This is a genomic window from Lactiplantibacillus garii (assembly GCF_003885105.1).
GTDB classification, from domain to species: Bacteria; Bacillota; Bacilli; order Lactobacillales; family Lactobacillaceae; genus Lactiplantibacillus; species Lactiplantibacillus garii.
In genome coordinates, this window is the sequence record NZ_QWZQ01000018.1 from 1 (window position 1) to 57,671 (window position 57,671).

Annotated in this window: 48 protein-coding genes and 1 pseudogene (1 of these 49 running past the window's edge); 11 read left to right on the forward strand and 38 right to left on the reverse strand. The window is 48.6% G+C overall.

Features of this window, described 5'->3' with window-relative positions; all coding sequences use genetic code 11:
• Positions 1–216 precede the first annotated feature (216 nt).
• From D1831_RS06680 to nrdD, 3 genes are all read right to left on the reverse strand, one after another.
• A complete protein-coding gene (locus D1831_RS06680) occupies positions 217–816 on the reverse strand; it encodes a VIT1/CCC1 transporter family protein (RefSeq protein ID WP_125072159.1) in 600 nt (199 codons plus the stop codon).
• 195 nt (positions 817–1,011) lie between these two features.
• The gene (gene nrdG, locus D1831_RS06685; RefSeq protein ID WP_404819887.1) at positions 1,012–1,560 is read right to left on the reverse strand and encodes an anaerobic ribonucleoside-triphosphate reductase activating protein; all 549 of its coding nucleotides are present in this window, start codon (positions 1,558–1,560) and stop codon (positions 1,012–1,014) included.
• Entirely contained in the window at positions 1,526–3,748 is a 2,223-nt protein-coding gene (gene nrdD, locus D1831_RS06690) for an anaerobic ribonucleoside-triphosphate reductase (RefSeq protein ID WP_125072161.1), read from the reverse strand. The genes nrdG and nrdD overlap by 35 nt, the downstream gene beginning before the upstream one ends.
• A gap of 474 nt (positions 3,749–4,222) precedes the next feature.
• Here nrdD and D1831_RS06695 point away from each other — a divergent pair, with 474 nt between their 5' ends.
• On the forward strand, positions 4,223–4,699 hold the full coding sequence (locus D1831_RS06695; protein WP_125072162.1) for a hypothetical protein: 477 nt from the start codon (positions 4,223–4,225) through the stop codon (positions 4,697–4,699).
• Positions 4,700–5,434: 735 nt separating this feature from the next.
• Here the strand turns inward: D1831_RS06695 and D1831_RS06700 are convergent.
• Entirely contained in the window at positions 5,435–7,450 is a 2,016-nt protein-coding gene (locus tag D1831_RS06700; protein ID WP_125072163.1) for a PTS glucose transporter subunit IIABC, read from the reverse strand.
• A 282-nt stretch (positions 7,451–7,732) separates the two neighbouring features.
• Here D1831_RS06700 and D1831_RS06705 point away from each other — a divergent pair, with 282 nt between their 5' ends.
• Positions 7,733–8,143, forward strand: a complete 411-nt coding sequence (locus tag D1831_RS06705; RefSeq protein ID WP_125072164.1) for a peptide deformylase — start codon at positions 7,733–7,735, stop codon at positions 8,141–8,143.
• Positions 8,144–8,168: 25 nt separating this feature from the next.
• On the forward strand, positions 8,169–9,170 hold the full coding sequence (locus tag D1831_RS06710; protein ID WP_125072165.1) for an FAD:protein FMN transferase: 1,002 nt from the start codon (positions 8,169–8,171) through the stop codon (positions 9,168–9,170).
• A gap of 141 nt (positions 9,171–9,311) precedes the next feature.
• Here the strand turns inward: D1831_RS06710 and D1831_RS06715 are convergent, their stop codons facing one another.
• From D1831_RS06715 to D1831_RS06725, 3 genes are all read right to left on the reverse strand, one after another.
• Positions 9,312–12,287, reverse strand: coding sequence for a MucBP domain-containing protein (locus D1831_RS06715; protein ID WP_158610642.1), 2,976 nt, complete (start codon positions 12,285–12,287; stop codon positions 9,312–9,314).
• A gap of 160 nt (positions 12,288–12,447) precedes the next feature.
• On the reverse strand, positions 12,448–13,443 hold the full coding sequence (locus D1831_RS06720) for a tRNA dihydrouridine synthase (protein WP_125072167.1): 996 nt from the start codon (positions 13,441–13,443) through the stop codon (positions 12,448–12,450).
• Between the two features lie 151 nt (positions 13,444–13,594).
• Positions 13,595–13,789, reverse strand: coding sequence for a hypothetical protein (locus tag D1831_RS06725; protein ID WP_125072168.1), 195 nt, complete (start codon positions 13,787–13,789; stop codon positions 13,595–13,597).
• 214 nt (positions 13,790–14,003) lie between these two features.
• Between D1831_RS06725 and D1831_RS06730 the strand changes: the two genes are divergently transcribed.
• Positions 14,004–14,900 (forward strand): LysR family transcriptional regulator, encoded by an 897-nt coding sequence (locus D1831_RS06730; protein ID WP_125072169.1) that lies wholly within the window; start codon positions 14,004–14,006, stop codon positions 14,898–14,900.
• Positions 14,901–15,043: 143 nt separating this feature from the next.
• Here D1831_RS06730 and D1831_RS06735 read toward each other — a convergent pair whose 3' ends face one another.
• From D1831_RS06735 to D1831_RS06745, 3 genes are all read right to left on the reverse strand, one after another.
• Positions 15,044–16,423 carry an SLC13 family permease gene (locus D1831_RS06735; protein ID WP_125072170.1) on the reverse strand — a complete coding sequence of 460 codons (1,380 nt, stop codon included), beginning with the start codon at positions 16,421–16,423 and terminating at the stop codon, positions 15,044–15,046.
• A 171-nt stretch (positions 16,424–16,594) separates the two neighbouring features.
• Positions 16,595–18,067 carry a UbiD family decarboxylase gene (locus D1831_RS06740; RefSeq protein ID WP_125072171.1) on the reverse strand — a complete coding sequence of 491 codons (1,473 nt, stop codon included), beginning with the start codon at positions 18,065–18,067 and terminating at the stop codon, positions 16,595–16,597.
• Between the two features lie 349 nt (positions 18,068–18,416).
• On the reverse strand, positions 18,417–18,710 hold the full coding sequence (locus tag D1831_RS06745; protein WP_125072172.1) for a bacteriocin immunity protein: 294 nt from the start codon (positions 18,708–18,710) through the stop codon (positions 18,417–18,419).
• A 106-nt stretch (positions 18,711–18,816) separates the two neighbouring features.
• Between D1831_RS06745 and D1831_RS06750 the strand changes: the two genes are divergently transcribed.
• Entirely contained in the window at positions 18,817–19,116 is a 300-nt protein-coding gene (locus tag D1831_RS06750; protein ID WP_125072173.1) for a bacteriocin immunity protein, read from the forward strand.
• A 135-nt stretch (positions 19,117–19,251) separates the two neighbouring features.
• On the opposite strand, the gene D1831_RS06755 is transcribed toward D1831_RS06750, so the two are convergent.
• From D1831_RS06755 to D1831_RS06775, 5 genes are all read right to left on the reverse strand, one after another.
• The gene (locus D1831_RS06755) at positions 19,252–20,445 is read right to left on the reverse strand and encodes a metal-dependent hydrolase family protein (protein ID WP_125072174.1); all 1,194 of its coding nucleotides are present in this window, start codon (positions 20,443–20,445) and stop codon (positions 19,252–19,254) included.
• Positions 20,446–20,658: 213 nt separating this feature from the next.
• Positions 20,659–21,750: a PTS transporter subunit IIC gene (locus D1831_RS06760; protein WP_125072175.1), complete on the reverse strand. Its 1,092-nt coding sequence runs from the start codon at positions 21,748–21,750 to the stop codon at positions 20,659–20,661.
• Positions 21,751–22,009: 259 nt separating this feature from the next.
• Positions 22,010–23,728: a collagen binding domain-containing protein gene (locus D1831_RS06765; RefSeq protein WP_125072176.1), complete on the reverse strand. Its 1,719-nt coding sequence runs from the start codon at positions 23,726–23,728 to the stop codon at positions 22,010–22,012.
• Positions 23,729–23,830: 102 nt separating this feature from the next.
• The gene (locus D1831_RS06770) at positions 23,831–25,243 is read right to left on the reverse strand and encodes a subtype B tannase (protein ID WP_125072177.1); all 1,413 of its coding nucleotides are present in this window, start codon (positions 25,241–25,243) and stop codon (positions 23,831–23,833) included.
• Positions 25,244–25,405: 162 nt separating this feature from the next.
• Complete coding sequence (locus tag D1831_RS06775; RefSeq protein ID WP_125072178.1) at positions 25,406–26,314, reverse strand: DMT family transporter; 909 nt, start codon at positions 26,312–26,314, stop codon at positions 25,406–25,408.
• Positions 26,315–26,453: 139 nt separating this feature from the next.
• On the opposite strand from D1831_RS06775, the gene D1831_RS06780 reads away from it, so the two are divergent.
• A complete protein-coding gene (locus tag D1831_RS06780; protein WP_125072179.1) occupies positions 26,454–27,158 on the forward strand; it encodes an SGNH/GDSL hydrolase family protein in 705 nt (234 codons plus the stop codon).
• Between the two features lie 149 nt (positions 27,159–27,307).
• On the opposite strand, the gene D1831_RS06785 is transcribed toward D1831_RS06780, so the two are convergent.
• From D1831_RS06785 to D1831_RS06810, 6 genes are all read right to left on the reverse strand, one after another.
• Positions 27,308–27,610: a winged helix-turn-helix transcriptional regulator gene (locus D1831_RS06785; RefSeq protein WP_125072180.1), complete on the reverse strand. Its 303-nt coding sequence runs from the start codon at positions 27,608–27,610 to the stop codon at positions 27,308–27,310.
• Between the two features lie 81 nt (positions 27,611–27,691).
• A complete protein-coding gene (locus D1831_RS06790) occupies positions 27,692–29,455 on the reverse strand; it encodes an ABC transporter ATP-binding protein (RefSeq protein WP_125072181.1) in 1,764 nt (587 codons plus the stop codon).
• Positions 29,456–29,485: 30 nt separating this feature from the next.
• Positions 29,486–30,019, reverse strand: coding sequence for a MarR family winged helix-turn-helix transcriptional regulator (locus D1831_RS06795; protein ID WP_125072182.1), 534 nt, complete (start codon positions 30,017–30,019; stop codon positions 29,486–29,488).
• A 146-nt stretch (positions 30,020–30,165) separates the two neighbouring features.
• Positions 30,166–31,104, reverse strand: coding sequence for a LacI family DNA-binding transcriptional regulator (locus D1831_RS06800; RefSeq protein WP_125072183.1), 939 nt, complete (start codon positions 31,102–31,104; stop codon positions 30,166–30,168).
• Positions 31,101–31,916 carry a Cof-type HAD-IIB family hydrolase gene (locus tag D1831_RS06805; protein WP_125072184.1) on the reverse strand — a complete coding sequence of 272 codons (816 nt, stop codon included), beginning with the start codon at positions 31,914–31,916 and terminating at the stop codon, positions 31,101–31,103. Before D1831_RS06805 ends, D1831_RS06800 begins: the two co-directional genes overlap by 4 nt.
• 414 nt (positions 31,917–32,330) lie before the next feature.
• Positions 32,331–32,684 (reverse strand): VOC family protein, encoded by a 354-nt coding sequence (locus D1831_RS06810; RefSeq protein ID WP_125072185.1) that lies wholly within the window; start codon positions 32,682–32,684, stop codon positions 32,331–32,333.
• 339 nt (positions 32,685–33,023) lie between these two features.
• On the opposite strand from D1831_RS06810, the gene nagE reads away from it, so the two are divergent.
• The 4 genes from nagE to D1831_RS06830 all read left to right on the forward strand — a co-directional run bounded on the left by nagE (position 33,024) and on the right by D1831_RS06830 (position 38,245).
• Positions 33,024–35,009 carry an N-acetylglucosamine-specific PTS transporter subunit IIBC gene (gene nagE / locus D1831_RS06815; protein WP_125072186.1) on the forward strand — a complete coding sequence of 662 codons (1,986 nt, stop codon included), beginning with the start codon at positions 33,024–33,026 and terminating at the stop codon, positions 35,007–35,009.
• Between the two features lie 547 nt (positions 35,010–35,556).
• Positions 35,557–36,396, forward strand: coding sequence for an EAL domain-containing protein (locus D1831_RS06820; protein ID WP_125072187.1), 840 nt, complete (start codon positions 35,557–35,559; stop codon positions 36,394–36,396).
• Positions 36,377–36,904 carry a hypothetical protein gene (locus tag D1831_RS06825; RefSeq protein ID WP_125072188.1) on the forward strand — a complete coding sequence of 176 codons (528 nt, stop codon included), beginning with the start codon at positions 36,377–36,379 and terminating at the stop codon, positions 36,902–36,904. Before D1831_RS06820 ends, D1831_RS06825 begins: the two co-directional genes overlap by 20 nt.
• 9 nt (positions 36,905–36,913) lie before the next feature.
• Positions 36,914–38,245, forward strand: coding sequence for a glycosyltransferase (locus tag D1831_RS06830; RefSeq protein ID WP_125072189.1), 1,332 nt, complete (start codon positions 36,914–36,916; stop codon positions 38,243–38,245).
• Positions 38,246–38,505: 260 nt separating this feature from the next.
• Here the strand turns inward: D1831_RS06830 and D1831_RS06835 are convergent, their stop codons facing one another.
• The 11 genes and pseudogenes from D1831_RS06835 to D1831_RS06885 form a co-directional block, all read right to left on the reverse strand.
• The gene (locus D1831_RS06835; RefSeq protein WP_125072190.1) at positions 38,506–39,273 is read right to left on the reverse strand and encodes an ABC transporter ATP-binding protein; all 768 of its coding nucleotides are present in this window, start codon (positions 39,271–39,273) and stop codon (positions 38,506–38,508) included.
• On the reverse strand, positions 39,170–40,171 hold the full coding sequence (locus D1831_RS06840; RefSeq protein WP_125072191.1) for an ABC transporter permease: 1,002 nt from the start codon (positions 40,169–40,171) through the stop codon (positions 39,170–39,172). Before D1831_RS06840 ends, D1831_RS06835 begins: the two co-directional genes overlap by 104 nt.
• A 16-nt stretch (positions 40,172–40,187) precedes the next feature.
• Positions 40,188–41,156, reverse strand: a complete 969-nt coding sequence (locus tag D1831_RS06845) for an ABC transporter substrate-binding protein (RefSeq protein ID WP_125072192.1) — start codon at positions 41,154–41,156, stop codon at positions 40,188–40,190.
• A gap of 413 nt (positions 41,157–41,569) precedes the next feature.
• Complete coding sequence (locus D1831_RS06850) at positions 41,570–43,204, reverse strand: hypothetical protein (RefSeq protein ID WP_125072193.1); 1,635 nt, start codon at positions 43,202–43,204, stop codon at positions 41,570–41,572.
• Positions 43,188–44,255: a DUF916 and DUF3324 domain-containing protein gene (locus D1831_RS06855; RefSeq protein ID WP_125072194.1), complete on the reverse strand. Its 1,068-nt coding sequence runs from the start codon at positions 44,253–44,255 to the stop codon at positions 43,188–43,190. The genes D1831_RS06850 and D1831_RS06855 overlap by 17 nt, the downstream gene beginning before the upstream one ends.
• 72 nt (positions 44,256–44,327) lie before the next feature.
• A complete protein-coding gene (locus tag D1831_RS06860) occupies positions 44,328–45,089 on the reverse strand; it encodes a WxL domain-containing protein (protein WP_158610643.1) in 762 nt (253 codons plus the stop codon).
• Positions 45,090–45,561: 472 nt separating this feature from the next.
• Positions 45,562–45,902 (reverse strand): annotated as a pseudogene (gene tnpA / locus D1831_RS06865) (IS200/IS605 family transposase).
• Positions 45,903–46,331: 429 nt separating this feature from the next.
• Positions 46,332–47,843: a WxL domain-containing protein gene (locus tag D1831_RS06870; RefSeq protein WP_125072196.1), complete on the reverse strand. Its 1,512-nt coding sequence runs from the start codon at positions 47,841–47,843 to the stop codon at positions 46,332–46,334.
• On the reverse strand, positions 47,833–48,231 hold the full coding sequence (locus D1831_RS06875; protein WP_125072197.1) for a hypothetical protein: 399 nt from the start codon (positions 48,229–48,231) through the stop codon (positions 47,833–47,835). Before D1831_RS06875 ends, D1831_RS06870 begins: the two co-directional genes overlap by 11 nt.
• Positions 48,232–48,256: 25 nt before the next feature.
• Complete coding sequence (locus tag D1831_RS06880; RefSeq protein WP_125072198.1) at positions 48,257–49,309, reverse strand: DUF916 and DUF3324 domain-containing protein; 1,053 nt, start codon at positions 49,307–49,309, stop codon at positions 48,257–48,259.
• Positions 49,310–49,401: 92 nt separating this feature from the next.
• A complete protein-coding gene (locus D1831_RS06885) occupies positions 49,402–50,181 on the reverse strand; it encodes a WxL domain-containing protein (RefSeq protein WP_125072199.1) in 780 nt (259 codons plus the stop codon).
• An 829-nt stretch (positions 50,182–51,010) separates the two neighbouring features.
• Between D1831_RS06885 and D1831_RS06890 the strand changes: the two genes are divergently transcribed.
• Positions 51,011–52,606: an Nramp family divalent metal transporter gene (locus D1831_RS06890; protein ID WP_125072200.1), complete on the forward strand. Its 1,596-nt coding sequence runs from the start codon at positions 51,011–51,013 to the stop codon at positions 52,604–52,606.
• A 77-nt stretch (positions 52,607–52,683) separates the two neighbouring features.
• On the opposite strand, the gene D1831_RS06895 is transcribed toward D1831_RS06890, so the two are convergent.
• The 6 genes in view from D1831_RS06895 to D1831_RS06920 are tightly spaced (at most 31 nt apart) and all read right to left on the reverse strand, a layout consistent with a single transcriptional unit that may run on beyond the window.
• Positions 52,684–53,313 carry a CBS domain-containing protein gene (locus tag D1831_RS06895; protein ID WP_125072201.1) on the reverse strand — a complete coding sequence of 210 codons (630 nt, stop codon included), beginning with the start codon at positions 53,311–53,313 and terminating at the stop codon, positions 52,684–52,686.
• 3 nt (positions 53,314–53,316) lie between these two features.
• Positions 53,317–54,021: an ABC transporter ATP-binding protein gene (locus D1831_RS06900; RefSeq protein ID WP_125072202.1), complete on the reverse strand. Its 705-nt coding sequence runs from the start codon at positions 54,019–54,021 to the stop codon at positions 53,317–53,319.
• A 2-nt stretch (positions 54,022–54,023) separates the two neighbouring features.
• Positions 54,024–54,806 (reverse strand): ABC transporter ATP-binding protein, encoded by a 783-nt coding sequence (locus D1831_RS06905; protein ID WP_125072203.1) that lies wholly within the window; start codon positions 54,804–54,806, stop codon positions 54,024–54,026.
• Entirely contained in the window at positions 54,799–55,758 is a 960-nt protein-coding gene (locus D1831_RS06910; protein ID WP_125072204.1) for a branched-chain amino acid ABC transporter permease, read from the reverse strand. The genes D1831_RS06905 and D1831_RS06910 overlap by 8 nt, the downstream gene beginning before the upstream one ends.
• 12 nt (positions 55,759–55,770) lie before the next feature.
• Positions 55,771–56,649, reverse strand: a complete 879-nt coding sequence (locus D1831_RS06915) for a branched-chain amino acid ABC transporter permease (RefSeq protein ID WP_125072205.1) — start codon at positions 56,647–56,649, stop codon at positions 55,771–55,773.
• A 31-nt stretch (positions 56,650–56,680) separates the two neighbouring features.
• Positions 56,681–57,671, reverse strand: the 3' portion of a protein-coding gene (locus D1831_RS06920) for an ABC transporter substrate-binding protein (protein ID WP_125072206.1). It continues 206 nt past the right edge of the window; only the last 991 of its 1,197 coding nucleotides appear in the window; its start codon lies off the right edge, out of view; the stop codon is at positions 56,681–56,683.

The following is a 57,671-nucleotide window of genomic DNA, read 5'->3' on the forward strand; positions in this document are numbered from 1 at the left end:
ACTTCTCTTTAATCGTATAGCGAGAACCTTTTTTGCCCATAGAAAAACTCCTCCTTAGGTAGGCAAGCTTTGATTATTTGCTTGTCTACCCAAAGAGGAGTATATCCTTTCTAACTTGTTCATCAGTTTTTTGTGTTTATTTTTTTAAACATTACGCCTACTCGATTATACCGACTTCACGCCCAGATTTCGAGGGGGGCACCCCATTTTTCGAAATTAAACTGCGCCACCCAGTAACGTCCCCATCACGTAAGTCACCGTTCCCGTTAAAATACCAATCATGATATTCCGCAAAATAACCTTGTAAACCGGGATGGCACCCCGTTGCGCACTCACCGTCGCGTTAAGCGTTAGGGCGATTGCCATGGCAACCAACGTATTGGTTAACCGCCAAGCTGGTGAGGACAAACTGATTGCCAGTAGCGGGATCAAGGCCCCCAAAATGAAGGAAATAAAGGACATGGCCGCCGCGTGCAGTGGACTTAAAAGGTCAATTTCTTCAATTTTAGTTTGGTACTCCGCGGATTGACGCGCTTCCGCGGTTACCTGGGCGTTCAGCCGGCTAAGTTGGACGTCCTTTTGGGCACTGACCGACACGTATTCACCGCCGGCCATGGAACAAGCACCGGCCAACATTCCCGAAATACCGCTAATAAACAACGTCTGATTACTTAAATTGGCCCCCACCGCACCCAGGACAATTCCGGAAACGGAAATAATGCCGTCGTTGGCGCCTAAAATTCCCGCGCGCAGAACGTTTAACCGGTCCCAAAAGTGGAAATAGCGGGTCTGAAATCGTTTAATAATCGTTAACATGGTGACTCGATCCTCTCTAAACCATTCTGATAAAAAACTGGGCCGGAGCCGTTGCTCCAACCCAGTTTTTTTGATGGTGTTTTTGCTTTTTAAAATCACTGTTCAATTCTCATGGTAGTTATCAATTAATTACTAGTGCAGCACTAATGAAAGCGCCACCGTACTGATTAATTTAATTATAACCGTTCTGCCGTTCTAACGCACTAACTTATCCCAAATAACGACTTTACCACTCGCTAAGGATTTGGGTACGTCAATGATCCGTTGGTTAGAACTGCCCCGAAATTGAAGTTTTAAATCCATTTTGTCTTGTAAGAAACGGCCGTCGACTAGGATGTCGATCAACGACAACATCTTTAGTTTATCCGCGGAATCCTTTTGCAGCTCGTCCCACGTATACCCCGACCACGACCAAATATCCTTAGTATGGCCAAACTCTTGGCGTACCCGTTCACAAATTCGAATTCCCACCTGGGTGTTCAAAAACGGTTCCCCACCAAGTAGCGTCAAGCCTTGAACGTAATTCTGACTCAAATCTTCAATGATCTGATCTTCGAGGTCCTGAGTATACGGTTGGCCGTAGTGGAAGTTCTGCGCCGCCACGTTATAACAGCCCGGACAGTGGAACGGACAGCCGCTCAGGTAAAGACTGCAGCGTACCCCCTCACCATCGACAAAGTTAAACGCCTTATAATCAGCAACGTACTGCTCACTTAACTCCTCTGCCAGCCATTCTTTGGGCATCGGATTGTTTGGTCCTTTCGTAGCGCGCGGCATTCTTAATCATCTCCGAAGACATATTTTTAGCACGGGACGCGATTTCCACGTGACGCCCGTGTACCATTGGTCGTTGTTGCGGGTTACCAAGGTAACCACACGTCCGCTTAACGACGTCGCAATATTTCGGGTCGTGGTTGCCGCATTCGGGGCACACGAACCCGCGGGCGGTCGCTTTGAACTCACCCTTAAACCCACACTTAAAGCACTGGTCGATCGCCGTGTTGGTCCCGAGGTAACCGACGTGATCGTAGGCCCAGTCCCAGACGGCTTCGAGGGCCTTCGGGTTCTGGGTCAAGTTCGGGTATTCACAGTAGTGGATGAAGCCACCCGAAGCGTACTGTGGGAACCGTTCTTCCAGCGTTAACTTGTCAAACGGGGTTGGGTGCTTCCGCACGTCGTAGTGGAAACTATTGGTGTAGTATTCCTTATCCGTAATGTCGGCAACCTTCCCAAATTTGGCAATGTCGTCACGGCAGAACGTATCGGTCAAAGATTCGGCCGGGGTTGAATATAAACTGTAGTGGTAACCACTTTCCTTAGCCCACTTGGCGCACTTGTCCCGTAAGGCTTTCACAACGTCCTCGGCAAAGGTCAGGGCGTGTTCGTCCGTTTCCCAGTTAGGGCCGAAGAACGTTGTGCAAACTTCGTAGATACCGATGTACCCGAGCGAGACCGTTGCCCGTTCATTTTTAAACAGGTCGTCAACGTTGCCGCCAGCCGGCAGGCGTTTGCCAAAGGCACCGTACATGTAAAGTAACGGCGCGTTTTCGGGCTTGGCCTGCTTAGTCCGCTCGATCCGGTATTCCAAGGCCTGGTGACAAGTGGCCATCCGTTCCTCAAAGATTTCCCAGAACAGCTTCTGGTCCCCGTGAGCGGATAAGGCGATCCGTGGTAAGTTAACGGTTACCACACCCAGGTTCATTCGGCCGGAGTTAACTTCCTTGCCATTTTCGTCTTTCCAACCTTGCAGGAAGGAACGGCAGCCCATTGGCGTCTTGAAGCTTCCCGTCAGTTCCTTGATTTTATCGTACATTAAAAGATCGGGGTACATCCGCTTGGTGGAACACTCAATGGCCAATTCCTTAATGTCGTAATTGGGATCATCGGGATTTAAGTTTAAGCCGCGTTTAATGGTAAAAATCAGCTTTGGGAAAATGGCCGTACGCCGTTCTTTACCAAGGCCCTTGATTCGAATCTTCAAAATGGCGCGCTGAATCTCACGTTCGATCCAACTCGTTCCCAGACCAAAGTTAACGGTCGTAAACGGCGTTTGCCCCTGTGACGAGTACAACGTGTTGATTTCGTATTCTAAGGCCTGCATGGCGTCGTAAATATCTTTTTTCGTCTTCGTTTTGGCGTAGGCTTCCCGTTGATCAGCCGCGACCCACTTTTCGGCGTCCTTCATGTGCTTTTGGAAGTTGATCTCCGCGTACGGCGCTAACAATTGGTCGACCCGGTTCGCTGAACAGCCCCCGTACTGCAATGAGGCCACGTTTGCGATAATCTGTGCCATTTGGGCAGTTGCCGTTTGAATGGACCGGGGGGACGCCACCTCGGCATTACCGATCTTATAACCGTTTTTGAACATACCGTCAAAGTCAATCAAGCAGCAGTTCGTTTCGGGGGTCACCGGTGAATAGTCCAGATCGTGCCAGTGGAGGTCACCGCGTAAGTGGGCCTTGGCCACAATATCTGGGAGCATTTTAAGCCCCAGCGCCCGACTAGCCGCCCCGGCTTCCAAGTCCCGTTGGGTGTTAAAAACGGTACTATCTTTATTGGCGTTTTCGTGGACCACGTCGGCGTCCCGGTTAAACAACTTTTCAATGCGGCCCTTAACATTGGTCGCCGCCGAGAAGCGTTCCTGTTCCGCGATAAAGTAGTCCTGGTACTTTTTAGCGGCGGTCGTTAACCCTAAGTCGTTAAAAATCGCAATCAGGGCCGGCCGTAATTCGCGCGTCTCCACCACATCAGCGTTTTGATAATGCGCGACCAGGGCTTCCTTCACGTCTTGCTGGTCCTGAACGTCATCTAATAATCGGGCTAAAACAAAGTTTAGTTTATAAGGATGAAATTTGGTTTGGGTTCCGCCCCGTTTAACGACGGGTAGGGCCCTTAATTGATCTAAAATATCGCTTGTCGGCGTTGTTAACATGCGTATCCCCACTTTTCAAATTTATGTATATTTAAGATAAGTTACCGCTACAATCAATTGTGTTGTTGGTTTTAGTAAGCACTATATATAGTAGCTCATTTTGTTAAAATTGCCCATTGGTCTTTTAGCGCCCTAATTTCAATTGTGTTGGGCAAACGTCCTTACTACCAACGTTATGGCATTGTTCGAATATTGGTAAATTATTTTTTAATACATTTTCAATATAAAAATAGAATTTTTAATCAATCTTGTTAACCATCTAGTTAGGGGCCCCACCACAAGTTTTCAACTTTTTTCAGTCCATTTTGGGGCAAAGTTTAATCGTGTGAAATTAATCGTTAAGCAACTCGCTAGTTATTCAACTAACTAATCTCCGTAAAAAAAGCGGGTCCTTCAGTTTAACTTAACCGGCTTATTCGCTATAATGAAAGTTATGTCTTTATTCGGGAATTAAGACGTTGGAGGAGGTTGTTTATGCAAAAATTATGGGGATTCGGGGCGGTCATTGGCTTGACCGGACTGCTAGTCGGCTGTCAACCAGCTACCAACCGTGCCACCCGCACGGTTCAATCGACTAACTCAACAATTACGGCGGTGCAACGGGTCAGCACCACGGATTTTGCCGGTCGCTGGGTCAGCCCAACTCCGGCAACCAGTTTATATTTGAACGCGCACCATCAAATGGCGTTATTTCGACAAAACCAGCACACGATTCGGGGCCGCTTCGCCATCAAAATGATCAACAATCAGGCCACCGTGACCGTCGTTGACCACCATCCCATCAAACTCGACTTGGATGGCGCCAACACGATGACCATGCGCCAAAACAACACGACGATTAAATTAACCAAGGATCCTAACTGGTCAGCGCAACGCAGTGACATTCCAGCCACTAACGCCGTTGCTCTAAAAAAATCAAGTCTCACCCCGGCATTTAAACCGAGTTACTAAGGAAATCTTGCACCAATAATTTGCGCTGATATTCTCTAAGTTAGTGGTTATCCTCGCCTCCCGCTCGGCGCTGATTGAGCTGGAGCGTGGTGGGCACGAGTTGAAGCCCACCGAAACCCGCGCCGGTCTCCAACCTCGGCCTTTGACATAACGGTCGAAAAAACCGACCGTAAGTCAAATTTCACCACTGAGCTCATCAGCGCTGTCGCTTCCGGCTTCAATTGGTCGTTGGCGCCACGTTGGTCACACGATTTTGGCGTTTTAACGGCAGTTCTATTCTTGACAACAACTTCTGAAATTTAGATTACGGAAGTTCCGTATCCAGCGAACAATATTACTTTGATAATTGGTCATTCAGTTTCATAACATCAATTTTTAAATTGGTGACTAATTAATAACAAGATATACCCTTTTTGCACGGCGCCAACGACTAGTTTAGCCGGGAGGGAATGGTGCGATGGGCTCAGCGGTGAAATTTCACTTGGTCGGGGTATTTTCCCGGCCTAGTGAAAGACTAGTCTTGAAGACAAACGGGCTGTGTTTGGCTTCAAGCTGTGTCCACCGCGATCCAGCCCAATCGCGGCCGACCGGACGGCGGAAATTATCAGCTAAACTAGAAAACATCAGCGCGATCCCCTAAAACAGCTAATAGGCAGCTCTAAGCAAAAACCAAGCCATGATTCCCAGTTAGGGGTCATGGCTTGGTTTTGGTTAAACGGAATAAATTATCGGTGATTACGATTCAGTTGGGGCCGAAGCCGGCGCTTTTTTGGTCACCATTTTGTCAGAAAAGCCTAGGAAGTAGACGGCAACGGTTGAAATGAGCAGCGTACCGTAATGGGAGATCAGGTAACTGTAAAAGTTGGACCCGATACCAACGTCCGGGGTAATGAAGGCCGGAAAACCAATTAGGGACCCGGATAACGCGTAATTGTTGACCCGCAGTAGGCCCGCTACGAGTCCCCCGAGCGCACCGGCGATGCTCCCCACAATGAAGACCCGTTTGTACTTTAAGTTGACCCCGTAAATGGCGGGTTCGGTCACCCCACAAAACGCGGAAACGGCTGCGGCTAAGGACAGTTCCTTCAACTTTTTGTTGCGTGTTTTTAAGAAAACCGCTAAGACCGCCCCACCCTGAGCGACCATCGTCACCGAAATGAGGGCGTTAAGGTAGCTGTGGCCGTTGGTGGCCAGGTCGTTGATGACGATGGGGATCAAACTCCAGTGTAGCCCAAAGATCACCATGGTCTGGTATAAGCCACCGATAACTAACCCGGAAAGTGCCGGACTAAAGTTATAAGTCGTAATAATAGCGTTCGCTAAGCCCTGACTAATTACGGTAATCAGGGGGCCCACCACGATCAAGACAACTAAGCCCAGGATCAGCGCTTCTAAAATGGGAACAAACACGCTGCGTAACGCGAGTGGAACTACCTTTTTGAGCCATTTTTCAACGTGGCTTCCAAGCCAGGCCGCTACGATAATGGGGAAAACCGACGCCGAATACGCCACAAGGTGGGTCGGTAATCCCAGGACCGTAATTTGTGCGGTGGCCGCTTTCCCCGCCGCCTGAATCAGGTTCGGGTAAACGAGGATGCCCCCAACAACCGCCAGTACGATTGGATTAGATCCCAGCTTCTTAGCCGCCGTAAAGCCTAAAATGATTGGCAAGAAGTAAAAGGTGGCGTCCCCCACCGCGTTTAACACCATGTAGGTTCCGCTGGTGGTACTCAACACCTTAAAACCAGTCAGCGCGGCCAGAATCCCCTTTAAGATCCCGGAACCCGCTAAGATCCCGATAACCGGTACCATTGACGCGGTCATCACACCAATCAGGCTACTAAACCCCTGTTTGACCTTGCCCCACGGCGTCGTGGGTTGGTCTTTTGCGGGGAGCGGTTGCGTCGTGGCCGCCCCGTCACCGGCGTACTGCGGACCTAGTTGGCCAATCACCGCGTCGTACACGTCGCTAACGGCCGGACCAATAACGACCTGGTACTGACCAGCCGCTTTAGTGACGTCGATTACACCGTCTAAGTTTTCAATTTTAGCCGTCTGCGCTTTGGCTTCATCCTTAAGGTAAAACCGTAACCGGGTAATGCAGTGGATCAGGTTATTCACGTTGACCGCACCACCAACGCCCTGAATAATATCGTGCGCTAATTGATCATACTGCCCGTCGCCAACCGCACTGGCTTCACTTGCCGGTGTGGCAGCGACGGCGATAGCGTCGTCCGTACTGACCACGTCGTCGGCCGAGCTAAGCGCAACTTCCGGGTTGGTTGCCACTGCGACCACGTCGTTAGCATTGACCGTGACCCCCGTAGCCTTCAGGAAAATTTGCAAGTGCAGGGCCTGCGTGTTGGTAATGACGGTAATGACCGTGGTTGCTTTTCCCGCCTTTTTCACGGCGGCTAGGTCCATTGTGACGATTGGCTGTCCCGCGATCACTTGGTCGTTCGCCTTCACCGCTAATTCGTACGGCGCGCCGGCGAGTTCCACCGTGTCGATACCCAAATGCAGTAAGACGTCCAAACCGCTGGCCGTGTGAATCCCCACGGCGTGCTTAGTCTCAGCAACCATGGTAATTTGACCACTCACCGGTGCGTGGATCGCACCGTCCGTCGGGTCAATGGCAAACCCCACCCCCATCAGTCCCTTTGAAAATACTGGGTCATCGATCGTTGTCAGTGCGTTCAACTGCCCCGCCACCGGCGCGCAGAGCGTTGCGTTTACTGCCCCTTTCGTCATCTTAGTCACCTTCCGTTACTTAATTAGTTCTTATTAATTAGCTTCCCATTTTGCACAATCCGTGGCGTAAAAACCAGCGCTGCGACTCAATTGTCAATTTAACTTAAGCTAACAAACGTCCCCACTAACTGAAAAAGAATCCACTTCGATTCTAACGAACCTTACGGACTTTAGATAACATTTTGAAACTTTTGGTATGCCACTTTACGAACCGGACTTGCGTATATCGGCCGGCGACTTCTATAATAAGGGCATTCACATAACCAGATACGGAGGAAAAAAATGATTAAACCAGTTGTCCACGATCCCGCCGCTTTACAGACTCCCGCCCAACCGGCTAGTCGCAGCGACCGTGCCGTCATTACCAACTTACTGGACACCCTCGCCGCCAACCAGGCAAACTGCGTGGGGATGGCCGCCAACATGATTGGGGTCAATAAACGGATCATCGTGGTTCAAATGGGGCCGCTCGCCATCCCGATGATCAACCCCCAAATCATAAAAAAATCGGGGCCTTACCAAACGAGCGAAGGCTGTCTGTCTTTAACCGGTGAGCGACCAACGACCCGCTATAAACAAATTACGGTCAAGTTTGACAATCAGAATTTTGCTCCCCAGCAACAAACGTTTAACGACTTCATCGCCCAAATCATTCAACACGAAGTTGATCACTGTGACGGAATCTTAATATAATTTTCCCCAGATTGGACTGATTTTTATGACTACCCCAGATAAGAAGCAACCGGAAACGGTAGCTAACTTGGCTACCCAGCGCCGCCACGTCGCGCACCACGCCTTAGGAACCGACATTGACCTAACCCTCTTCGGCAGCGACCGCTCGGACTATTTGACACAAGCCTGCGCCTTAATCGACCAGTACGAAGACCGCTTAACGGTCAACCGTGCCCGATCCGAAGTGATGGCCGTTAACCAGGCTGCCGGTCAGCACCCGGTACAAGTTAGCGCGGCCACCTACACCCTGATCAAGCGGGCGGTTCAACTGAGTCAGCAGCATTTTGGCTTTAACGCCCTAATCGGTCCGCTAGTTCAGCTTTGGCGCATTGGTTTTTCCAACGCCCACGTTCCCAGCGATCCGGAAATTCAGCAACGCCTGGCCTTAGTAGATCCGCAGCGGGTCGTCTGCAACGACCGCGACTTTAGTGTTTTTCTGGAAGTAGCGGGCATGCAACTCGACCTCGGCGGCATTGCTAAGGGTTACATTGCCGACCGTATTCAGGATTACTGGGAAGCGTTCGGTCAGCGTGCCGGTATGATCAACCTCGGGGGCAACTTACTGATGGTTGGCGATTCTCCGCTTCACACCGACGGTAAGTGGCGGGTCGGTATCCAAGACCCGCTTACACCACGGGGCAACGCAATTGCCAGTGTCACCATCGGCCCCTGTTCCGCGGTTACTAGTGGTATCTACGAACGCCACCTGGAATTTAACGGTAAATCTTACCACCACATTTTGGATTCTAAAACTGGTTATCCCCGTCAAAACGACCTGGAAAGTGTCACCATTTTTTCCAAGGCTTCCATTGATGGTGAGATTGAAACGACCCGGCTCTTTTTTGCCGGGGGACCCCTTTCCGATTGGGGGAAGGATCGCCCCGATTTATACGGTGCCATCTTTGTAAACAAGCAACGGCAGCTGACCGTAGTGGGCTTACCACCTACCAGCGTTAAACTGCTGAATCCCAGCTTTACCATTCTATAGCGCAAAAAAGACGTTGAACTGTGCAAGGTTCAACGTCTTTTTAAATGAAAGTAAAGTTGGTAGTGGTTCATACGCAGCGGTCACTGCGGCTGTGCAGGGCCTTGACGACCGTTGCGGACATTCTATTTTTAAAGTGAAGGGTTACTGCTTTTTACGCATCCAAACTAGCCCGGCGGTCAGGCCCGCTAACACCAGCCCCAAACGTTGTAACCACGAACCGGTGTGTTCGTCAGTTTGGGGTAGTTCCGGCGTCACGTCCGCAGGCGTCGTAGCTGGTTTTGACGCTGGCGCGGCGGGTGCTTCAACTACCGTCACGTCCTGAGCCGGTTTCGTCATCGGCTGGTCCTGTACGGGGAGTGTCGGAACCTGAACGTCCGGTCGGTGACTTGGCCGACTAGTTGGTTTGGTGGTCGGTTGAGTCCCCGGTCGTTGCGTAGTCGTTGCTCCGGGAGCTGGTTGGGCACCCGTTTGCGGCTTGGTTGGGGCCGGCTGAGGTTGCGGCTTCGACGTTGGCTTTTCTCCGTTTGAACCGGGCGCCGGGGTCGGGTTCGGTTGACCCGGTTGCGGCGTACTAGGACCTGGTTGACTTGGTCCCGGCTTAGGGTCCGTCGGGTTCGGTTTCCCTGGCTCAGATGGACCCGGTTGACTCGGTTCGCTCGGATCCGGCTTACCTGGTTCACTTGGACCTGGTTGACCCGGTTGACTTGGTTCACTCGGTTCACTCGGATCAGGTTCACCAGGTTCGCTTGGACCTGGCTTGCCTGGGCCTGGTTGACCTGGTTGGCCTGGTTCACTTGGTTCTGGCTTGCCCGGTTCACTCGGATCCGGCTTGCCTGGTTCGCTGGGACCGTTCGGATCAGGATCCGGTTCGCCCGGCGTCGCTAGGTCCTCGTCCTTTTCGTAAACGAAGGTCACTTCCAGTTCACCATCAGTAAACTGACCAGTTTCCTGGCCCTGGGTCGACGCGAAGTGCCAACCCTTGATGGGTTTCGGTTCAACGGCGTAGTCCGTTCCGACTTTACCCGTAACCGTTTCACTGACTTCCAGTTCGTTACCGTCCGTGTCAACGTAGTGCGTGGTGACCTTACCGACTTTTTTCTTATAGTTCAGCGTAATTTCAGTATCTTCCGTCCCAAATTGGCCGGTCAGTTGGCCGTTTTCAACGGTCAACGTTTGATCACCTTGTTGGGCGGAAACGAAGTCGTAACCCGGCATGGTGGGGATAGTAATGGTCCAATCGCTACCTTCCGTTCCCTTCGCCCCGGTATCCGGGAAGTTTTCTAAATCCTGACCATCTTCATCCTTGGCGTGAACGGTCACTTTTTGCTTGGTCGTTTCCATAACAAACGTGACGGAATTTAACTGGTCACTGGCCGTCCAGTTCACGTCGCCCTTAACTTCCTTAACACTCAGCCCCTTTTGTTTTAAAGCAGCTAATGCGGCGGCTACCTGAGCGTTTTGTGTCAGGTCCTGCGTATTACCCAGTTTGTCATGTAAGTTCAGCTGTTGGGAAATCTGGTTACCGGCCTCGTCCACAAAGTTAACGACCGCGTTGCCGTAGCTATCGTCTAAAATGTACGGTACCACGATCTTACCGTCAAACGGGTAACCCGTGACGGAGCCTAACAGTCCCGGCGTATCCCATTCCATGACCATCATGCCCTTGGCGCCCAGGTTGGTCCATTCGATCGTGTAGTCGTCAATGTTATGACCCTCGGCGGTTGCCTTTTCACTTGGTTTAACGCCCACCCGCTTGCCGTCTAATCCGACAATGTAAGACGTCGTAACGTACTTGCCCGTCACGGGATCTAAGTGCAAGTAGACTCCCGGCATGTACACGATTTGATTACCGATTGGCGACGGTGTTTGTGCGTGTTGGATAACGTCCGGCACCGGGCTAACGTCGGTAATGTAATTTCCGGAAATACTGAATAGCCAGAGCTTATTCATGTCCTTGATCAAACTAACGTCGGTCACGGACGTGAATTGTAAGGTGAATTCGGTTAATTGATTCATACCCTTCAGCGCGCTGATGTCCCACAGTTTACTCCGAAGTTCCTTCATCGGGTAACCAGCGTCTAAAAACGCGTCTAGGGAAATCGTCATACTAAAACGACCAATGTTTTTAGCGTATTGTAAGCCTTCCAAGCTTTCAATGGCCAGACTGGCCTTTAAATAGTCCAAGTCTTCGATTTGATAACTGGTATTGACGAAGAAGTCTTCCATGTCCGCCATCATCTGCTTCGTAATTTGACTTGCTTCGGTAATTTTATAACCCGCTTTTTGTAAGTTATATAAAACGATGTACTGCATGTTTTTGTCGGGCATCCAAACGTTGATGTCTTCGTCTTCGGCCACAATTTCGCGGGCCCGTTCGTTAATCACCGGCTGCGCTGGCGTTTGCGGAAAACTGACTGGCGCAGTTTCTGGCAAAACAATGGTTGTGTCTGGCATGGTTGCCATTTGGTCCGTGGCCGCTAAGGATGCTGCGGATTCCACTTCAGCATCGGCACTTGCTGCTGGGGATGCACTGACTGGTGTTTGCGAACCATCAACCGCCGCCTGACTGAATGCTGATTGGTCATTAGCACTCGCCTGATTATCAGCTGCACTCGTTGGCTGTTCCGCGGTCACGGTTTGATCCGCTGGCGCTTTGACCCCGGCTGCGTCGCTGGCCGGTTGACTAGTTTGGCTGGCTTCACTCGTCGTATTAGTTGTATCAGCGGGCTTCTGCGCTTCAGAACTTGGCGCGGTTGACGCTTCCGCCTGGTGCGTATCGTCAGTACTTGCGGAACTAGTGTCGTGCGCGTGGTCCGCATCCGCCACATTGGTTGCGGCCTGTGAATCATTTTTCACCGGACTAATTGCGTCACTCGACGAATCGGAACCGGTTTCATTATTGGTTGAATTTATTTCAGTCGTTGGCGTGGCACTCGTAGCCGTTGCCGATTCTAAACTGGGTACATCAGTCTGAGTGGTTACGCTACTTTCCGTTGCGGGGGTCGCGGCGTGAACCTCAAGCTGATTATAGAATCCAAGCGTAGAAATGGTAATGCCAGCGGCAATCCATATTTTTCCACGCTTGTACATTTTGTAATGAACTTTTTCAGAATTCATAAAGGGGTGACTCCTTTCGGTATAACATGCACTAAAATATTTTTGACTCCTCGGAGTATACGGGAATTTAATTAATTCGTAAAGCATTAAAATTAACTAAAAAACCACTCAAAACGGTTTTTCTCCGTTATTTGAGTGGCTCACTTTTTATTCTTAAGGGCTATAAATCCCGTTCTAACCGGTCTATAATGCTGCGAACATCATCGGTTGTCTTGGTTTGCATTAATTCGTTACGTATTTCGGCGGCGTGGCGCATCCCCCGGACGTAAATTTTAAAGAATCGCTGTAACGGCGCAAAGTGGCCCTGCAAACCCAAGCCGACAAATTGGTCGTACAGATCGACTTGATACCGCAACAATTCCAGTAATTCCCGGGTTGAATGGGGCCGCGGTTGTTTTTCAAAAGCAAACGGGTTTTGGAAAATTCCCCGGCCAATCATGATGCCGTCAACCCCGGGATGCTGTTTAGCTAACTGAACACCCGCCTGATAATCCAAAATATCACCGTTGATTTGGAGCAACGTGTCCGGAGCTAAAGTATCGCGCATTTGCACGAGGTTATCGATCAACTCGTAATGGGCGGGCACCCGACTCATTTCCATTTTTGTTCGGACGTGGACGGTCAGCACCGGGACGTGTTGCTTCAGCAAAAATGGAATCCAGGTCTCATATTCACTAACTTCGTCAAATCCCAACCGGGTTTTAACACTGACCGGGAGTCCCGCCTGCCGGGCCCCTTCAATAACTTCTTGGGCCCGGTCAAAGTGGCGAATCAGGTCGCTCCCACTATGATTTTTAATGACGGCCATGTCTGGACAGCCCATATTGATGTCAATGGCTTGATAACCCTGACTAGCCACTTCTTTAGCCGCTTTCACGAAGTCTTCTCCGGAGTTGCCCCACAACTGGACGATGGGCCGGGGTTGTTCACTCGGATCAACATAGAGCCGCCCCTTAGTCGTAAACTTGGCCTTCGGGTGGGTAATACTCAGTGCGTTTGTAAATTCAGTATAAAAGACGTCCGGTGCCGCGGCCCGCATCACGACCCGCCGAAAAACGGAACCGGTCACGGCCTCCATTGGCGCCAAACTAAAAAACGGTCGCTGTTCTTGGCGTGCTTGTTCCGCAATTCGTTGCCAATAAGCCGACTGCGTCATAATTATCCATTCCCTTCAAAGTTGTTCTCGATTAATACAATAAAACCATCATAGCCATGTTGGGGCCGTTTGTGCAAATAATTAGTTTAATGACAAAAAATAACGGGGCGTGATGCCGCCCCGTTACCGTATCAATTGCAAAACCATTATATTAATTAAATAAAACCAAGGCCCACATTAATAGCAAAACCATTAGTAGGACGTTTAAAAATTCCATCCGTAAATCGGTTAACTTCAGTGAGCTGAATGAAATGCCGGCGCCGGCATCCATATATCTAAAGAAGACCCCACTAAGTAAAATACCAACCGTTAAGACAACTAAAAACAAAACTCCCGTCATCATCATCACAAACTCAACTCCTCATCCGGTATAATTTCGACCCATTTCTGAGCCACACTTATTGTGGACCAGCCCCCCAATCCAGGCAAGCTTTTTCGACCGAAAAGCCGGGCTTCTTAGCGTTTTTTTATTAACAAAATAATGCTCAAATTGGGCACAAATTTCTCACCGTGTTAGAATAGAATTTAATTTCAAACGAACGGACGAAGGGGTAACCAACATGACCATTAACGACCTCCAAGCGTTTATCATGGTGTACGAATTACGGCACATTTCAAACGCTGCCGTTGAACTGCACCTTTCCCAATCCGAATTGTCTAAGCGCATGCGGGCACTGGAAACGGAACTAAACGTTAAACTACTGGACACTTATAATAAACGCCGCTTAAAAATCACACCGGCGGGCGAAACGTTCTACCACCACGCCCAAACCATCATTACCGATTATGAAGCCATGCTTCACGACTTGGCTCCCAACCGACCAACCACTTTTAAGAAGTTGACGGTGGGATCCATTCCGGTCTCCGGGCAGTATAACATCGCCAAAAAGATTGCTGAATTTGACGCCGCCCACCCCGAGGTCGCCTTTAAATTAATTGAAGCGGAGGGCGACCAGGTCATTGACCAATTACTGGCAGGTCAGCTACAGGCCGCCATTATTCGCGATACCCAGACCCACCAGTTACAGCCAACCGAATTTCTGAAACAACCCCTGCTCAGTGACGAATTAATGATTATTTTACCGGTAGACCACCCCTTAGCGAACCAATTGACGATTCGCATTCAGGACCTCGCCCAGCAGAAAATCGCCACTTTACCACCGGGTTCCGGGGTTTACGAACCCATCAACGGCTTATTTGCTCGTCAGGGATTAACCCCACAATTTTTCTTTGAAAGTACCCACATTGAAACGTTACTCGGTATGCTGGGCCAAACGAACGTCACCTTTCTGTTCAAACAATCGGTCCTGCCCTTTATGAACGACCAGTTCGTGATGCGGTCGTTAGCAATTCCGTTTATCAGCCAACTCAACTTTGTTTATCCGCAACGCAGCGGTAACCAGTTACTGACCGACCTAATCGACTTTTTAACGGTCCGTGCCCAAGTGAACAACTAAAAGTCGTTTAGTTGGTGAACACTAACGTGAAACCCGTTTCGACACCATTGTCACGAAAACGTCAATCGCGTAAATTACTCAGTTTACTTTGAGTAATTTACGCGATTTGCAGTTTTATTCCAATGTTTTCAAGTGTTTTTAACTTATGCCAATCCCACAAGGTGGAACCAGAACATTTCAACGATGGCGACGATGAAAACGACCACCGTCAGCGGAATTCCCAACCGCATGACGTCTTTTTGCGTGTAACCCCCACCAGTATCGGGATCACTGCCGACAAGGATGGCCAGGTTATGGAACGGTAAAATGTAGTGCAAGTTAGTCACGGAGAAAACGAGTAACGACACGGCTAGCGGGCTGATCCCCATGTGGGCGGTGGCCGCCACGAACGCCGGAATCGTAATTCCCATCACGGCAATCACCGAACCCATGAACATGTGGATAATCATGGCAAACAGGGTGATCACGATGGCTAACAGGTAGATATTAGTTGGTAAGTTGCTAGGAATCAAGGTCTTCGCGATCCAGTCATTCATCCCGGTAACGCCACCAACGTTCCCAATGGCAATCGCGGAAGTCAGGAAGACCAACACGTTGACCGGCACCCCTTCCCACGATTTAGCGGTTAAAATGCCCCCAACAACGGGGAGACTCATCATCAGGGCCACGATCAACGTTAACCAACCGACATCTAGGCCGGTAATCCCACTCGTTAACCAGAGCGCAATGGCCACGACCAACCAAACGATCGTCCGCACTTCCTTGCCCGTCATTCCACCCAGTTGGGCCTGTTTGGCCTTTAATGCAGCCACGTCAATTTCAACCGGTTTGCTAGGTTTGAACAGGAACAAGAAGAGCAACATCGTTAATACGGCGGCAAAAATCATCGGAACACCCATGTCGACAAAGTACGACACGAAGTTGACACTTTGTCCGGAAGCTTGCACGGCTAAGGGGTTCAGCGACGTATCACCGGTGTAAAACACCCCGGATAACGGGCAGGACGCCGCAAAGACGGCTAGTCCCAGCTTGGCTAAGTCCCGTTTTTCCATGTGCGCCGTTTCGGCGACCACGGTAATGACCGCCATGATCATGAAGGCCCGGGGCCACGGATGTGGAATCAGGAGGGCCAAAATAAAGGTCAGGACAAAAATCGAAATGACGATACCCTTCCAACTCCGTACGAACTTAATAATGAAGGCGTACGCGATACGCTGTCCTAGGCCGGATTCATTGACGGCACCGGCAATCAGGTACGCCCCAATGACCAGCCACATGATCGAACCGGTCCACGCCGACGAGAACACCTGCGTCGGTGTCGCGACGTTCATTAAAATTAGTAACATTAAGTAGATCCCACCGACGAAAGCTGGTTGGGCGATTTGGGTCGCCCACCAAACTACCGTCATTAAACTTAAGGCGAGGTCCATTTTTCCTTTGGCGGAAAGGCCTGGAATCGGGAGTAGGGCAATGATGGCAAATACGATAATCCCGCTAAAAAAGCCAATCGTCTTTTTATTCATTTGAAAAATGCTCCTTCCATTTTTACACAGAAAACCCGTCAGTCCAGCAAGTGAATATCAAGTTGGCCTGACGGGTTTCCGTTAGTTCACTATAAATCAGTCGACTTTCACGTTACTTATGTGCAGTTATCTGGCGGTATAACGCCCACTCGGTACCGCAAAAGGCCGGAATTATTCTAGATACTTCTTCCAGTCCGGAACCTTCATGAACTGGGCCCGTTCAAACTGATCCTTCATATCAAACGGAACCGTCCCGTCAATCACGAGTTTGGAACTCATTCCCCGGAACCGAATCGACTTCGGGTCGTATTCGGGCCGTTCGGACGGATCCAACGGGTGGTTGCGCATCCCGGATAAGACCATTAAGTCCTTGTCCGCTTGGAAACGGGTATTGATCGTCCAAATGACGTCGTTCATGTCAAAGATGTCCACGTCTTCGTCCACGAGGATCACGGTCTTTAATTCCTTAAAGGCGGAGAAGGCCAGTAACGCGGCTTGGCGTTGGATGCCTTCGTCGGCTTCGTTATCCTTGTGAATTTGCATGATGGTCATCAATTTCCCGCCACCAGCCGGTGGATTATAAACGTTCAACACCTTACCCGGAATGGCGCGGTTAACAAGTTGCAAGATGCTGGCTTCGGTTGGAATACCGGCCATGCTAACGTGTTCTTCGGAGGGTCCAATCACACTTTGCATGATGGCGTTCTTCCGGTGGGTTACGGCCGTCACTTTAATGACTTGTAAGGCCGGGTTAGCGTCCCCATCGTAACCAGGAAATTCTGGCATGGCTTTACCCGTGTGGGTGTTGATGTCTTCTTGAATGCGTTCGTTAGGCATGATGTAGCCTTCCAACGTGTATTCAGAACGGGCGATTGCCTTTTCATCCACGGTCAGCCCGTCAACCAACTGAACGGCCTGATTGCGGATGGCACCGGCAACCCCCAGTTCGTTATAACCAAACGGCGTGGTCGGTGGTTCAAAGGTCGCCCCAATGGTAACCGCGGGGTCCAAACCAATGTTGATCGTAATCGGCATTGGTTTATTCGCCTTTTCATACTCTTCCGCAAACGCGCCGATGTGCCGACCACCAGGCATGATGTAAATACCTAACTTATCCTTATCTTCCAAAACCATCCGGTGAATCGTAACGTCGCTCTTGGATTTATCCATACTGGACCCAAAGACGACCCCCACGGTAATGTAAGGACCGGCGTCAACCGGCGTATTGGTTGGTGCGGCCACTAACTTACGAATATCAAAGTCTTTATCAGTCGCTTTGTACACCACTTCGTGCGCCGGCGCGTCTTTTTCCGCTACCGTCACCGGTGCAACTGGGTTTGAAACGGAATCGTTTAAAAACTGACCTAACGTTTGGAAGTCGTGGTGAAACATTTTGCCGACCCGTCGCCGACTAGCCATCAACCCAATTAAGACCCGGGTATCCGGAAAACCTTTCACGTTATTAAACATCATTGCTGGACCTTCCTGAGTTGGCCGTTCAACGGTACCACCGGCACCAATGTAGCGGTAAACTCCCGCCAGTTCAGCTTCAGGATCAACTTGGACGTCGGTTTCGTGGTAACTCTTCGGATCATCTTTGATCTCATCGAGCACCCGCCGTAAGTCCCATGGTTGTTCTGCCATAGCGTTCATCTCCTTATCAATTTACAAGTTCATCATACGGCCAGCCGAAAGCGGGTTCAATTCGAAAACGGCCGCTTTATTATTCACCAACGGAATAATAGGCCAGTTATCCACTACTCACCGATAAAAGTGGATAACTACTGCGTTATCTTCCTACCTATCCCCCTGTGGATAACTAAAAAGACGTTGTTCCGGATTTATCCACACCGGTAACAACGTCCTCACTTTATTTTTTAATTAGCCGGCGTACTTGCCGGGCCCCCTGATACAACCCAACCATGACGGTAATCAAGCTTCCCGCCGTAACCGCGGTTTGAATTAATGGTTTAACGCGCATCGCACACCCCTCCTAACGAAAATCAGACGGATCAGTCACCGTCTCAGCACCAGCAGAACGCCGCCCTAACGCCAGCAGTTGACCCACCAGCAAGTTTTGGGTGGCCGTTAAATGTAGTCGGTTGGAAAATACCGTGTAAGTAATGTAATTCGCCAAGTGACTAATTAAGGGTCCCGCCTGTGCCTGATCAGCCAATTGATGCTCCGCTAACAATAAGGCCCGGCGAATCTCCGGGTAGCCGCGCGCTTCAGTGCTCGCTAAATCCGTAATCAACGATCGAATAATCCCCCGTACTTCACAATTCATTTCCCTCACCCCTAGTTTCAGTATACGGCTTTTCAAAGCCAAATTGAATGCCCGTTTCACAAGCCGACAATTAAGTGTAGACTATTAATCTAGGGGGGAATATAATATGTCAAAAACAACGGATCAACAACAAGCAGCGGTCCTATTACAAGCCATTAGTACGGCCTACCAGGACCCCCAGGTTCAGGGGGACCCGGATTTAAGCGCGCTACTGGTCAAAAATTCCAAGCGGTTAAGTAACGGCGGCGACTACCACAAGGCGGCCGCGGACTTAAACCAAGGGTTACGCTACTGGGGGATGGCCCACTTATACGGTCCTAAAGCTTTAAACGCCCTGTATCAGGCTACCATTGACGGGACCCGCGGACGGGCGTACCAGCGCCAGCCCACCGGGTTTGATAACTAAATAATGCGCTTGAAATCAGCATCTGAAGTTAAACCTTAAAGAGAGCGGGTAACGTAATCGTGATTGCGTTACCCGCTCTCTTTAATTATTAGGTAATGGTGCCAAAGCGCGCCCAAAGTCAGCTGAGCTCACACTCTAATTCACCTTAACACCGTGTTGGTAAACGCCCTTGTCCGTTTGTTGGACCGCCTTAACGTCCGCCGTGGGGTCGGCGTCTAGAACTAAGAAATCCGCGAACTTCCCGGTTTCCAGTGAACCGTAATCCTGATCAATATGTAATAACTTTGCACTGTTCCGTGACGCTGCAAATAGCGCTTGGTAATTAGTCGCACCAACCTGTGTCAGCAACTGAAGTTCAACCGGAGTATCCTTAAAACCGTTAAACGGCGTGCCGGCATCGGTCCCAAACGAGATTTTGACACCACCCCGGATGGCCGCTGCGATCCGCTTAAAGTAAATCTTCAAGGAGGCCGCACCCTTGTCGATCATGTATTGTGGTAACTTTCCCTTACCATAAGTTGGAATCGTGTAACCCGCAATTAACGTTGGCGTTAAATAGATGCCCTTTTCAGCCATTAATTGGATGTCTTCGTCACGAATAAACGACCCGTGTTCAACCGAATCCACCCCGCCCAGGATGGCTAGGTGAATACCGTCGGCCCCCTCCGCGTGGGCCGCCACCGTCATGTGCTTGGAATGGGCTTCGGCGACCGCCGTTTTGATTTCATCGAGGCTCAACTCGGTATCGTCAACTTGGTCGGTCGCCGACATAACGCCCCCCGTTGCCATTAACTTAATATTTTTCGCGCCGTATTTAAAAGCGTGCCGCACCGCCTTACGCATTTCATCGGGGGAATCGGTCAAATGACCCCAAGTAGTATTACCGCTCCAACCCTCGGTAAAGTCGCCGTGGCCGCCCGTGATCGACATGGGCCGGCCAGACGCAATGATTTGGGGACTTGGAAACTTAGCCCCCTCGGCCCGCAGCCGGGCCAACTTAATGTCCACGTCAAACGCGCAACCACAGTCCCGGATACTCGTCACACCGGCGTGGAGCAATTCCTTTAAATTATTTAACGCCGTGTAGGTGACTTCCGCTTCGGACAAATAGGTCAGCTTATTGGTTTGCGGGTTCATCATCATGTGCGTGTGGGCATTGATCAAACCGGGCATCACGTACTTGCCGCTCAAATCCACGGTGTGATCCGCATCCCCGGTATCCGCGACCAAGCGACCGGTCGCATTATCAACGACAAAGCTGGCGTTCGGTTGTAACTTTGCTTCGTGACCATCAAACAAACTAAAATTTTGGTACTTGGTTTTACTCATCTTACCAATTCCTTTCTGTGAATAAAACCATCCTAGTTCGTCGATTGCTTGGTTTCAACGCTCACTAGTTGATAAGCACACTGTCAAATTTAACTCGTCGTCACCATCACCGAACCCGTTCAAACTAAAACTGGCGGTGATTTCCAATTCAGGAATCATCGCCAGTTTTCCGTTAACGTTCACCATCTAAACGTTGCGGGCCCACACTTTAATTTAAACAATTTCCAACTGGAGCTGTTGGGATTCTACCCACTTGGCTGCCAGTAATACCCTGTACAAAACAATCGAGATCACGGCCGGAATGACCACCCCGGTGACCACGTAAACCATGAACGTGTTCATATTGGTCGAAGCCAGCGTAATCGGGGCAATTAACGAATTCAACCCTAACCCGGCTAACTTATAACTCGTTGAGAAGTGGAATACCAGGGTCGCAATCGGTGCCGCGACGATGGCCGCCACCATTGGCGGAATCGCTAAGCGCGGATTAACTAACAGGTTCGGGAACTGAACCTTGGGTGTGATGATTCCCTGCGCAATGTTTGCTCCCAAGTTGTTTTGGCGAAACGACATGATCGTAAAACCGACAAACTGGGCGGTTGTTCCAATCAGTGCCGCACCGGAAGAAACCGGATCAAGCATGACCGCAACCGCCAAGGCGGCCGACGATGCCGGGGTCATCAGGAATAGTGCCCAGGCTAAGGAAACCGCCATCGACCCGATCAACGGGTTGACCTTCATCGAAGTGGCAATGAACTGACTGAGCCAAACCAGTGCCGGCGTGGTGACGGCGGCTAATCCGAGTCCCACGACCGAACCGACAAAGGTCGCGGCTAACGGGACCAGCATCATGTCCAACGGGGTTTTACCCGTCAGGTAGTTCCCAACTAGGACGGCCACTAACCCGGCGGCGACCGCTGAAATCGGTTGGCCGGTCGTAAAGATGGAACTTTGCGCCGCTTGGGCCAGCGTATGGCCCGTGGCGGTCACCCCGTTAGTTGCCGACTGCGAAAAGAAGACCGCGTTAGCGCCAATCGTTGAGGAGATCATGGCACTAAAAGTCACCAGCGTGTTACTGTTCAGCATCGTCGCAATGGCGACCCCGAACGCCGGTCCCAGTAAAACTTGGGCAATTGCCCCGACCTGGTATAGCGCTTGCCAGTGTAAAAAATTGGCGAACGATTGCAATAATAGCCCAATTCCTAAACAAACTAGAATGGCGTTAGAAACCCCCGCGGATACCTTGTAAACGTAATCCATGGTCGTCATCTTATGTGTCGCATCTGCTGCGTTAGTTGTTTCCATATGTAAGCCTCCGTTTTAATTAATAAAAATTAGATGAGAAATATGTGAGAATGGTTCTTATTTTGCCATTAGTCATGAAAACTGTCAATTGAATTTTCATAATTGGTTTAATTACTTTAAATTTTAAAGTTGCCGCGGCCACGGTGGGACTCACCCCAAGGTCAAACTAACGAAACTTAAGTCCCGGCCCCGTTAGACACAAAAATCACGTGGTGTTTCGTTCCACCACGTGATTTTAACTTTAACGATTTAAATTTGATTACGCCCAGTGACGAATCAGGGCGCCGCCACCGAGGGTCAAAACGGCTAACAAAATTCCCACGGAACGAAGGGCGTGACCGTCCACTTGCGACTCGTTCGTTTGGGGTAATTCTGCACGGTTCTGGCTCGCAGGAGTTGCAGCGTTTGACTGTAGCACGGTCGTTTTGGCACTGGACTTCTTCGTGTCCGGTGTTGAAGTTGCCCGTACGGGGGCCGCTGAAGCCTGACTAGTTGCGCTTTGTGAATTGGAACTGGTAAAGACGCTGGAGGCCGTGCTCGTAAACTTCGACGAACTGTTGGCGTCCGGAGCCTTAGTCCCCGCTTCGTAGTTTTCATCAAACCCGGCGTCTACGTCAACCGTCCCGGTATCTTCGTCCACGTCCGGATTAGGATCAGTGTTGTCATCCGGATCATCGGGTTTGGTAACGTTACCCGTTGTATCAGTCCCACCGTTTGGCTGTGAGCTGCTGTTCGAGTTTTCACTGGATTGACCAGTATCGCTTGAAGAACTAGTGGCCTGGTTATCCGAACTGGTCGAACTCGAGCTGGTGGAACTGTCCACGCTGGACGAATCTGATGAACTCGAAATTGCCGAACTGGAGCTCGATGAATCTGATGAACTCGAAATTACTGAACTGGAGCTCGATGAACTTGATGAGCTCGAAATTACCGAACTGGAGCTCGATGAACTTGATGAACTCGAAATTACCGAACTGGAGCTCGATGAACTTGATGAACTCGAACTAGAAATGGCGTTACCATTTCCCGAGCCCGAATTGTTACTCTTATCGTAGACCTTACCGTTAGCCGCTTCTTGGTTACGTTCACCACTAGTGCCGCCACCCCATTCCATGATGGCCTTGTTCTTGAAATGGTAGTCCGTATTCATTAATTCTGGTTCCGTTACCTTAGTGTAGTAGTCAATCACAATTAGGTTACTTACAGTGTCGTTGAAGTCGAGGTTAAACCCGTTATCGGTGTACTTAACGTTGTAAGCATCTTCACTAAGTTGGTCGCGCCGTTTATACGACGTTGATGTTGACCACTCACCGTTATAAACCTGAATCCCCTCGATCATTTCCTGTTTGTCACCAATCGTATCGGCAATCGACAAATTATGTAACTCAAGCTGTTGCCGGTTCACTAAAATCGTCCACTTAATGCGACCGTTCTCGTGGTCCATCGTTCCCTTCTTTGAAAGGTTGGCTTCATCCTTCACGATGTTAATGTCGGAAGTACTCTGTTGGCCGTTTTCCAAATTAAAAATAACTTTCTTTTCGCCAGTATCCTCACCACGATACTTAGTTGACAAGTTTAAGCGAATTTCGGTATTGGTCTTACCTTCAATGTGCTCATTCATGGTTAAGACGACCTTGCCATCCGTTGTGACTTTCCCGGTACCGATGACTTCACCAGTGTCTTCGTCCGTTACGTCAAAAACGTCGCCAACGGCTTTAGCCCGTAAGTTTTCCGGTAAATCAACGGTGACCGTGTCACCCGCGTGCAACGCCGTATTGCCAAACGCCAAGTTATATTCAATTTGAATCGTATCGGCGTGCTTAAAATCGGGCCCGTTAAAAACGGAAGCGGCCGTGGTGTAATCCTTCGCATCGTAGTTAGTGGCTGCCTTAGCCGGTATTGCTTGACTAAATAGTAATAATAAAGCAAAACTAACTAACCCCAATAACCAGTAGAAGCTACGTTTACCTAATTTCAATCTAAAACTCCTCCTTAGTGTCCATCTAAAGAAGAGTATACGCTTGCCATTGGCGTTTTCAACATACTTTGTGAAATACTGGATAATTAGGTTTAACAAAATTTATTTTGCGGTTGGTAAACAGCGCGCGTCGATCCAACTAAAGAGCGCGCCTAAGTCGTAGTCCCCACTGTGGGGCACGTCCCATGGAAACGCTAAGTCCACGTCAGCCCCTCGCTGTCTTAGCACGGTTGCCAAGATCAACGGGATGGCAAAACTGGTATCCCGGTCGGCAGCGCCATGGCGGATCCGCCAGTGTTTTGCGACCGTGGTCTGACCGGACAATAACTGGCTAACGGGATCCACGGCCGCGACGAGCTGGGGAGCGGCCAAGGGACCACTAACGACCGCTTGTTTTTGTGAAAAAACCGTAAAATGCTTGGCATTGACGTTAGCATCCCCAAACAAATTGTTTTCCGGACTACTCAAGTCCAGCGCGTCAAAGGCCGGGACCGACTTCATCCGCGTAATGCTGTTCAAATAGGACGTTAGATCCACCGCCGTCACCCGGTTGTCCCGAACCGTTAAACCCGCGTACTTATGCACGTCGGTACCGTGATCCAGTGCCACTTGTGCGGACTCCTGAATCAACGCCGCCACGGCGTCCCGGAACGGTCCGTTACCGGCCGCATCCAGAGTTAACGCCGTCCCCGCCGCGGTAGTCAAGTGCAGGTCGTTCAAATAGCTGATGAACTGTGTCTTTAACATCCTTGACAGCATGCGTTCCGTACTCGTCAACCGGCCCGCAACCGGTGTAAACCGCGGGCGGCCATTTTTCACCGGCGTGGACTTAAATCGGTGCCAGTCATCAATACCGTTAAACTGCCACTCGTAAGCCATATCCGCGTGTTGCAAGTTGTGGATTGGACAGTAGGCGGACACCGCAAACACGTCATCACGAACCGGAGCGGCTCCCAGTGCCGTTAGCGCGGCGTCAAAGTACGCGACATTGCCCGCGGCGCCGCTCAACGCCGCCGTGGCGCCACCCGCACTGGTACCATTGGTCACGATCCGTTCAACGTCCCCCGGAATACGCCCGGCGTTATAGCGGACGTAACGAATCGCCGCTTTCATATCCACGATAAAGGCCGGGGCATGCCCAACTGCGTGCCCGTTAGCATCAACGGTCGTGCGCCCCCGTAACCCGGCCGCAACGACGACGTACCCCCGTTTTAAGGCGTAAGCAATCGTTTTAGCGTTAGAAGGCCAAGTCTGATTTTGCGGGTCATCGGCCGGCCCTGGCAAATAGCCCCCAACCGTGTTCGGCATAAAAATGGGCGCGGTGGTCCGGTCGTACCCGTTGACCGGCTTATTTTGCAAGTACGCCGCGGGTACGAAAACGTTCAGTCGTTGAATCGCGGCAACTGGTCGCCGAACGTACGTTAGACCGTGAACGGCGTAGTACGCTAAGGGACGGCCATCAAGCCTCAACGTTTGCCGCTTAAATTGGGCGGGTTCAAATTTTAAAGATTGCATTTAATCACCCTACTTTCTTGTTACGTTAAGCCTACGTGGATTGATTGTCATTATCAACTCAAATTTGGCCCATCGTTATGCCAAAAGCGAATAACGGTAACCACCAAAAAAGTCGTTGCGAAAATGCCGACGCGCAACGACTTTTGAACTCCCCTACCACGCTTACACTTTATTCCCGAAACTGGCCGCTTGGGCCGCCATGAATTGCAGAACCGTTACGCCGACAATTAAAACGGCCCCGGTAATCCCAAACGCATTAAAGTTAACGTTTAAGAAAATAACACTCAGCACCGTGGCCGACAACGGCTCAATGGTTCCCAAAACACTCGCCGTTGTCGGCAGGATAAACTCCAGACTTTGCAGGAAAAAGAGGTAGGCCAGCATCGTGCCAAAGATGACCACGAACCCAACTTCCAACCACGCTCCGACCGACAAACGTGGGACGTGGCGCCACGCCGCCGTTCCAACGAATACGAACAGCCCACCAATGAGCATTGACCAACCAACGATGGGCGTCGCGCCGTAGTCCTTGATGAGTTTAGTTGGCATGAGGGTATAAATGGTCGCCCCCACCGCCGCTAGCAGACCCCAAATAACTGCGGTTAGCGGTAACGCTAATGAATCGAGGCTGCCCTCCGTGACGATCAACACGGTCCCCACGATGGCGGATACCACTGAAATCACGTCGACTTTGCTCGGAAAACGCCACGTTCGAAAGGTAATGAACAAAATGATCAGCACTGGTGAGAGTGCTTGTAAAATGGCCGCGGTCGCCGCGTTTCCACGGCTGATCGCCATAAAATACGTCAGCTGGGTCCCCACCATCCCCAGCAGACTAAACGCGACGAGTTTTCCCGCCGCGGCTGGTCGTTTAAACACCGCCGTCACCGGCATTTTTCGAACCGCTCCGTAAATAAGGAGCAGTAGTCCCGAAACGACCATCCGAATTGAAACCAACCATAGTGGGGAAATGTTGGTTGAATCAAATAAATGTTGGGCCACCGTCCCGGAGCTCCCCCAGAAAAACGGTCCGGCACTTGCGAGGACGAACCCCAACGTTTTCTTTTCCATAACGCCACCCCTCCATCGTACTTTTATCCCAGTCTAACAACTATTTTTATACATTAAAAGGGGCGCTTTAACATTCACACCCGCAATTGACAGGGTCGCGCGACTAGGCTAATCTTATAGCGTGCAAGGAGGAGACCATTTGAAACATCAAAAATTAATTTATTGGTTATTGGGGATCTTTGCCGTTGTCTTTATTGGCGGCGCTCTGATCATCCCCACACCAACCTTAAAAAAACAAGTCATTAATATCGGTAATATTATTACGGGGAACCACACCAAGACCACCGGGGCGACCCACAGCGTGGCCCACACCGATTTAGGGGAAAAGTACCAACTATCTAAAAGCGAAATCAAAACACTCAGTCAGCTAAAGGTCACCGGAATCGGTGATTCGATCATGGTCCGTACAACGCCGGACTTAAAAGAAATTTTTAAGAGTTTTAACGTTGACGCCAAGGTTGGCCGTCAAGTTTCCGCCGCGCCGGCCGTCATTAGCCAGTTAAAGGCCAACAACGCCATCCAAAAAAACGTGCTGGTCAACTTGGGAACCAACGGCCCCACCGACGAGGCTAGCATTGACGGCATCATTGAACAAATCGGCAGCAAACACCAAATTTACTGGGTCAACACCCGGGTCCCCGATAAGAAGTGGCAGGACAGTAATAATAAACTCATTGCTGCGGCCGCTAAAAAATACAGTAACGTTCACTTGATCGACTGGTTATACGTCAGCCAAAGTAACGATAACTGGTTCGTCAGCGACAACCTGCATCCCAACACTCTGGGTGAACGTGAATACACCGCGACGGTCGGCCAAACGATGGCCAAGACCGCAACACCGTAACGTAAAAAAAAGGGTGCTTAAACTACAAGAGGCTGTGACAAAAGTCACAGCCTCTGTTTTATCTCCGAATAATTATTGCCGAAACGGGCTTCAAAAGTCAGCGGGTTCCGCTTAACGGCTAACCAACGTTTGGCACACTCTGTTATTTTTTAATGCATTGCGGTGATGGCGCGGTTACCCCACGCCTCTAATTCTTGTAAGCTGCGTTGTAATTCTAAGCCAGTCGTTGTCAGTTGGTAACGATAGTGTTCACGCTCCGTTACCAATCCCAATTGATTCATTTTCGCCAGCACCGTAAGCAGCTTTAACGTACCCAGCCCCCGTACGCGGCGTCGAAGCAGCATAAAATCAGCCGGCTGATCCGTTAAATTACTCAGTACCAGCGCGTACCACCGATCATTAAGCAGTGCTAACCCAACCTTCGTTCCAATGTTTAAATCCCGCATGACCATGTTTCTGACCCCTTCAAGTTTAATTATTCATTTATTTTAAGGGAGCCCCGGGATGAATGCGAATAATCGGTTTGTGAAGCACTACTCTTTAAATTGAATCTTCACGTAGTCCCGGTATAGCGGAACGTTGGCCATCAATTCTTGGTGGGTTCCGGAACCACTGACCCGGCCCTTTTCAATGAAGTAGATCTGATCAGCATCCACGATGGTACTTAACCGGTGGGCAATGACCAGGGTCGTCCGGCCCTTCATCAATTCACCCAGTGCCTTTTGGACCATCGCTTCGGATTCCGAATCCAAACTAGCCGTCGCTTCGTCCAGCATCAAAATCTTAGGGTCCCGGAGAAAGGCCCGGGCGATTGCCAAGCGTTGGCGCTGCCCACCGCTGACTTTAACGCCGCGTTCACCAACCTGGGTATCGAGCCCGGCTGGCATGGCGTGGACAAAGTCCGCCGCGGAAGCCAGTTCGAGCACGTGCCATAGTTGGTCATCCGTATAAGTTTGGTCGGAACCGTACGTTAAGTTGTCGCGAATGGTCCCGGCCATGATGGCCGAATCCTGGCTGACGTACCCAATTTGGGACCGCCAGGCGTTCAAACTAATGTCGTTAACGTTTTGCTGCCCAATCGTAATTTGACCACCCTGTGGCTGATAATAACGTTCCAGTAAGCCAAAAATCGTCGACTTACCACCGCCGGACGGACCGGCGAAGGCCACCACCGTATTCGGTGCCGCTTTAAAGCTCACGTCGCTTAAAATGACCTGACCCTCATCGTCGTACGCAAAGTTTACGTGGTGCATGGCTAACGTTTGGTCGGCAACCGACTGGTCGTTGCCGGTCGTTAACGCTTCTTCCGGTTCGTTTAACAGATCACGAATCCGTTCAGTAGAACCGTTGGCCTTCGACAACGTCGTAAAGAACTGCCCTAACGTCCCCACCGGACCAATGATTTGAAAGAGGTACATTAAAAATGAAACTAACGTCCCCATCGTCATCGTGCCACTGGCGACCCGCGCCGCCGCGTAAACGAGGACGCCGACAAAGAGTGCCATCATGCTGGCAGTCATGACCGGACCGGCAACCGAATCGTACAGGGCTTCCTTTAGCCCAATGCGATACAGCTTAGTAATTTGGTGAGTCCCGTTGGTCGTTTCGTACGGTTCAGCGTTGGAAGATTTCACTAACCGGATTTCGCCGAGCGTCTCGTCGGCGGTCCCGTTAAAACTGGCTAAGGCGTCCTGGCGTTGCCGGCCAATTTTGCTGCTTTGGCGCATAATCGGCAGCATGACTAATAAGACGACGGGAATCGCTAAGACCATGATGGCGGTCATTTTCCAGTCCATCAAGACCATAATGACTAGGGCGCCGATGAGCTGCATGAGTGCGGTCACCATCTGCGGAAAAGCGTTCGCCAACAAGTCTTTGATCTGCGTCGAATCGTTGACTAACCGGGACGTCATTTCACCGGTTTTTACGTCGTCAAAGTAACCAACGGGTAGGCGTAACAAGCGGTGCCAGAGCGTTGTGCGTAAGTTTGCAACGACGTTTTCACCGAAAATTCCCAGTAACGTCCCCGAAATGGCACTAATAACGGCACTAATCAGAAATAACCCAATCACCCCTACCAGTAACGACTGGTTGACGCCGTGACTAAACCCGTTGATCAGCGTCTGGGCAAACTTGGGAACCATTAACTGGGCGCCAGTAGCGAGTAATCCCAGGGTGAGGCCAATCCACAGTTGCCAGTACTTGGGTGCCGTCTGCCGAATTAAATGTAAGAAGCCTTTTAAATCAAATTTGCCGCGCGCCGCGGCGGTTGATGGTGCTGCCATTCTACGTTCCATTTTCTCCTATGCCTCGAAATTTCTTAATAATTAGAACCAACCACGGCCGTGACCCCACCCTGGACGTTGCGGCCAACCGTGTTCGTGACCAAAGTGCATTAAATCCTGAACGTCCAAATCGGCAGCGTTGGCACTTAGTTTATCCAGCAACCGTTGAAGTTCCGCCTGTTCATCGTCTGTTAGGCAACCAAACAGCTGGTCCGCTAAGTCGCTCATTCCCTGATCACGGTGACTAGCCAGCTTTTGGCCCTGCTCACTGAGTCGTACAATGACGACCCGCTTGTCGTGACGACTGGGTTCACGAACGATCAAGTCCGCGTCTTCCAAGCGACTCAACGTCGCACTGACCGAACTTGGCCGAATGTCTAAAATTTCCGCAATTTCCGCGTTGGTCAGACCAGCTGGTGACTCGGCCAGTAATTGCAGTAACCGCATCTGGCCGCGGCCTCCCCGTTCCGCACCGGGTCTTCCAAACTGCTGCTGATGAGCAATTGCCATAAAAAACGCCCGGTTCTGGAACAAGCGCCCAAAACTATTAAACAAATCCCGATTATTCGTTGTCATAAAAAGGACCTCCCGTATTTGAATGTTCATTATGTTAGCACGATAGTTAGTTTTATACAACAAAAACTAACTATATTTCTAACTAATAGCCAAAAACAAACGTGTTAAGCCCGCCATGACGGGCTTAACACGCCGTTAAAATTTATTTAGTTTAATAAGAATTCGGACGGAATCGCCACGTTCGTCGCCGTTTCACCAATGGCAAGTTGGAATGCCCGCACCCCAACCAGGTCAAAGTGATGATCAATGGTCGGCAACTTCAGGGCTTCGCCAGACGGCTGGTGTTCCTGCCCAATCAAGTACGGTAACGGGCGTTGGGCGGCCAAATAAGCGCGCCGAAAGCCCAGGGCAATGTCGTCCCCGTTGGTCATGACGGCGGTTACTTCGGGAAAGCGGGCAACAAAGTAGCCCCCCGCCGTTTGACCGTCCGTTAACGTGTTAACTCCCGTGTAGCAGTACTTAGCGGGTAACGGGGCTTGAAACACGTCCTCGTACGCCGCCACCGTTGCCTGGGTCGTCGCACTGGCGGCAAGGTCCCGACTGTTCAGTACCCCAATGTGGGTGTGTCCCAACTTTTTTAGGTGTGCAAAGGCCGTCCGGTACGTCGCCACCCGCTCCGCGTAAGTCGCCGGTAATCCCGAATCATGGGGATTCTCACAGATCACGATGCGTCCGTAACGTTGGTACTTGGCCAACGTGGCTAGTGGTAACCCGTGGGACGTAAAAATCAGCGCGTCGTACGCGTGCTGCCGGAGCGTTTCTAAATACTTTTGTTCGAGTTGCGCGTCCCACTTTGACGGTAATAACACCACGTGATAGTTAGCAGCAAAGGCCGCCCGCATAATCCCCTGCACCAACTGGGTGAAATACGGGTGGTCAGCGTGCGGTAACACCACGCCCACGTTAAAAGTCTTACCGCGGCTTAGATCCCGGGCCACCGCGTTAGGCGCGTAATCTAGTTTTTTTACGACCTGTTCAATGGCTTGCCGGGTCTCGGCTGAAACGTAGTTGTGGTGATTCAGGACCCGCGACACCGTTGAAACCGAGTACCCCGACAACCGGGCAATGTCGTGAATATTCGTCATCGCGACTCACCGCCTAAAAAGTGCTGCACCGCGTACGCCACGCCGTCTTCCGCGTTCGTTTTAGTCACGAAGCGGCCCGCGGCTTGAATGTCCGGCGTCGCGTTACCCATGACGATTGGTGTGCCGACCGCCTTTAACATTGGCAAATCGTTTTCACCGTCACCAAAAGCCGCCGTGTCCGCGGCTTTTAAGTGGCAAGTATCCATGATATAGGCAATGCCCCGTGATTTTTGCGCCGCTTGACTCGTAATTTCTAAGTACGTTTTTCCGGACAACTTAACACTGATGTCGGGATCGGCCCGCCGTTTTAACGTACTAGCCAACCGCTGCATCAGCGCGTTATCCAAGGTCATGATCATAATTTTAAAAATCTGGTGGTCACCCGTTGCGAGTAAGTCGGCGTAGTTGGTCACGGTCGGCGTTTGCCCCGTCAATTGGGATTCGGCCCGCACCCCCCGGTCCATTTTTTGGACGTACCAGTGGTCACGCGTGTAACAACTTAAACTGACCGCCGGAAACTCGGTTTGAATCAGTTTTAAAAGCGTGGCAGCCCGTTGCCGCGTCAGTGGGGCCGTTTGCAGGGGGATAATTTGACCCTCCCGATAATCAAAAATCAAGCCACCGTTAAATGCAATCTGGGGGCCCGTTAAATCTAAGGCCCGCACCGCGCCTAGCATTTCAATCGGGGCCCGTGCGGAAACTAAGGTAATTGGCAAGCCGGCTTGCCGTAACGCGTCCACGTTAGCCTGGCTAACCGTACCGGCCGGGTTTAAGAGGGTGCCGTCTAAATCTGAAAAGAGGTATTTAATCATGTTGTTTACTCCCGCTCTGTTTGATACTTCCATTCTACCCTTGCCAACCGGTGGTAGGTCAAATGAAGCACTACCCAAAAAGCCCGCGAAAAACTTCACGGGCCAAAAGGGTTAGGCGGGAGTACCCTAAAAATCAGACGGCACGGTGTAACCGGTTGTTGCTGATTCGGGTTGCTTTTTGTCGCGATATTCACAAGGCTACGTCCGGAAAATCCACCAGCCACAATTGGTTTATTCCCCATAAAAAAGCTTTCATAGTCAACAAGCAAACGTTACGACCGGCAATCCGTTTTAAGCGGGTACCACGCTCTGGATTTATTATAACCGATATTGTGTTATTTTTCACATTATATATGGAAGAAAAACCAAATAAATTAACGAACCGCACCGCTAATTTTAATTGCACACCGCGCTTTAGACCTGCGCAATCACAAAGTAGTTGCCCTCGGGGTCGGGAAAGTTAAACGTCAGCTGACCGTGCTGATCAACGACCTTCCCCGCGCCCGGGATCCGGCGGTGCAACTCGTCAAAATGGTCACTAAAAAACATCAATGATGGCAGGTTGGTCGCCACTTCCGGGGAGTACTGCTTAATAAATGCTTTTGAAAAAAAGGCCAATTCCACGCCCCTCATGACTTGTAAAACAACGTTTGACGAGCCGTCCGGCATGGCGTTGACCGCCACGATCCGCGCATCCAAATAATCTTGCCAAAACGTGACTACCGCCTCCACGTCGTTAACGTACACCATGCACCGTACCTTATCCATCGCATCTCCGCTCCTCGGCTAATTTAACCCTATTTTACACGCCGACGGACGGGATTGTCGCGCGAAACAACGCGCCAATTGTCAGGTAGAACCAATATTTTTTTAAATTATTTTTGCAGCCGTGATCCGCTTAGACCGCCAACTCACCCCATCAATTACGGACCTAGCTAGACGGGATTTCCTCCCGGTCCGATTCGACATAGACCGAACCATTTTTACCCGTCAATTTATTTTTACAAATGGGCTATACCAATTTCAGGCGATTGAAAAAGCGCTTTCACCACGGTACACTAAGTCCTGCAATTATTTCTGCATAAAAATTCTAGGGGGATTTTTTACATGAAAAATTATCTACAGCGCATGGGTCGTTCCTTACAACTACCCGTTGCCGTTTTACCCGCAGCCGCCTTACTGGTTGGTATCGGGAACTGGTGGGCTTCTTACAGCAGCGACATTGTCGCACACTTCCTGCAGGCTGGCGGGAACGCTGTTTTAGGCCAATTACCACTGTTGTTTGCCGTTGGTTTGGCACTCGGGATGTCGAAGGACAAGGACGGGGCCGCTGCGTTAGCTGGTTTGGTTGCGTTTGAATTACCAACCAACGTTTTGAAGCCGGAATCCGTTGCAACTTTACTGAACATTAAGTTAGCAACCGTTAACCCGGCCTTTGCCCAAATTGGAAACGTCTTCATCGGGATCTTATCTGGTTTGATTGCGGCTGCACTTTACAACCGCTTCCACGAAACTAAGTTACCGATGGCGTTATCCTTCTTTAGTGGGAAACGCTTAGTACCAATTTTGGCCGCTTTGACCATGTTACTGATCAGTGTGCTCTTACTAATCGTTTGGCCACCCGTATACAGTGCCCTGGTTGCCTTTGGGAAATTCATCGTTGGCTTAGGTGCCGTGGGTGCCGGCCTTTACGGGTTCTTCAACCGGTTACTGATTCCAACCGGGTTACACCAAGCCCTGAACTCCGTATTCTGGTTTGACGTTGCCGGCATCAACGATATCGGTAACTTCTTAGCAAGTAAGGGGACTAAGGGAATCACCGGGATGTATCAAGCCGGGTTCTTCCCAGTAATGATGTTTGGTTTACCAGCCGGGGCCTACGCAATTTACCGTAACGCCCTGCCAGAACGCAAAGTGGAAACCGCCTCACTCATGATGGCCGGCGCCTTCGCTTCATTCTTTACCGGGGTTACGGAACCCCTGGAATTCTCATTCATGTTCGTTGCATGGCCACTGTACGTTTTACACGCCATCTTCACCGGGATTTCCTTAGCGTTCGCCGCCTTCATGCACTGGACCGCTGGGTTTGCCTTTAGCGCCGGGTTAGTTGACTTTATCATGAGTTTAAAGAACCCGATTGCCAACCAACCGTTGATGTTAGTCGTTCAAGGACTCGTTATGGCCGTGATCTACTACTTTGGTTTCAACTTTGCCATCAAGAAGTTCCATTTGATGACACCGGGTCGCGAACCCGTAACGGCCGAAGACGAAGCCGACGACTTAGCCTTAGCTTCTAATTCAGACGATGACAAGTACACCATTCAGGCAAAAAAGATTTACGCAGCCTTAGGTGGTTCTGATAACTTGGAAGTTATCGACAACTGTACCACCCGCTTACGGTTACAATTAAAAGATACTGGTACAATTAACGACGCCGCCATCAAACGCAGTGGCGCCGCCGGAATCAATAAGATCGATGATCACAACTTACAAATCATTATCGGGACCGAAGTTCAATTCGTGGCCGACGCTTTAAGTCAATTGAAGTCTACGAACGCCCCAATCACCTCCGTTGGTGAAGCTGGTGCCGAACCAGCGGCCACCGTTTCAACAAGTGGTTTAGAAAGCGGCGTGGCTGCCGACTTCTACAGCGTGGCTAACGGGACCTACGTCGACATCGAAAACGTTGACGACCCCACCTTTGCCCAAAAGATGCTGGGTGACGGGTTTGCCATCGACCCAACCGACGGCACGATCACTGCCCCGGTTGACGGAACCGTGACGACCGTCTTCCCTACTAAGCACGCCATTGGTTTCAAGACCGCGGCCGGCTTAGAAGTCTTACTGCACATGGGAATTGACACGGTTGAACTCAAGGGGGCCCCGTTCGACGTTCAAGTAACCGCCGACCAAACCGTTAAACACGGCGACGTGGTTGCGAAGGTCGACCTCGACGCCATTAAGGCCGCTGGCAAGTCCACCACGATGATGGTTATCATCACCAACATGGATGCCGTTGGTTTAATGAAGTTCAAGGTCATGAACAACGAAGTCAGTGACGACACGAAGATCATGAGTGCCACGACTAAATAATTACGAACATAAATAGCGAAACGGCGGTACCGAATGGGCGGTGCCGCCGTTTTATATTGGGCACTCCCCCTAAAAACCACCAGTACGACCGATTCACTGGCAACAATAAAGGCTGGAAAATTTAAGCCGCATAATTAATGCTTATCGATTCAAACGTTGGCGACTCTATGTATTTAGGTGTCGTTAAGCCCACCGATCCATCTGTGAACATTGGGAAGCCCTTCCTGAAGGATACATCTTGGTTCTACTATTTTGAAGGTGGTTCCACCGTTTACACCTATAATAATGGTTCTTGGAATTCAACAACTTTCTCTTCAAACTAAATTTCATTTAAAAGTATCGACGACTGTTCGGTACTTTTTTCTCGTTCATTTTTAAGAGCATCTCATTTATAAGTCTACTTTACGAATTAGATAAGGTTAGTCTTTTTCACGAAATATGATTGTCACCATAAAGTGTTAAGCCTATAATCAAACTATGTCAAAATATATTAACACAGTTCATTAGCTCGCCATCACCCCATTATTAGCAACAAGGATTGATTACCATGACTTTAACGGAATTAGAAAATTTACTAATCGGATTAACGATTCTGATTGCCATTACGTTCGTTTTAACCATCATTATTTACTTTTGGTATTCACGGAAGAGTTCCAACAATTACTTAGAAAATCACGAAATCAAGTTACACTATTTTATCCAAAAACAGGTGGACTACCGGGGCAACACCAGCGGTTACGAATGTCTCTTACGGCAACAAAACGCCGACGGCAGCTGGTCGTTACCCCCTAAGTTGGATTCGCTCCCGTTACAGCGGGTCATTTTTTTACTCGAAGACACCTTCCACTCGTTACCGGAAGAACCAATCACACTGTCGATCAACCTAGAGTACGAACAGATCATCAGTCCCGAGTTTCACTACTTTGTGCGCTGGGCGATTTCTAAAATCGAACCGATGCACTTAGCCATTGAATACACACCCCAGTATCAGCCTAAGCGGATCAACAAACGGCTGTTCCGCCGCCGCATCGAAGAAGCACGGCAGTACGGCATGACGTTTGGTATCGATAACGTGGGCGCCAGCCTGGATAATCTAAAAAGCATTGAATGGCTCTTAAAAGACATCGACGTCCTTAAATGTTCCATGCGCAGTTTTCGGAAGGAAGATCCCTCCGTTTGGCTGGATCTAAACTTACAATTTTGGAACCGCCTCTCACGCAAGCACCACATCGACCTCGTGCTCATGGGCATTGAAAACGAACAGGACGAGCAGTTGGCAGAACAGTTGCAGATTGCGATTCGCCAAGGCTACTTGTTCGGCCACCCCGTTAACCCGGACCAAACCCAACCGAAAGGAAAACCGACCAATGAAAAAGCCAACGCCTAAAACGGAAACGGCGCAACAACGCCAACAACTTTATACCGACGCCTACTTTGAACGCGGCCACTGGTTACTTAAAATTTGGCAAACGCTGGTGGGCCTGCTGGGATGGGTGGCCGTCATCGTGCCGATTCTCATCACGGTGCTCTCCTATTGGTCCAGCTACGACGCCCGGATTCCCCGGTTTTGGTCGTATCAGGAAGGAATTTTTGAAATTAAATTTATCGGTATCCTACTGTTATTTGCCTTTGCGCTAGCTTCACTGTTTGCCGTCACGATGACCATTATTCAAAATCGCAAACGCAACCGGGTCGTTGAACAGTGGCCGACCTTTAACCCCATCGATCAAAAGCGGCGGCAAAAACTCCTCGCGCACTTTATGGACGCGCGCTTTGGCACCCCCGCGTTCCGCGAGAACACCCGCTATTACCGCGTTAAGCCGGAACAGAACTTAGACACGGATGAGATCCAGCACCTTTACGATGACCATGACCTGAACGAATTAGACCAATGAGGACGACCCATGCATAACATTTTTATTGACCACCTGCTGGAAGCAACGGCGGGGCAAACCGTTTTAAACATTATTTTGTTAGTTTTATGTCTTTACCCGATCACCGGCTCCTTCTTCTGGTTTGCGGGCTCACTCTCCTACCGCTTCCTTAAAACAAATAAACGGGACGATAATTGGGAACCCATCGCACCTAAGGACCAACCCCTGATTACCATCATGATTCCCGCCCATAACGAGGAAGTCATGATTGAGGAAACCATTACCTACTTGTTTGAAGAATTAAATTATCAAAACTTTGAAGTCCTAGTCATGAACGACGGCTCCACGGACCACACCGCGGCCATCATTGAGCGTTTACAAACCAAGTACCCGCGGTTACGCACCGTTGAGATTGAAAAGAACAAGGGCAAGGCGCACGCGTTTAACATCGGCATGTACTTCGCCAAGGGGGACTACATTCTCAGTAACGACGCCGATACCATTCCGGAAAAGGACGCGCTGATGAAGTACATGAACTTTTTCATTCACGACCGCGATATGAATACGTCGGCGGTGACCGCCAACATGGACGTCCAAAACCGGACCAAGTTGTTGGGCAAATCACAAACGGTGGAATTTTCTAGCATCGTCGGGGTCATCAAACGCAGCCAAACGTCCGTTAACGACTCGATGTACGCTTACAGTGGCGCCAACACCCTGTATAAAAAACAGTTTTTGATCGACGTGGGCGGCTTTCGACAGAACCGGGCCACCGAGGACATTAGCATCGCCTGGGATCACCAAATGGTTGGCGCGGTGCCACGGTTTGCCCCCAACATCGTTTTCCACATGAACGTTCCCACCACCATCCGCGACCTCTACCGGCAGCGCAAACGCTGGGCGCAGGGCGGGACCGAAGTGTGGTTGACCAACATCAAGAAGTTCCTGTTTCACCCCATCAAACGACGTTACCAACTCTCAATGTTCGTTGATTCCACGTTATCGATCGTCTGGTCCTTTTTCTTTGTGATCACGTCGATCATCTTTATCGCATTCATGCTGGCCTTTCTCTTAGCCGGTAACTATGAGCGGGTCTACCACGGCTTAGTCATTTCGTTTATCTTCGTGACGTTCGAATTACTGGCCGGGTTCATGCAGCTATTAGCGGCACTATTGCTGGACCACCACGGTGCTAAACTAAAGTACTGGTTCTTCGCTCCGCTGTACATGTTGTTCTACTGGATGATCAACCCCATCACCGTTGTGACAACGTTTATCCCGGCACTCAAAACCATCCTGGGCTTTGGTTCCGGAACGTGGGTCAGTCCTAAGCGCCAAAGCTTACAAAAAAATAAAAAATAGCGCGTGGGACAAAAGTCGTTTAGTTTGTGAGCATTAACGTGAAACTGGTGATTATTCCTGGGTTTGGAATGGTCATCGGTTTCGGGTTAAGCGGAATAAACTGACTTTTGTCCCACGTTTCGACACTATTGCCACGGAAACGCCATCCGCTCACGCCAATAAAGCGCAAAATCACTCACAATCAACTGAGTAATTTTGCGCTTTATTGCGTGATAAGGGTACCGAAATGGGACTAAAAGTCAGGCTAGTCCACCCTTGGGTTATTCACCAAATAGTCCCATTAAATCGGCCGCTTCTAACCGGTCCTTGGCCGCGCCACGGACGTCCAACTTGATCTGGCCGTCTTGGACCATCACTAACCGGTTGCCGTACGTTAACGCGTCACTGATTTTGTGAGTGATCATCATGGTCGTTAAGTGTTGGCGCGTCACGATCCGCTGGGTCAGTGCCATCACTTGCCGACTCGTCTGGGGGTCCAACGCGGCGGTGTGTTCGTCCAGCAGCAGTAACTGCGGGTGACTCAGCGTCGCCATCAAGAGTGATAATGCCTGGCGCTGACCACCGGATAAATACTTCACCTGGGTGTTTAAGCGGTGTTCTAAGCCCATATTTAAACTGGCCAACAGTTCTTGATAACGCGCCGTTTGCCCAGCGCGCCGGTATCGGCGCAAACTCAGACTCCCCGTATGTTTTTCTGCTAAGGTCAGGTTCTGCGCCACACTGAGCTCACCAGCCGTCCCCATCTTGGGGTCCTGGAAAACCCGGGCGATCCAGCGGGAACGGTACGCTACCGACCGGTTGGTGACCCGGTGCCCGGCAACCGTTAATTCACCCGCGTCCGGCGATAAGGTCCCGGCAATCGTGTTAAGTAACGTGGATTTACCAGCCCCGTTATTGCCAATCACAGAAACAAAGTCCCCGGGTTCAATCGTTAAGTTCACGTTTTTGAGCACGTGACGTTCGTTGCTGGTCCCCGGAAAGAAGACCTTCTGTAGTTGTTGTACGTTTAGAACGGCGGTAGTTTCCATTTTGATCGACTCCAATCTGTTTGAGGTACCGGCTTAGTTGACGCTTGGTCCGGTATTTATTTTGTAATAGCGGTAGGCAAATCACGACAACCAAGATCGCGGCGGACAGGATCTTTAAGTCGTTGACCGGAAAACCTAAGCCCATTGCCAGGGTCAGCAGGTACCGGTAGATCACGGCTCCGACGACCATCCCGCTTAACCGGACCCACATCGTCCGTCCGTGCAGGAAGATCTCACCCACTAGCACGGAGGCCAGGCCAATCACGATGGTCCCAATTCCCATCCCAATGTCGGCGTAGCCGTTACTCTGGGCAATCAGGGCACCGGATAACGCAATCAGGCCGTTGGATAACATGTAGCCAATGATCACCATCCGGTCGGTATAAATGCCGTTAGCGGCACTCATCGCGGCGTTGTTCCCGGTCGCCATTAGGGACAGCCCCAACCGCGTTTGGAACAACCAGACTAACGCTAACACCACGGCCGCCGTGATTCCCGCCCCGATAACGATGGTTTGAACGTCCAACGACCAACCGGCGGGTAAATAATTAGTTAAGACTTTTTGGTCTAATAACGGAATATTGGCTTTGCCCATAACGTGCATGTTCACGGAGTACAAGCCGGTCATGGTTAAAATTCCGGCAAGTAGCGACGGCATTTTTAACTTGGTATCGAGTATCCCGGTCACCCAGCCCGCGGCGCAGCCCCCTAAAAATCCGAGTAAGCTCGCTACGATCGCGGACTGGCCGTTGAGCATCGCGCTGATCGTCAAGGCGGCGCCCAGGGGAAAACTACCTTCCGTCGTCAAATCGGGAATGTTCAAAATTCTAAAGGTCAAAAACACCCCGATAACGAGTGGGGCCCAGAGCAGTCCCTGTCCAATACTGGTAATTAACATACGTTGTAACTCCCCTCTACGATTGTTTGATTTGGTTGGCTTTCAGGCCAATCGCGCTGGCATTCGTTTTGTTAACATACAAGTGCAGCTTATCCGCCGTTTGCACCTTCATGGTTTGGGGCCGCTGCTTTTTGATTAATACGTTGTACGCCATCTTCCCGGTCTGTTCCCCGAGTTCGTAATAGTTTAAACCGTAAGTGGCGGTCCCACCGTCTTCGGCCATTTCGATTGAACCAGTCACAACGGGTAATTTAGCCGCCTTAGCTTTTTGCCCAATTGTCTTCATCGCACTGGCCATCAAGTTATCCGTTGGCAGGTACAGGCCGGAAACTTTTCCTTCTAAACCGGCCAACACGCTGGCGATATCGTTGGTGCTGGTGGCGCTCACCACTTTTAACTTTAAGTTATGTTGTTGGGCGTACTTTTTAGCAATTTTAACTTGTAATACGGAATTTTCTTCGGACGAATTATACATGATTCCGAGTGGTTTATTGGTTTTGGTCATGCTTTTAAGCAGCTTAAGTTGTTTGGCTACTGGCACCAGGTCACTCGTTCCGCTCACGTTGGTCGCGGGCTTGGTATCACTTTTAACTAAGCCGGCCGCTTTCAAATCGGTGACCGCCGTAACGAGGGTTGGGACGGTCTTAGTTTTCTTAGCGAGGGCCTGGGCGGCCGGGGTGGCGATGCCGACTAATAAATCATTTTTTTGCTGAACAAGTTGTTGGCTCATGGTGTTCAGATTGGCCTGATCACCCTGCGCGTTTAAGTAGTGGTACTTCACCGTGGTTTTATTACCGTGGGCTTTCAGTTCCTTGGCTAACCCCGCCTTGAACCCTTTACGGGCCTGGTCCAGCGAGCCGTGTTGCACTACCTGTAAAATACCGACCGAGACGGTTTTGGAATCGTTGGCGCTTCCCGAATTTCCGCAAGCGGTTAATAATAATCCGAGTCCTAAAACTAAGCTTCCTAAAATGGCTTTTTTCATAAGTAATTACCCCTCAAAGTTGTTTAATGGTTTGCATCCACTCCCCGACCAACGTCTTGATCAGAATTCGTGGAAAATAAAAAATACCAGTTAGATTCAGGATAGAATCTAACTGGTATTTTATCGGGCCCGATAGTTTTCCAGATAGATTGTACCCGTATCTACCTGGCATTTAAGTCATGTGAAATAACTTTAGCTCCCGATAGATACAAACGCGTTGTGCGTGCGTTTGTATCCACCGTGCGAATACAAACGCTATCTAAAGAAAAAGCTAAAGGCAAATTGGTTATTTAAATGAAGTTGTGTAACTGATGACATAGGTTGTCGTCCTTTCATTTTGCAATTTGTAGTTATAGTTAAACATTAAAAAGTTCTCATGTCAACTGTTGTTCTCACATTGCTTTCTTACTTTGTCACGGAGCATCCGTAATGACCCACTGGATTGCCATTTTATGTTTGCCAACTTGAACATCGGGATGTAGCTCCATAAAAATTCCCGTATCTCGCTGAGCATCACGGTGCCGGTACCAATCTTCACCAAACGTGGTGGTAGTTTTCGTACCCGTCGCGGCCGGTGGCAGATCTAACTTAGTCGTTGCTTTTTCGGTTAAGTACGTAACGTTACCATCGGACTTACGGTAGAAGAGTCGAATACCACGTTCCACACTCGCACCGACATTGACGGACCAGTTCTGATCACTAGCAGCATGTCGGACAACCATGCGTGGCCAGGCTTGCGGCACAATTTTTTGGACGTTGCGCGGAACCGGATTAGTGCCAAAGTCAAACACCGTGGCACCCTGTGGCTGTTCCCAACTTGGCGGACTCATAAACGTAATGGTCGTACTAGGCGTCATATAGCCATCATTATGAATCGCATATAGTGTGAGATTAACAGGTCTTTGATAACGTGAAAAATAATCTAAACGTTGCGCCAAATCATTTGGGCTCATATCAGTGACCCACATAAATTCTTCTTGCTTCACCGGCTGATCCACACTCTCAATTGTTATATGTGCCCATTCCTCTATTTTTCCAAGTGCAATATAAAAATTTTGAAGTTCTCCCTCAGATGCGTTTTCGTTGTGTTTCACCTGCAAGGCCTCAACCATGGCCTTAATTTCATTATTACTGGGATCTAACACGGGATGTGCCACGTGTAACTTAAACGGATCTTCAACAGATACATCAGTGTACCCAACCACCCCGTTCGAATCTCTTTCTTTAACCGTTACCGTGTCTTGACCAACCAAAGCACCCGGTTCAAAAGTTAATTTAAACTTTTTACTTCCCAATTTAGTATCAGGTGTCGAACTGACTGAACTTGTTACCGTACTATTTTTCTGACTTCGTTCACCAGTAATTTGATGTGCATCAGCGTACAGCCTATCGACCGTCGGATGCCAGACGTGTTGGACTGCGCCGGGATCAAATTCCGCGAGCGCCTGCACATGAATTGGTTTCTTATTCCAATTGTTATAAACTGCTAAAGCAATATATAGCGGCTTTTTTAATTGTTCCTGAGTTAGTTTAACATCATTAATAAAGCTCACACGTCCTGAAAACGAGGCCGTATATCGGTAAGAAAGCGTCATAAATGGCCGGCTTTGTTTAAGTTGGAATCGGTCTCTTGTTGTAGCTAATATGTCTCCCTGATTATTAGTAAGTACTACCGTTCCCCATTCAGGTGTAATAAAAACAGGAATCTTATTTTGCCATCCCCGAGTCATAATTAATTGGTTTTTTAAAATCACTTTAATTGTTGTCGTATTTACAGATAAATTTGGTGCTCCCAAGTTTGCACCATCAGCTGTGATATCAACAACATAGGGAATGCTCTTTGTACTGGTCAGAGAAATATTGCCAGTAGCCCGCAATTGCTTATTAACACGGTTTTCTCCCTTAAAAATCGACACGTCACCATTAGTTTCTGCGTGAGCAGTGGCCATTGACACTATCAATAAGCATATGAAGCTGAATAAACCGATTAGTCTTTTCCACCAATTAACATTCCAAACGTACCTCTGAGACTCACTCATTTTTTTCACCTACTTGCATCGTCCGGCGTTCTTTTCGACGGTGCCACCATAACCACACGCCCCAAATAATTACTACTAGTAGTAACGTTGCTAGCGAACTCAGCAACATGAACAACCACGTCTTATCGGGCTTAATATCGACCGACTTTTGGTTAAATTTGTGCGCATCGTCATCCGTGATCGTAAAGTCGCGCTCAAAATGCCAGTGATGATCATGGTTCGTCGCATCCAATTTTAGGTGGTAACGCCCTGCTCGCAAGGGTTGGCTTCTCAATAAGAGCGAGTCTTGATAACCTGAATTTGGCGCCATATACACCCTTTTCTGGCTTGCACTTTTTACTATGGTACCCGTATCACGATTACTAATAACCGTTTTTAACTTTAAAGCCGGAATCAACACTGCTGTTACATTCCGTAAATTGACGATAATCCCCTGGTGGTAGTGAAACAATCCGGCGTGAACCGTTCCCAACTTCATTTGGGGAGCGGGGTTCTCTCCTAGTTGGCACATAATTGCAATGTTGTAGGAGTACTCGTTTTTGATATTGGTTGCCCCCTTGACCTCACCGGTGACCTTATCGTTAATTCGTTTGAAGTACCATCCGCCCAGCAACGTCCCGTGGAAATCACTACCGGGCATGGTAAGGGTAGCACTCACCACTCGCTCTCCATGCGCGGGGACCGTTACTTTGTGTTCTCCATCAATGTGGGTCAGCTGATCCAACCGGTACTTCAGTGATGGATCATATTTTTTAGCTGGTGTGATATATTCCAATTCACCACTAGGGTTGGTATAAGCCGTATGCACGGCATGTTCAACCGTTATTTCATGATCCGTCGTGTTATAAATCGTTGTTTGGAGTGTTTCTCTTTGTCCAGGTGCCATCTTCAAATCAAAAAAAGACACGTGGTGATTAATTTGATTACTAGCTTGCTTGGCAGCCACGCTAAAACCGATTTCACTTTGAACTGACGGTCCCGCAGCTTGCACCGTATCCGCCCACCAAAGACTAGTTCCGACCAACGCTACTATAGTCAACCAGAGTTTACGCATTACCATTCCTTCAACTCCTAAGTTTGTATGTACAAAAAGGTGGGCTAACCACCGTTAGTCGCACCAATCACTTATCCGCTACTTCCCATCAGTATTTGAAGGGCCAGTACTCAATGTCCAGTTAAGCGTTGTTTTATAGTCACCGGTTTTAACATTACTTACAGGCACCGATAACTTAATTTCGCTTGGATTCATTTGAAAAGTTGTCATCCCCGCACCAGTATCCGATATGGATGTCTTTAAAATGTTGGCGCCCCTGTCACCCAATTGGATGGTTCGCTCAGGTTGAATGATTCCACCCTTGGTCTCATCGTTACGTTTGATGGTCCCATCGGGAAGTTCAATTTTTGCACCTTCCATGACCCTTTTATTAGGATTATTATCATCCAACGTTAACGGATCACCGGTTACGGTTAGGTTCCAACCATCGCCGGTTCCTCGTTCATCCCCCACTTCAACAACAAATTGACTATGCCACAATATTGAACTTTTAGGATCTAAATTGATGGCTACTTCACTCACCATACTATTGTCCGAACTATTGCTCTTACTAGTTGGACTCGTTGTTAAATCATCAAATTTGATTGTATGGGTAACATATACTAATGACAAATTTTTTCCTGGTTTTACCCCATTATCTGGAGCATCGTTTACAGTTTTATTGGGATGGTCCGGATCAACAGGAGACATCATATCAGAATCTGGTGTCACACTAACCGTCACATCAGTTTTCCCAACCTCACCGTCAGTTGTCGTAACGGTTTCTGCGCGGACAACTTTTGGCAAATTGACTAACAATAAAGCGCTCATTAATATTGACCCACATATTTGTCTTTTCATCATTAACCTCCATTAATAGTTAGATTATAACTATAATTTACCACGTTAATCTTCATATTCAAGCGACTAGACTTTTCCAGTGTTGTACAACAATGACAAAAGCCATTAACAGTAAGGCTTTTATGCATATATCTGTTTTAATAAAAAAATGATTAAACTCATTTCATATAATTAACTACTAAAGTGAAAATACAGTCGTAATTACTCAGTTTGTATGTACTTTAAATTCGGCCATTGTCTCTCAATTAGTAACAAAATTGAGTGAACTTCCAATGGAAATCATAACTACCCGTAAAACAGGTAGTTTACTCTAGGGCTATAAGCCCTATGTACCAGTATGCGTCTCAAGGCACCGGCTTTTTTTACCAAAAACAAACTACTCTTGTCACTTTTTTGACCGCTTTAAGCATTGTTGTTATTACTTGCCTTGACCCTTAAAAGAGTCTTCATATTCTCGAACACTTAATCCATCTTAAGCTTGAGCATTATTCTCTTGATTACGAATATATTTTTTAATCGCGGCTTCGTTAAGCCCTACAGTACTGACATAATAACCAACCGCCAAAAATAACGATTGCCAAATTTATATCCAAAATTTGCATACTAATCAAACATCATCAAGGCCGTTTTACCTTTTAAATAACCTATAAAACTGGCTACACTTAATTTCGGTGGAATACCTACCAACAAATGCACATGATCTGGCATCATATGTCCTTCTAGAATTTTTACACCTTTGTGAATATTTTCTTGTAGATCATGCCGGTATTGATTATAAGTTCTTGTCCTCCTATACTGTGGAACGGATACGATATGGTACTTGCATAGTCATTTAATATGTGCGGAGCTGTTTAGTTTATTTGCCATTTCTGACGTTCCCTTTCGATTTTGAATGCTGGGATCTGACACCTGCATTCTAAATCTGATGGGAGCGTTTGGATTTAACCATTTTGCCAACCGCCCACATAGCGGATGTTTTTTTATTTTGCACGCCTTAGCGCACTCAACCGGACCTAAAGGCAAAATAAAAGTATCCTACAGGAGCTTGCTCCTATTAAGATACTTTTTTCGTACTTTCCTGGTTCAAAATCAAGGTTAAAAAAATTCAAATTGCAAATTAGTTCTCATCAACACTGGTGAAAAAGGAGCCAAAAATATTAATACTAAGCGAGGTGAGCTAATTTAAACTCTCGACTTTTAATTAGCTCACCTCAAGCACAAAACCCATTCCAACCTCTGTGATTAGGGCTCCGGTACATCACTTAATGTCCAGTTAATCGTCCCAGAATATTGAGTATCTGATGTAGCATAAACCCCAGGTTGTGTGTCTAAAAAAATTCCTGCCTTACTTTTATCTGTTGGATCAGTAGTCCACCCATCAGTTACAGTAGTACCAGAATTTGAATCACGTTCACCCTGATCAATCAACGTACTTTTGGTTAAATTACTAGATTGCCCACTTGCTGAGCGATAGACCAGATTACCAGGTAACGTATGTGATCCACTCACTAAATTAGTAGCAGTAGCATATAAATACCATTTCGACCCAGTCGACCTAGTATCACTAATCGCAACATTCCAAGCTGTCGTTGGCCCGTAAATAGCCTCGGCTGTTGGAACTGGATGCGTCCCGAAACTAATGCTATCTGAAACTGCAGAAAACTTTACTGTCCCGGGCTTAACCAACGTAATTGTCTTAGTTTCTGATTTACTACTTCCATCAGTAGCATAAAAATCGATTGTCATACTACCGTTATCAGCAACCTTTTTTAAGGCCGCGGCTAACCCTGTACTGTCTGTTTTTATGGTTATCCCATCACTATTTCCAAAAACATTTTTACCAGAGAGAACCGCTTGATCCTTCACCCAAGAAATAAAATCTGTGTCAGACATACTCTCTAACTTTGATTCGTCACTACTTGATAAATCAATACTAGTTTTTTCGGCCTCAATTGTAATTGGATTTGTTACTGCACTCGTTACTGTACCAGAATCTCCCATGTCATCACTCTCAATAAGGGTAATACTAGTCTTTCCACTCAGTGCTCCTTTACTTAGTTCCATCTTAAATTTACCATCGGCACCGACTGTCACAGGATCACCACTGTAGCCATCATAAGTAATATCACTACCGGCTGTTCCAGTTCCCTCTATCACTTCCGTAGCCTGAGTTATCGGATCAGTCGTAATTTTGGGAGTTAACGTATTCTTCTTAAACTGTGCAAACGCATACTTATTGAGTCCCGCACCATCTTCATTAGTCTTAAAGACTACAGCTGCATACAACGGCATCTGGTCCTTTAAGTTTGCAAGATTAACAGTAAAACTTTGAGTTTTATTATTTGTCCCAAATATTCCTCCACCAACCGTAATACTTGAACCATTAACGGTAGTCCAACCTAACGTATTTGTAGCAACTGTATTACCATTCCTATCTAAAACATCAAAATGGTAACTGTTGATTGTTTCGCCACCCTTTGTAGTCATATTTCCGTTAAAGGTCAATGTTATATTTTGAGTGTCTTTACTAATTCGGCCATTTATCAATCCATCAGCTTGAGCATTAACGAAAGTCGGATAATTCGATAACGCTGTATTTCCAGAATCATCTGCAGTATAGACTCGACCACCATATGATGAAACGTTACTAGTTACAGTCGAAAGCGCCAACGCCTGTACTCTGCTGTAATTTAGGGTAATTCCAACTGACATTAATATGAATAATATAAATATTACTACACGCTTAATTCGCATTGTATTCACCCCGATCTTCTAACCGTAAATTTCGCCAGATTAGATAACTAAGAATCAGGATAAGCAATACCATTCCCCCACAAATTCGAATATACCACGCATATGCCTCAGCCGTCTGCGGTAATCTTCCTGACCGTAGCGTTTTCAATAATGTCCCTGATAGCGAGTCTGGGCTTACCGTCACTTTAGGCGTTGCAGATTGTTTTGCCGTCGAACCATTAGGAATATTGTGATTTGATTTTAAAGTTGCCGCATCGACTACGACTGTTTTACTCGGTGTAAAACCAACCCCAGTTTGCGTTTCAGATTGAGCTAACGCAGTCACAGGTAACATCCAGGCTAAGACTAGCATCAAAGCCCCGACTAGTCCTAATTTAATTTTTTTCAATTTAATCACCCCTAGATTAAATTACTTAGTCTTTCCGTTGCCGCCGTTTTTTAATAAAGAAAATCAGCCAAAGAATCAACAAGACAATAACCAACATTCCTAAGGCACCAAGACCAATCAACCACCAAATGCTGATTCCATTATTATCAACCGATTCCTTATTATACTTTTGAGCTGAAGTCGCTGTGATTGTAAAGTCTTTGTCAAAAGTCCATTGATGTTCCGTATTCTTTACCACCATGTGCAAATGATATTTACCAGCTTGTAATTTAGTATCTCCTAACAACATTGGGTAGTTGTAACTGGTATTTGGTGCCATCTGAATTCCTTTACGAGTAGCTTTTTTAACTACTTTATCGCTATCCTTGCTTGTAATTGTCGATTTGGTCGTTAAATTTGGAATCATAACAGCCGTTGGATTCCGCAATTCTGCAATAATTCCTCGGTGATAGTTACTCATTCCTGCCTTGACACTTCCAAGCTTCATATTTGGTTGCGGTATTTTACCAGACGTGTATTTTAAGCCAATAACATAGGAATACTGACTCTTCATGTTCATAGCACCTTTAACTGAACCGGTAACCTTATCATCAACTCGTTTAAAATACCATCCGCCCAAAATAACACCATTAACCTGCTCACTGGGCATTGAAATCTTGGCACTGATTGTCTTAGAACCATTGGCTGGAACGGTAACCGTTTTAGCACCAGTAAGCTTAGTAATATCACTTATTTTATATTTTAACGAGGGATCATAATTAGTTGTTGGCGAAACATACTCAATAGTACCATTTGTATTGGTATAAGCAGTATTAATACGAGTTTGAACTTTAATATCTTTGTTGCTACTGTTATAAATTACAGTTTGTAGCGTTTCCGTTTGCCCCTTTTTCATCTTCAAATCAAAAAATGAATTTTTTTTATTAATCTGATTCTTAGGAATTTTAGCCGCAACACTAAATCCAACGTTACTTTGAGTTGTTTGTGAACTTTTAGCGGCTTTGACAGGTAAACTAGCACTCATTCCTAATCCAAATAGTAGCCCCGTCACTACCCACTTCTTTAGCCATTTCTGCATATGAGTAACGACTCCCTTCAAATGATATGTAAAGAAGATGCCCATCACCAAGGCAATGGCCATCTTCAATTTAATTATACTACTATGGCTAACTATTCAGCAGGAGTATCGCTAAGGCTCCAGTTTAACGTACCAGAGTATGTTTTAGCAGAAGCAGTGTTAGCAGCAACATTTAAGGTAATTGCAGCTGGATCTAATGCGTCAACGGTCACCCCGGCACCAGTATCTTTAGCGGCGTTCAAAACAACATTTGAAGTTGTTCCAGTTGCACTACCACTACCAGCATCGATCGTTACATCGTTAGAAGTAACGGCACTAGTTTTGTCCGTGCCAGATCCACTAACGTCACCCTTTGGTAAAGTAATGGTTGCTCCCTTCAAATTTGCAATATCCCCCGTACTAGTAACACTTAAAGCCCAGCCAGCATTCGTCCCGCGACCATCAGAAACTTCAAGGATAACCTTTGATCCGGAGTTTTTGCCATCACTGCCTAACTTGAACGTACCGTTAGTAGTCGCGCTATCCTTACCGACCGTACCTTTAGCATCGCTCGCACCATCAATTGCACCATTTGCGTTGTACTTATGATCACTAATTAAATCAATTTCGTGAGTCCCGAAATCAATTGTGGTTGGCGCATAAGCTAAGGCCAATCCTGCACCAGGTTTCCCACCGTTTTCATCTGGTTCCGGATCCAAAGGTTGATTAGGATCAGTTGGATCAACTGGTTTAGTTGTGTCCGTGTTAGCTGTAAAAGTTACACCCGTACTAGTTGAACCAGCATCCGTATCCGCCGCATTCGCAACAACTGGTGCAACTGCCCCTAACAATAAAGCACTCGTCATTAATATACTACTTACCATTTTTTTCATAATAGAAGTACATCCCCTTTATTCACTTTGTCGACACTCAATCGTTTTGACTATGACTATAATTTAACACATTAATCTTTAATAGCAAGCGTTTATTACTTAGGTATACTAATGACAAGTTAAACAAAGTGCATAGCATCAACAATTACAGGCTTAAAAAATATTTTTAAATTTATTTAACAAATATTCATATTTTCGTCATAAATAGCTTTTTATGTAAAATCAGCCTTAGTTAAAATCCAACCACTAATCCTAGAATCGTTGATAAAGAGGGGGTTCAGAATATATACCAATCTGACAGACACAGTTTATCCGAACTGAATAAGTGTATATTTTTAATGATATTTGTATGTAAAATCTTCATATTATGTTTCGTTATAAAAATATAAATATAATAATAATTACTTTTAAATTATGCTAATTCAGTCACCCTTCCCGCTTTTCCAAATAACACTCCTTTAATATTAAAATTACGTCAATGTTTACATCTGGAAAACATTGGTTACTGATATTACGTTTACTTATAATCCCATCTTTAAACGCTCCGCCCCGGACACGGAGGCCTCAAGTCCTCATTTTGCCCCCTAACTTTACTAATTTGGTTATTAATCCATATACATTCAATAATCATCACCGATTTGCTTTAAAAATGAAAATTCAGTTATCACTTTCATACTAAGTATTTTCGTGTTCAATCCTGGTATAACAACGTTTATACAGTTTAGATTATTAAGATGTCAAGTTTAGGGACAGCTAAAAAACATTTTACTTTTCATAATCTTATGTTACATTGTTATAGGCTTAAGAGTTAAGAAAGGTGGAGTTTAAGTTGAACTCAAGCAAAAATGGGGAAACGACGCAACGTAAGCATAAGCTAATCGAATATGCGAACGGGCCGTCGTTAGAAGAGATTAACGGTACGGTTGAAGTTCCTAAGGGACAGGGCTTCATGAAAACTTTGTTTGCCTATTCCGGTCCCGGTGCGTTAGTCGCCGTCGGGTACATGGATCCGGGGAACTGGTCAACGTCGATCACCGGAGGGCAAAACTTCCAGTACTTACTAATGTCTGTTATCTTAATGTCAAGTTTGATCGCGATGTTGCTTCAATACATGGCAGCTAAACTTGGCATCGTGAGTCAGATGGATTTAGCGCAAGCCATTCGGGCCCGGACTAGTAAGGGACTCGGCATTGTTTTATGGATCTTAACGGAGTTAGCTATCATGGCAACCGACATCGCCGAAGTTATTGGGGCGGCGATTGCGTTGTACCTGTTGTTCCACATTCCGTTAGTCATTGCGGTGTTTATTACCGTCTTTGACGTGTTGGTATTGTTATTATTAACTAAAATTGGTTTTCGCAAAATCGAAGCCATCGTGGTTTGTTTAATTTTAGTCATTCTATTCGTCTTCGTGTACCAAGTAGCGCTTTCCAATCCCGACTGGGGTGGCGTCGTGCGCGGCCTCGTTCCAAGTGCTGCCACCTTCTCAACGGACCACCCGGTTGGCGGCATGACCGCCCTCTCCGGTTCACTGGGAATTATCGGGGCGACCGTGATGCCGCATAACCTGTACCTTCATTCGGCTATTTCGCAAACACGTAAAATTGACCACAACGACGAAGAAGACGTCGCCCGTACGGTGAAATTCACCGCTTGGGATTCAAACATTCAGTTGACGTTCGCTTTCTTTGTCAACGCGTTGCTGCTCATCATGGGCGTGGCCGTCTTTAAAACCGGCGCCGTCAAGGACCCGTCCTTCTTCGGGCTGTTTCAAGCCTTATCCGATACGTCAACATTAAGTAACCCGCTGTTGATCGAAGTCGCTAAGTCCGGAATCTTATCGATCCTGTTTGCCGTGGCGTTACTCGCTTCCGGTCAAAACTCGACCATCACCGGGACTTTAACTGGTCAAGTGATCATGGAAGGGTTCGTCCACATGCGGATGCCGCTCTGGATTCGGCGGTTGATCACCCGGTTGATCTCCGTGATTCCAGTACTACTGTGCGTGTTATTCACCAGTGGCAAAACGACCATTCAGGAACACGCCGCGTTAAACGATCTAATGAACAATTCCCAAGTGTTCTTGGCGTTCGCCCTTCCATTCTCAATGTTGCCATTACTAATGATGACTAACAGTGAAGTTGAAATGGGGAAACGTTTCAAGAACAGCCTCTGGGTCAACGTTTTAGGCTGGGTCTCCGTCATTGGTTTGACCTATCTAAACATGATTGGGTTACCCGACCAGATCCAAGCCTTCTTCGGGGACAACCCGACGGCCGGTCAGGTGCAACTCGCTAACCTGATCGCCTACGTGCTAATTGCCGGGGTCCTCTCGTTACTTGCTTGGACTACCTACGACCTTTACCGTGGTAACAAACGTTACGCCGCTAAGGTTCAAGCACACTTAGAAGCAACTGAAGATTAACACTGAAAAAAACGGCATCCCATTACGGAGTGCCGTTTTTTGTCATAATTTCGCATAATTACTTCTATATAGTAGGATTAAATTGCCTGAATCTCAAATCCGGCCGCCGTTAATACTTGATTAACCGTGTTGACCTGATCACTAGCTACGTGGATTTCAATCACTTTGGTCGTCTGGTGGTTTACGACCATCAACGTTTGAATACTGAGATCGTGGGCCGCCAAGACTTGCCCAATCTTAAAGATCACCCCCACGTGGTCGTGGTGAACGACGACCCGCGTTACCACGCCGGGTTCACCGTAGTCGCTGATGTTTAAAAATGCGTCGAGGATGTCATTATTGGTAATAATCCCCACGACCTGCTCCCCGTCCATGACCGGGAGCACGCCGATTTGATGCTTGCGCATCGCGTAGATGGCGTCTTCCAGCTGGGCGTTAGCCGCCACCGTCTGCACGTTGGTCTCCATGATCTGATCAACGGTCGTCTTCGTTAACAAATAGTTCGTTTCGTATACCGATAAACTCGTCGCCGGCGACGGTAACGCCCGCTCAACAATGCCGTGGGTAATCAGCCCAACCATCCGGTTATTATCCATCACCGGTAAACGGTGAATATCGTTTGTTCGCATTAACTCGACCGCCACGCTGACGGTCGTTTCCGGACGAACCACGACAAGCTGGTCCGTCATGTAATCTGCCACACTCATCCTTTAACCCCCTAAATAAGCCTTTTGAACGTCCGGATTGGCCAGTAATTCTGCCCCGGTCCCGCTCAACTTGACCTGACCGCTCGCCAAAACGTAGCCCCGGTCAGCAATCTTTAACGCCTGCTTGGCATTTTGTTCAATCAACAAAACGGTGGTGCCCGCCTGGTTGATTGCTTGAATAATGTCAAAAATCTCGTTGATAAAAATTGGCGCCAGGCCCATCGACGGCTCGTCTAATAACATTAACTTGGGGTGCGCCATTAGTGCCCGCCCCATTGCCAGCATCTGCTGTTCACCACCGGACAAAGTCGCCGCGTCCTGGTGGCGTCGCTTTTTTAGAATTGGAAAGTAGTTGTAAACCGTTTGGTAAGTTTGGGCTAACTGTGCGCGGTCCCGTCGTAAAAAGGCCCCCATTTGTAAGTTTTCCTGCACCGAGAGTCCCGGGAAAATGTGGCGGCCCTCCGGTACCTGGGAAATGCCGGCCCGGACGATCTTGGGCGCCGCCGTTTTCTGAATCGGGTGGTCTAAGTAGGTAATGCTGCCACTAGTTGACCGCATCAATCCGGAAATGGCGTGAAGCAGCGTTGACTTGCCCGCCCCGTTGGCGCCAATCAGGGTCACGATCTCCCCCTGCTCAACGTCAAAACTGACTTTTTTCACGGCCTGAATGGCCCCATAGTTAACTACTAAGTCCTTCACTTTCAACAAAACTACTCACCTCCGAGGTAGGCCTTAATGACGGCCGGATTTTTCTGAATTTCTTGGGGCGTGCCGGTGGCTAACAAGGCCCCGTGTTCCAATACGTATAACCGTTCAACCACGTTCATTACCAATGACATATCGTGTTCGATCAGCACGATCGTAATGTGAAATTCGCGTTGGATCTTGCGGATCAAACGGGTCAAATCGGCGGTTTCTTCGGGGTTCATCCCGGCCGCTGGTTCGTCTAAAAATAAGAGTTTCGGCTTCGTCGCCAGCGCCCGAACAATCTCGAGGCGGCGTTGAATCCCGTACGGCAAACTCTTAGCCGGTAAATCGGCGACGGCCGTTAAATCGAAGATGGCGAGGAGTTCTTGGGCTGCCTTGGTCATGGCCGCTTCCGTCTGGTAATACTTGGGCAACCGCAAAATACTCGTTAAGAAACCTTCGTGGTAGTGGTTCGTCATCGCAATACGGACGTTGTCCAAAACGCTGAGTTCCTTAAACAGGCGAATATTTTGAAAAGTGCGCGAAATCCCAATTTTGGCGATTTGGGCCGGTTGTTTGCCGTTTAACGGTTGCACCCCGTGGTCGGTGTAAAAACTAATCGTCCCGGAACTGACCGGCGTTTCACCCGTCAGTAAGTTAAATAACGTCGTTTTACCCGCGCCGTTGGGACCAATTAAACCAATCAGCTCGTTTTGGTCGAAGTGGACCGAAACGTTGGCCACGGCGGTCAAACCGCCAAAATTTTTCACTAGCGCTTGTGCTTCCAGCAACGGACTGTTACTCATGTTCGGCCACCCCCTTTACTTTACGGTTAAAGAGCCGTTTAAATGAAAATTCCCACGAGCCGAGTAAGCCGGCCGGTTTAAAAATCATAATCAGAATGAGGGCCAGGGAGTAAATAATCATCCGCACGGTCCCAAAGTTTTGCAAGATCGTATCCAACGCGCCTAAGACAAGGGCGGCCACGAAGGTCCCGGTAACACTGCCGACCCCACCCAGCACGACGATGATCAAAATGGCAATCGACGCCATGATGTTAAAGTCACCGGGAGCGATTGTTTGAATGTAAGCGGCGTGTAGGGAGCCCCCAATTGCGGCGGTGGCGGCGCCAAAAATGAAGGCCGCGAGTTTCCACCGGGTGGTGTTGATACCCATCGCCCCGGCGGCAATCTCGTCTTCGCGGACCGCCATCACGGCCCGACCGCCACGACTATGAATGAAGTTGACCGTGACGATCGTCGTCAAGCACATTAGCACGTAGACCGTGACCCACGACGCCAGCGCCGGAATGTTAAACAGGCCGGCCGCCCCGTTCGTAATTTTTAAATTATTGATCAGGATCCGAATAATTTCGGCGGCACCCATCGTGGCAATCGCCAAGTAATCACCGCGTAAGCGCAACGTGGGGATTCCCACGATGACGGCGGCGATCACGGCAATCACCATCCCGACCACCATCGAGAGGTAAAAGCCGGCGGGGGTGGCCATCGTTTGGGTCATGATCCCGGTCGCGTAGGCGCCGATGGCCATGAAGCCGGCGTGCCCGAGTGAAAACTGCCCGGCAAAGCCAATGATCAAATTTAAACCAACTGCCAAAATGACATTAATGCCAATCGTCACCAACATGTTTTCGATGAAAGTGTTGATCAACCCGGCAAACTCACAGGCATCGATCACCACGAAGCCGAGTACCATGACGCCCAACCAGGCGAGGTTACTTTTTAAATTTGCTTTCATTTTAATAACCTCCTAGACCTTTTCCTTAACGTTTTTACCAAAGATTCCGGCTGGTAATACTAGCAGAATCACGATCAACACGAAGTAAACGACCGCATCCTTGTACGCCGACAACCCGACGGCCTGCACGGCGGTTTCGAGGATCCCAATAATGAAGCCGCCAACCGAAGCACCGGGAACCGACCCAATCCCCCCGATAACGGCGGCCACGAAGGCCTTGATCCCGGGTGTCATCCCCATCAACGGGTCGATCGAGTTGTAGTACAACCCGATCAATACGCCGGCCGCGCCGGCCATGGCGGACCCGAGGGCGAAGGTGAATGAAATGGTATGGTTCAAGTTGATTCCAACTAATTGCGCGGCTTCCGGATCCACGGAAACGGCCCGCATCGCCTTGCCCATCTTCGTTTTTTTAATAATAACTTCCAGTAAGACCATCAATAGGCACGCGGTCCCCAAAATTAGAATCTGAACGTTGGAGATTCGCAGCCCGAGCCAGTGGTACGTCACAACTTGTATGGCCTGTGGAAAGCTGCGGGCGTTGGCCCCCACCAAGTACGACATCCCGTTTTCCAGTAAAAACGAGACCCCGATGGCGGTGATCAGCGCGGTGATCCGGGCCGAATGCCGTAACGGCCGGTACGCAAAGTACTCAATGACGACCCCGATCACGGCACAGACCAGCATGGCGGAAAGTAACGCTAAGATAAAGTTAAAATGAAAGTAATTGATACTGTAATAGCCCCAGAAGGCCCCGAGCATGTAAATATCGCCGTGCGCGAAGTTGATCAGCTTGATAATGCCGTAGACCATGGTGTATCCCAGTGCAAGCAACGCGTAGATGCTGCCCAGGGAAAGGCCGTTTATTAATTGTTGTCCAAATGTCTGCATAGGTGCCCTCCAATAATTAACCTGACTCAACCTAGTTAACGTTATAAGTGTTTGAAACGCTCCCGTTAGTCAATTGTTCGATTGAAATCGTCTTTTCAGCGTTATGCTTTTTGTCGATCGTGATCGTCCCAGTCGTCCCTTGGAAATTCTTCAAGCTAGCCAGCCCGTCCGCAATTTTAACCGAATTAGCCGAGCCTTCCTTTTCGATGGCGGTCTTGATCATGTAGACCGAATCATAGGCCAAAGCGGAGAAGGTTGGTGCGGTCGTGCCGTACTTCGCCTTAAAGGCCGTCATGAATTTGGAAGCAACTTGGTTGCTAGCGGCGGCCTTCGTGGAAAACGGTGTCGTGTAATAAACCTTGTTGGCGTTGGCTTTACCCGCAATTTGGGCCAACTTAGCATCCGCCATCCCGTCACTCCCAACGATTGGGACCTTGATCCCGGCTTGGCGGGCCTGCTTGACGATCAACCCAATTTCGGAGTAGTAACCCGGCGCGTAAATGGCGTCGATTTTTTTATGCTTCAACGCGGTCAAAATGGCGTTAAAGTCCTTATCACCCTCTTGGAACGTTTGGCTGCTAACGACCGTCCCGGTGTAGGCTTTTTTAAACGCCTTGGTTAAGCCCGTCCCGTAATCACTGGAGTTATCGGTCAAGATTGCCACCCGCTTGGCCTTTAACGTCTTGGTGGTGAACTTCGCAGCGGATGATCCTTGGAAATTATTCTGGTAGCACGCGCGGAAAACGTACTTTTGGACCGCGCCGCTCTTTTGCAGCGTGTAGTCCGGATCGGTGGCCGACGGGCTAACGGACGGTACGGCGGCCTTAGTCATGTTTGGAATGGCGGCCGTCCCGGCGTTAGTTGTTGCGGGACCAACCACGGCGACCACCTTATCGTTATTGACAAGTTGGGCGGCGACCGACGCGGCGGTCGTGTTAGCCGTCTTATTATCGCGAATCACCAACTGAACCTTCTTTTTCGTTTTACCGACCTTGATACCACCATTTTTGTTAATTTGATTA

Coding starts and splice junctions, on each gene's coding strand:
- D1831_RS06750 (WP_125072173.1), top strand. CDS start 18,817: ATGTCAAAAACAACGGATCAACAACAAGCAGCGGTCCTATTACAAGCC.
- D1831_RS06805 (WP_125072184.1), bottom strand. CDS start 31,916: ATGATTAAATACCTCTTTTCAGATTTAGACGGCACCCTCTTAAACCCG.
- D1831_RS06720 (WP_125072167.1), bottom strand. CDS start 13,443: ATGACGCAGTCGGCTTATTGGCAACGAATTGCGGAACAAGCACGCCAA.
- D1831_RS06785 (WP_125072180.1), bottom strand. CDS start 27,610: ATGGTCATGCGGGATTTAAACATTGGAACGAAGGTTGGGTTAGCACTG.
- D1831_RS06835 (WP_125072190.1), bottom strand. CDS start 39,273: ATGGAAACTACCGCCGTTCTAAACGTACAACAACTACAGAAGGTCTTC.
- D1831_RS06740 (WP_125072171.1), bottom strand. CDS start 18,067: ATGGCAGAACAACCATGGGACTTACGGCGGGTGCTCGATGAGATCAAA.
- D1831_RS06745 (WP_125072172.1), bottom strand. CDS start 18,710: ATGAATTGTGAAGTACGGGGGATTATTCGATCGTTGATTACGGATTTA.
- D1831_RS06910 (WP_125072204.1), bottom strand. CDS start 55,758: ATGAAAGCAAATTTAAAAAGTAACCTCGCCTGGTTGGGCGTCATGGTA.
- D1831_RS06735 (WP_125072170.1), bottom strand. CDS start 16,423: ATGAATAAAAAGACGATTGGCTTTTTTAGCGGGATTATCGTATTTGCC.
- D1831_RS06915 (WP_125072205.1), bottom strand. CDS start 56,649: ATGCAGACATTTGGACAACAATTAATAAACGGCCTTTCCCTGGGCAGC.
- D1831_RS06790 (WP_125072181.1), bottom strand. CDS start 29,455: ATGGAACGTAGAATGGCAGCACCATCAACCGCCGCGGCGCGCGGCAAA.
- D1831_RS06810 (WP_125072185.1), bottom strand. CDS start 32,684: ATGGATAAGGTACGGTGCATGGTGTACGTTAACGACGTGGAGGCGGTA.
- D1831_RS06770 (WP_125072177.1), bottom strand. CDS start 25,243: ATGCAATCTTTAAAATTTGAACCCGCCCAATTTAAGCGGCAAACGTTG.
- D1831_RS06695 (WP_125072162.1), top strand. CDS start 4,223: ATGCAAAAATTATGGGGATTCGGGGCGGTCATTGGCTTGACCGGACTG.
- D1831_RS06775 (WP_125072178.1), bottom strand. CDS start 26,314: ATGGAAAAGAAAACGTTGGGGTTCGTCCTCGCAAGTGCCGGACCGTTT.
- D1831_RS06870 (WP_125072196.1), bottom strand. CDS start 47,843: ATGCGAATTAAGCGTGTAGTAATATTTATATTATTCATATTAATGTCA.
- nrdG (WP_404819887.1), bottom strand. CDS start 1,560: ATGCCCAAAGAATGGCTGGCAGAGGAGTTAAGTGAGCAGTACGTTGCT.
- D1831_RS06820 (WP_125072187.1), top strand. CDS start 35,557: ATGACTTTAACGGAATTAGAAAATTTACTAATCGGATTAACGATTCTG.
- D1831_RS06855 (WP_125072194.1), bottom strand. CDS start 44,255: ATGGTAATGCGTAAACTCTGGTTGACTATAGTAGCGTTGGTCGGAACT.
- D1831_RS06860 (WP_158610643.1), bottom strand. CDS start 45,089: ATGAAAAGACAAATATGTGGGTCAATATTAATGAGCGCTTTATTGTTA.
- D1831_RS06705 (WP_125072164.1), top strand. CDS start 7,733: ATGATTAAACCAGTTGTCCACGATCCCGCCGCTTTACAGACTCCCGCC.
- nrdD (WP_125072161.1), bottom strand. CDS start 3,748: ATGTTAACAACGCCGACAAGCGATATTTTAGATCAATTAAGGGCCCTA.
- D1831_RS06755 (WP_125072174.1), bottom strand. CDS start 20,445: ATGAGTAAAACCAAGTACCAAAATTTTAGTTTGTTTGATGGTCACGAA.
- D1831_RS06730 (WP_125072169.1), top strand. CDS start 14,004: ATGACCATTAACGACCTCCAAGCGTTTATCATGGTGTACGAATTACGG.
- D1831_RS06710 (WP_125072165.1), top strand. CDS start 8,169: ATGACTACCCCAGATAAGAAGCAACCGGAAACGGTAGCTAACTTGGCT.
- D1831_RS06840 (WP_125072191.1), bottom strand. CDS start 40,171: ATGTTAATTACCAGTATTGGACAGGGACTGCTCTGGGCCCCACTCGTT.
- D1831_RS06795 (WP_125072182.1), bottom strand. CDS start 30,019: ATGACAACGAATAATCGGGATTTGTTTAATAGTTTTGGGCGCTTGTTC.
- D1831_RS06895 (WP_125072201.1), bottom strand. CDS start 53,313: ATGAGTGTGGCAGATTACATGACGGACCAGCTTGTCGTGGTTCGTCCG.
- D1831_RS06825 (WP_125072188.1), top strand. CDS start 36,377: ATGAAAAAGCCAACGCCTAAAACGGAAACGGCGCAACAACGCCAACAA.
- D1831_RS06905 (WP_125072203.1), bottom strand. CDS start 54,806: ATGAGTAACAGTCCGTTGCTGGAAGCACAAGCGCTAGTGAAAAATTTT.
- D1831_RS06830 (WP_125072189.1), top strand. CDS start 36,914: ATGCATAACATTTTTATTGACCACCTGCTGGAAGCAACGGCGGGGCAA.
- D1831_RS06880 (WP_125072198.1), bottom strand. CDS start 49,309: ATGCAGAAATGGCTAAAGAAGTGGGTAGTGACGGGGCTACTATTTGGA.
- D1831_RS06885 (WP_125072199.1), bottom strand. CDS start 50,181: ATGAAAAAAATGGTAAGTAGTATATTAATGACGAGTGCTTTATTGTTA.
- D1831_RS06845 (WP_125072192.1), bottom strand. CDS start 41,156: ATGAAAAAAGCCATTTTAGGAAGCTTAGTTTTAGGACTCGGATTATTA.
- nagE (WP_125072186.1), top strand. CDS start 33,024: ATGAAAAATTATCTACAGCGCATGGGTCGTTCCTTACAACTACCCGTT.
- D1831_RS06760 (WP_125072175.1), bottom strand. CDS start 21,750: ATGGAAACAACTAACGCAGCAGATGCGACACATAAGATGACGACCATG.
- D1831_RS06680 (WP_125072159.1), bottom strand. CDS start 816: ATGTTAACGATTATTAAACGATTTCAGACCCGCTATTTCCACTTTTGG.
- D1831_RS06700 (WP_125072163.1), bottom strand. CDS start 7,450: ATGACGAAAGGGGCAGTAAACGCAACGCTCTGCGCGCCGGTGGCGGGG.
- D1831_RS06725 (WP_125072168.1), bottom strand. CDS start 13,789: ATGATGATGACGGGAGTTTTGTTTTTAGTTGTCTTAACGGTTGGTATT.
- D1831_RS06800 (WP_125072183.1), bottom strand. CDS start 31,104: ATGACGAATATTCACGACATTGCCCGGTTGTCGGGGTACTCGGTTTCA.
- D1831_RS06715 (WP_158610642.1), bottom strand. CDS start 12,287: ATGAATTCTGAAAAAGTTCATTACAAAATGTACAAGCGTGGAAAAATA.